The 57,671-nt window shown below is 42.3% G+C and carries 57 protein-coding genes, 2 tRNA genes and 1 pseudogene (1 of these 60 running past the window's edge); 31 read left to right on the top strand and 29 right to left on the bottom strand.

Going from position 1 to position 57,671, the window contains the following annotated elements:
* The 3 genes from NWE91_04885 to NWE91_04875 form a co-directional block, all read right to left on the bottom strand.
* On the bottom strand, window positions 1-222 hold the 5' end (the start) of the coding sequence (locus NWE91_04885; protein MCW3985726.1) for a geranylgeranylglyceryl/heptaprenylglyceryl phosphate synthase. 531 nt of this gene lie to the left of the window's left edge; 222 of the gene's 753 nt are visible here — the first part of the coding sequence; its start codon is at window positions 220-222; its stop codon lies off the left edge, out of view.
* 12 nt (window positions 223-234) lie between these two features.
* Window positions 235-552: a hypothetical protein gene (locus NWE91_04880; GenBank protein MCW3985725.1), complete on the bottom strand. Its 318-nt coding sequence runs from the start codon at window positions 550-552 to the stop codon at window positions 235-237.
* Between the two features lie 78 nt (window positions 553-630).
* A complete protein-coding gene (locus tag NWE91_04875) occupies window positions 631-1,608 on the bottom strand; it encodes a hypothetical protein (protein ID MCW3985724.1) in 978 nt (325 codons plus the stop codon).
* Between the two features lie 653 nt (window positions 1,609-2,261).
* On the opposite strand from NWE91_04875, the gene NWE91_04870 reads away from it, so the two are divergent.
* The gene (locus tag NWE91_04870; protein ID MCW3985723.1) at window positions 2,262-3,818 is read left to right on the top strand and encodes a DNA-directed DNA polymerase II small subunit; all 1,557 of its coding nucleotides are present in this window, start codon (window positions 2,262-2,264) and stop codon (window positions 3,816-3,818) included.
* Here NWE91_04870 and NWE91_04865 read toward each other — a convergent pair.
* Window positions 3,808-5,064: an orc1/cdc6 family replication initiation protein gene (locus NWE91_04865; protein ID MCW3985722.1), complete on the bottom strand. Its 1,257-nt coding sequence runs from the start codon at window positions 5,062-5,064 to the stop codon at window positions 3,808-3,810. The genes NWE91_04870 and NWE91_04865 overlap by 11 nt on opposite strands.
* Window positions 5,065-5,808: 744 nt before the next feature.
* Here NWE91_04865 and NWE91_04860 point away from each other — a divergent pair.
* The 3 genes from NWE91_04860 to NWE91_04850 all read left to right on the top strand — a co-directional run bounded on the left by NWE91_04860 (window position 5,809) and on the right by NWE91_04850 (window position 8,817).
* Window positions 5,809-6,228: a hypothetical protein gene (locus tag NWE91_04860; protein MCW3985721.1), complete on the top strand. Its 420-nt coding sequence runs from the start codon at window positions 5,809-5,811 to the stop codon at window positions 6,226-6,228.
* A gap of 71 nt (window positions 6,229-6,299) precedes the next feature.
* Window positions 6,300-7,286, top strand: coding sequence for a DNA double-strand break repair nuclease NurA (locus tag NWE91_04855; protein MCW3985720.1), 987 nt, complete (start codon window positions 6,300-6,302; stop codon window positions 7,284-7,286).
* A complete protein-coding gene (locus tag NWE91_04850; protein ID MCW3985719.1) occupies window positions 7,279-8,817 on the top strand; it encodes an ATP-binding protein in 1,539 nt (512 codons plus the stop codon). Before NWE91_04855 ends, NWE91_04850 begins: the two co-directional genes overlap by 8 nt.
* Here NWE91_04850 and NWE91_04845 read toward each other — a convergent pair.
* Complete coding sequence (locus NWE91_04845; protein MCW3985718.1) at window positions 8,814-9,515, bottom strand: MarR family transcriptional regulator; 702 nt, start codon at window positions 9,513-9,515, stop codon at window positions 8,814-8,816. The genes NWE91_04850 and NWE91_04845 overlap by 4 nt on opposite strands.
* A 289-nt stretch (window positions 9,516-9,804) precedes the next feature.
* Entirely contained in the window at window positions 9,805-10,245 is a 441-nt protein-coding gene (locus NWE91_04840; protein ID MCW3985717.1) for a hypothetical protein, read from the bottom strand.
* 204 nt (window positions 10,246-10,449) lie between these two features.
* Here NWE91_04840 and NWE91_04835 point away from each other — a divergent pair, with 204 nt between their 5' ends.
* Window positions 10,450-11,622, top strand: coding sequence for a pyridoxal phosphate-dependent aminotransferase (locus tag NWE91_04835; protein MCW3985716.1), 1,173 nt, complete (start codon window positions 10,450-10,452; stop codon window positions 11,620-11,622).
* 106 nt (window positions 11,623-11,728) lie between these two features.
* On the opposite strand, the gene NWE91_04830 is transcribed toward NWE91_04835, so the two are convergent.
* Both NWE91_04830 and NWE91_04825 read right to left on the bottom strand, forming a co-directional pair.
* Complete coding sequence (locus tag NWE91_04830) at window positions 11,729-12,562, bottom strand: carbon-nitrogen hydrolase family protein (GenBank protein MCW3985715.1); 834 nt, start codon at window positions 12,560-12,562, stop codon at window positions 11,729-11,731.
* A gap of 1 nt (window position 12,563) precedes the next feature.
* A complete protein-coding gene (locus NWE91_04825) occupies window positions 12,564-13,412 on the bottom strand; it encodes an NAD+ synthase (protein ID MCW3985714.1) in 849 nt (282 codons plus the stop codon).
* Window positions 13,413-13,605: 193 nt separating this feature from the next.
* Between NWE91_04825 and NWE91_04820 the strand changes: the two genes are divergently transcribed.
* Window positions 13,606-13,719 (top strand) — tRNA-Ser (locus NWE91_04820).
* Between the two features lie 825 nt (window positions 13,720-14,544).
* Window positions 14,545-15,642: a trypsin-like peptidase domain-containing protein gene (locus NWE91_04815; GenBank protein ID MCW3985713.1), complete on the top strand. Its 1,098-nt coding sequence runs from the start codon at window positions 14,545-14,547 to the stop codon at window positions 15,640-15,642.
* A gap of 47 nt (window positions 15,643-15,689) precedes the next feature.
* On the opposite strand, the gene NWE91_04810 is transcribed toward NWE91_04815, so the two are convergent.
* Entirely contained in the window at window positions 15,690-16,226 is a 537-nt protein-coding gene (locus NWE91_04810; protein ID MCW3985712.1) for a ribonuclease VapC, read from the bottom strand.
* On the bottom strand, window positions 16,220-17,068 hold the full coding sequence (locus NWE91_04805) for an NAD(+)/NADH kinase (protein MCW3985711.1): 849 nt from the start codon (window positions 17,066-17,068) through the stop codon (window positions 16,220-16,222). Before NWE91_04805 ends, NWE91_04810 begins: the two co-directional genes overlap by 7 nt.
* An 85-nt stretch (window positions 17,069-17,153) precedes the next feature.
* Between NWE91_04805 and NWE91_04800 the strand changes: the two genes are divergently transcribed.
* A complete protein-coding gene (locus NWE91_04800; GenBank protein MCW3985710.1) occupies window positions 17,154-17,549 on the top strand; it encodes a translation initiation factor IF-5A in 396 nt (131 codons plus the stop codon).
* Between the two features lie 49 nt (window positions 17,550-17,598).
* Window positions 17,599-18,522 carry a deoxyhypusine synthase gene (locus tag NWE91_04795; protein ID MCW3985709.1) on the top strand — a complete coding sequence of 308 codons (924 nt, stop codon included), beginning with the start codon at window positions 17,599-17,601 and terminating at the stop codon, window positions 18,520-18,522.
* A gap of 308 nt (window positions 18,523-18,830) precedes the next feature.
* Here NWE91_04795 and NWE91_04790 read toward each other — a convergent pair whose 3' ends face one another.
* Entirely contained in the window at window positions 18,831-19,034 is a 204-nt protein-coding gene (locus tag NWE91_04790) for a hypothetical protein (protein MCW3985708.1), read from the bottom strand.
* 74 nt (window positions 19,035-19,108) lie between these two features.
* On the opposite strand from NWE91_04790, the gene NWE91_04785 reads away from it, so the two are divergent.
* The 8 genes from NWE91_04785 (at window position 19,109) to NWE91_04750 (ending at window position 26,387) form a co-directional block, all read left to right on the top strand.
* Window positions 19,109-20,890: a M3 family oligoendopeptidase gene (locus NWE91_04785; GenBank protein MCW3985707.1), complete on the top strand. Its 1,782-nt coding sequence runs from the start codon at window positions 19,109-19,111 to the stop codon at window positions 20,888-20,890.
* 134 nt (window positions 20,891-21,024) lie between these two features.
* Window positions 21,025-22,359, top strand: a complete 1,335-nt coding sequence (locus tag NWE91_04780) for a signal recognition particle protein Srp54 (protein ID MCW3985706.1) — start codon at window positions 21,025-21,027, stop codon at window positions 22,357-22,359.
* Window positions 22,360-22,371: 12 nt separating this feature from the next.
* A complete protein-coding gene (locus tag NWE91_04775) occupies window positions 22,372-23,703 on the top strand; it encodes a tRNA pseudouridine(54/55) synthase Pus10 (protein MCW3985705.1) in 1,332 nt (443 codons plus the stop codon).
* Window positions 23,700-24,002, top strand: a complete 303-nt coding sequence (locus NWE91_04770) for a 50S ribosomal protein L21e (GenBank protein MCW3985704.1) — start codon at window positions 23,700-23,702, stop codon at window positions 24,000-24,002. Before NWE91_04775 ends, NWE91_04770 begins: the two co-directional genes overlap by 4 nt.
* A 4-nt stretch (window positions 24,003-24,006) precedes the next feature.
* The gene (locus NWE91_04765) at window positions 24,007-24,345 is read left to right on the top strand and encodes an RNA polymerase Rpb4 (protein MCW3985703.1); all 339 of its coding nucleotides are present in this window, start codon (window positions 24,007-24,009) and stop codon (window positions 24,343-24,345) included.
* A gap of 57 nt (window positions 24,346-24,402) precedes the next feature.
* Window positions 24,403-24,957: a DUF655 domain-containing protein gene (locus NWE91_04760; protein MCW3985702.1), complete on the top strand. Its 555-nt coding sequence runs from the start codon at window positions 24,403-24,405 to the stop codon at window positions 24,955-24,957.
* Between the two features lie 10 nt (window positions 24,958-24,967).
* Window positions 24,968-25,786, top strand: a complete 819-nt coding sequence (gene rsmA / locus NWE91_04755) for a 16S rRNA (adenine(1518)-N(6)/adenine(1519)-N(6))-dimethyltransferase RsmA (protein MCW3985701.1) — start codon at window positions 24,968-24,970, stop codon at window positions 25,784-25,786.
* Entirely contained in the window at window positions 25,770-26,387 is a 618-nt protein-coding gene (locus NWE91_04750; protein MCW3985700.1) for a class I SAM-dependent methyltransferase, read from the top strand. The genes rsmA and NWE91_04750 overlap by 17 nt, the downstream gene beginning before the upstream one ends.
* 166 nt (window positions 26,388-26,553) lie before the next feature.
* Here the strand turns inward: NWE91_04750 and nifU are convergent, their stop codons facing one another.
* The 5 genes from nifU to NWE91_04725 form a co-directional block, all read right to left on the bottom strand.
* Window positions 26,554-26,937: a Fe-S cluster assembly scaffold protein NifU gene (nifU, locus tag NWE91_04745; GenBank protein ID MCW3985699.1), complete on the bottom strand. Its 384-nt coding sequence runs from the start codon at window positions 26,935-26,937 to the stop codon at window positions 26,554-26,556.
* Window positions 26,930-28,108, bottom strand: coding sequence for a cysteine desulfurase NifS (gene nifS, locus NWE91_04740; GenBank protein ID MCW3985698.1), 1,179 nt, complete (start codon window positions 28,106-28,108; stop codon window positions 26,930-26,932). The genes nifU and nifS overlap by 8 nt, the downstream gene beginning before the upstream one ends.
* A 12-nt stretch (window positions 28,109-28,120) precedes the next feature.
* Window positions 28,121-28,375 (bottom strand): sulfurtransferase TusA family protein, encoded by a 255-nt coding sequence (locus NWE91_04735; protein MCW3985697.1) that lies wholly within the window; start codon window positions 28,373-28,375, stop codon window positions 28,121-28,123.
* Between the two features lie 96 nt (window positions 28,376-28,471).
* Window positions 28,472-29,023 (bottom strand): hypothetical protein, encoded by a 552-nt coding sequence (locus NWE91_04730; GenBank protein ID MCW3985696.1) that lies wholly within the window; start codon window positions 29,021-29,023, stop codon window positions 28,472-28,474.
* Between the two features lie 2 nt (window positions 29,024-29,025).
* On the bottom strand, window positions 29,026-30,243 hold the full coding sequence (locus NWE91_04725) for a DNA primase small subunit PriS (GenBank protein ID MCW3985695.1): 1,218 nt from the start codon (window positions 30,241-30,243) through the stop codon (window positions 29,026-29,028).
* A gap of 235 nt (window positions 30,244-30,478) precedes the next feature.
* On the opposite strand from NWE91_04725, the gene NWE91_04720 reads away from it, so the two are divergent.
* The gene (locus NWE91_04720) at window positions 30,479-32,347 is read left to right on the top strand and encodes a DUF2079 domain-containing protein (protein ID MCW3985694.1); all 1,869 of its coding nucleotides are present in this window, start codon (window positions 30,479-30,481) and stop codon (window positions 32,345-32,347) included.
* Window positions 32,348-32,430: 83 nt separating this feature from the next.
* The gene (locus NWE91_04715) at window positions 32,431-33,552 is read left to right on the top strand and encodes a glycosyltransferase (protein MCW3985693.1); all 1,122 of its coding nucleotides are present in this window, start codon (window positions 32,431-32,433) and stop codon (window positions 33,550-33,552) included.
* A 178-nt stretch (window positions 33,553-33,730) separates the two neighbouring features.
* Here NWE91_04715 and NWE91_04710 read toward each other — a convergent pair whose 3' ends face one another.
* The gene (locus tag NWE91_04710; GenBank protein ID MCW3985692.1) at window positions 33,731-34,534 is read right to left on the bottom strand and encodes a polyprenol monophosphomannose synthase; all 804 of its coding nucleotides are present in this window, start codon (window positions 34,532-34,534) and stop codon (window positions 33,731-33,733) included.
* Window positions 34,535-35,038: 504 nt separating this feature from the next.
* Between NWE91_04710 and NWE91_04705 the strand changes: the two genes are divergently transcribed.
* The 6 genes from NWE91_04705 (at window position 35,039) to NWE91_04680 (ending at window position 43,114) form a co-directional block, all read left to right on the top strand.
* Window positions 35,039-35,764 carry a glycosyltransferase family 2 protein gene (locus NWE91_04705; GenBank protein ID MCW3985691.1) on the top strand — a complete coding sequence of 242 codons (726 nt, stop codon included), beginning with the start codon at window positions 35,039-35,041 and terminating at the stop codon, window positions 35,762-35,764.
* A gap of 27 nt (window positions 35,765-35,791) precedes the next feature.
* Complete coding sequence (locus NWE91_04700; GenBank protein MCW3985690.1) at window positions 35,792-36,877, top strand: glycosyltransferase family 4 protein; 1,086 nt, start codon at window positions 35,792-35,794, stop codon at window positions 36,875-36,877.
* Between the two features lie 74 nt (window positions 36,878-36,951).
* On the top strand, window positions 36,952-37,083 hold the full coding sequence (locus NWE91_04695; GenBank protein MCW3985689.1) for a hypothetical protein: 132 nt from the start codon (window positions 36,952-36,954) through the stop codon (window positions 37,081-37,083).
* Window positions 37,084-37,893, top strand: coding sequence for a glycosyltransferase (locus tag NWE91_04690; GenBank protein ID MCW3985688.1), 810 nt, complete (start codon window positions 37,084-37,086; stop codon window positions 37,891-37,893).
* Between the two features lie 360 nt (window positions 37,894-38,253).
* Window positions 38,254-39,864: a nucleotidyltransferase family protein gene (locus tag NWE91_04685; GenBank protein MCW3985687.1), complete on the top strand. Its 1,611-nt coding sequence runs from the start codon at window positions 38,254-38,256 to the stop codon at window positions 39,862-39,864.
* A gap of 313 nt (window positions 39,865-40,177) precedes the next feature.
* Complete coding sequence (locus NWE91_04680; protein MCW3985686.1) at window positions 40,178-43,114, top strand: DUF1460 domain-containing protein; 2,937 nt, start codon at window positions 40,178-40,180, stop codon at window positions 43,112-43,114.
* Here NWE91_04680 and NWE91_04675 read toward each other — a convergent pair.
* The 4 genes from NWE91_04675 to NWE91_04660 form a co-directional block, all read right to left on the bottom strand.
* Complete coding sequence (locus tag NWE91_04675; protein MCW3985685.1) at window positions 43,086-44,132, bottom strand: DNA primase large subunit PriL; 1,047 nt, start codon at window positions 44,130-44,132, stop codon at window positions 43,086-43,088. The genes NWE91_04680 and NWE91_04675 overlap by 29 nt on opposite strands.
* Window positions 44,133-44,136: 4 nt before the next feature.
* Entirely contained in the window at window positions 44,137-44,877 is a 741-nt protein-coding gene (pcn, locus tag NWE91_04670) for a proliferating cell nuclear antigen (pcna) (GenBank protein ID MCW3985684.1), read from the bottom strand.
* Window positions 44,878-45,082: 205 nt separating this feature from the next.
* Window positions 45,083-46,384, bottom strand: a complete 1,302-nt coding sequence (locus NWE91_04665; protein ID MCW3985683.1) for a TrpB-like pyridoxal phosphate-dependent enzyme — start codon at window positions 46,382-46,384, stop codon at window positions 45,083-45,085.
* 156 nt (window positions 46,385-46,540) lie between these two features.
* Complete coding sequence (locus NWE91_04660) at window positions 46,541-47,395, bottom strand: OB-fold nucleic acid binding domain-containing protein (GenBank protein MCW3985682.1); 855 nt, start codon at window positions 47,393-47,395, stop codon at window positions 46,541-46,543.
* Window positions 47,396-47,692: 297 nt separating this feature from the next.
* Here NWE91_04660 and NWE91_04655 point away from each other — a divergent pair, with 297 nt between their 5' ends.
* Both NWE91_04655 and NWE91_04650 read left to right on the top strand, forming a co-directional pair.
* Window positions 47,693-48,001, top strand: coding sequence for a translation initiation factor (locus NWE91_04655; protein ID MCW3985681.1), 309 nt, complete (start codon window positions 47,693-47,695; stop codon window positions 47,999-48,001).
* An 18-nt stretch (window positions 48,002-48,019) separates the two neighbouring features.
* On the top strand, window positions 48,020-48,229 hold the full coding sequence (locus NWE91_04650) for a hypothetical protein (GenBank protein MCW3985680.1): 210 nt from the start codon (window positions 48,020-48,022) through the stop codon (window positions 48,227-48,229).
* A gap of 143 nt (window positions 48,230-48,372) precedes the next feature.
* Here NWE91_04650 and NWE91_04645 read toward each other — a convergent pair whose 3' ends face one another.
* The 3 genes from NWE91_04645 to NWE91_04635 form a co-directional block, all read right to left on the bottom strand.
* Entirely contained in the window at window positions 48,373-49,371 is a 999-nt protein-coding gene (locus NWE91_04645) for a pyridoxal-phosphate dependent enzyme (protein MCW3985679.1), read from the bottom strand.
* Between the two features lie 250 nt (window positions 49,372-49,621).
* On the bottom strand, window positions 49,622-50,632 hold the full coding sequence (locus NWE91_04640; GenBank protein ID MCW3985678.1) for an aminopeptidase: 1,011 nt from the start codon (window positions 50,630-50,632) through the stop codon (window positions 49,622-49,624).
* Window positions 50,633-51,135: 503 nt separating this feature from the next.
* Entirely contained in the window at window positions 51,136-51,579 is a 444-nt protein-coding gene (locus NWE91_04635) for a hypothetical protein (GenBank protein ID MCW3985677.1), read from the bottom strand.
* Window positions 51,580-51,982: 403 nt separating this feature from the next.
* Here NWE91_04635 and NWE91_04630 point away from each other — a divergent pair, with 403 nt between their 5' ends.
* A complete protein-coding gene (locus NWE91_04630) occupies window positions 51,983-52,543 on the top strand; it encodes a TATA-box-binding protein (GenBank protein ID MCW3985676.1) in 561 nt (186 codons plus the stop codon).
* Window positions 52,544-52,638: 95 nt separating this feature from the next.
* On the opposite strand, the gene NWE91_04625 is transcribed toward NWE91_04630, so the two are convergent.
* The gene (locus NWE91_04625; GenBank protein MCW3985675.1) at window positions 52,639-52,782 is read right to left on the bottom strand and encodes a hypothetical protein; all 144 of its coding nucleotides are present in this window, start codon (window positions 52,780-52,782) and stop codon (window positions 52,639-52,641) included.
* Between the two features lie 108 nt (window positions 52,783-52,890).
* Here NWE91_04625 and NWE91_04620 point away from each other — a divergent pair, with 108 nt between their 5' ends.
* Window positions 52,891-53,037 carry a hypothetical protein gene (locus tag NWE91_04620; protein MCW3985674.1) on the top strand — a complete coding sequence of 49 codons (147 nt, stop codon included), beginning with the start codon at window positions 52,891-52,893 and terminating at the stop codon, window positions 53,035-53,037.
* A 294-nt stretch (window positions 53,038-53,331) separates the two neighbouring features.
* On the opposite strand, the pseudogene albA reads toward NWE91_04620, so the two are convergent.
* Window positions 53,332-53,604, bottom strand: a pseudogene (albA, locus tag NWE91_04615) (DNA-binding protein Alba).
* Between the two features lie 442 nt (window positions 53,605-54,046).
* Here albA and NWE91_04610 point away from each other — a divergent pair.
* Window positions 54,047-55,444 carry an MBL fold metallo-hydrolase gene (locus NWE91_04610; protein ID MCW3985673.1) on the top strand — a complete coding sequence of 466 codons (1,398 nt, stop codon included), beginning with the start codon at window positions 54,047-54,049 and terminating at the stop codon, window positions 55,442-55,444.
* Between the two features lie 49 nt (window positions 55,445-55,493).
* Here the strand turns inward: NWE91_04610 and NWE91_04605 are convergent.
* The 3 genes from NWE91_04605 to alaXM all read right to left on the bottom strand — a co-directional run bounded on the left by NWE91_04605 (window position 55,494) and on the right by alaXM (window position 57,177).
* A tRNA-Ile gene (locus tag NWE91_04605) sits at window positions 55,494-55,568 on the bottom strand.
* 103 nt (window positions 55,569-55,671) lie between these two features.
* Window positions 55,672-55,929, bottom strand: a complete 258-nt coding sequence (locus NWE91_04600; protein ID MCW3985672.1) for a hypothetical protein — start codon at window positions 55,927-55,929, stop codon at window positions 55,672-55,674.
* 540 nt (window positions 55,930-56,469) lie between these two features.
* Window positions 56,470-57,177: an alanyl-tRNA editing protein AlaXM gene (gene alaXM, locus NWE91_04595; GenBank protein ID MCW3985671.1), complete on the bottom strand. Its 708-nt coding sequence runs from the start codon at window positions 57,175-57,177 to the stop codon at window positions 56,470-56,472.
* Window positions 57,178-57,309: 132 nt separating this feature from the next.
* On the opposite strand from alaXM, the gene NWE91_04590 reads away from it, so the two are divergent.
* On the top strand, window positions 57,310-57,636 hold the full coding sequence (locus tag NWE91_04590) for a methionine--tRNA ligase (protein MCW3985670.1): 327 nt from the start codon (window positions 57,310-57,312) through the stop codon (window positions 57,634-57,636).
* Window positions 57,637-57,671: the final 35 nt, after the last annotated feature.

Raw genomic sequence — 57,671 nt, 5'->3', positions numbered from 1 at the left:
TTTTACTGTACGTTTTATCGCCTTTATGATGCTGTTTAGATGAGTTGTAGAAGTGGAGGTGGAGCCGCCTACCATAATGGCTGTTGTTTTGTATACCTCTACTCTTTTAGCTAGTTGAGAAGCAGAAGAGACTGTAACTTTTTCTGGGTCAATCAAAGTAAGATGAACTGCACCTTCTTCTTGAATACGCTTAAGAAGATAATTTTCTACAGGGCCGACCATGCGAAGTCCTTCCTATGCGGTTGCTGTAGTTTTTGAAGCCTTCCTCATACTGTAGTATTTGTCGGTAAATCTGCAATAAACATCAATTTCTTTATAAGGCTGCTTAATTGATAAATCGTCTGTTAGGTCACAACCGCCACAACGCACCACGGCCTTTTTATCGTCTTTTATAAGTTGTACTCGTATAGCTTCTTTCCCACATCGAGGGCAGAGAAAAACTTGTGGCAGACGCTTCTTAGGAATGCGAACAACTTTCCTCCGCCTTCTCCCCATGTCTTCAAGCCCCTGTTCTTTAGCTTCTACGTTATCATTCCTTAAATACTTACCCAAAAGGTTCTCCACATTCTTTTAGTCTCTCAACCAATTGTTTAGCGCTAGAATAGAAAGCTCTGATACGTTGTCATACCCTTACAGCTCTTTCGGCATCACCAAATCCGCAATATCTACGCAGTGCCCAAAAATTCGATACATCGAAGACGCCACGGCTAAAATAAGAGGTACAACTTCTTCGGATTGTTTCATTGCTGCTTCTATGTCATGGAGCATGCTTTCCATCTTTGCCCTTTCATTGCGTACTTCCTCTGCCAAAACAACAGTGTGCCCGAAAAATGCTTTCAAAGCCTTCTCTTGAGCCTTAAAAACCATAGAATGAAACTTGTTCATCAATTTTGAAACCTCCTTGGAGATTTTCAAGGCTTTTAACAATAAGGCTTTACAGGCAATTTCTACAGCTCTGTCGCCTATTGTTTCAACTAAACTTGCACACATTCGACAATCAAGACAGTCAATGGAACGAATTTCCAATTTCTCGCCTAAATTTGGGTTTTGAATTATGGTTCGCAAAATTCTCACAAGAAGGAAATAAAGCCTATTCACTTCATCGTCACGAGCGATCACATTCTTGGCTAGATGTACGTCGCCTTCCAGAAAGGCACTCACAGCATCTCGGTGCATGCCAGCGGCAATGTTATACTCACGTCTCAGAATCTTCTCAGGTGGAAACGCGGCGGGTTCCAATAAGCATTGCAAAACGATGCGCGCGTAATCTTCCTCCACAATCTCCAACCCCACAAGACGCCTAGAAGCATGTTTGATTAATGCTCTTTCATGGGGTGAAATGCGGTTTTTGACCTCAACACGAATCACATCGTAACCAAGCAAATACTTGCCCACGATTTCTCTGTCCAAATAGGGTGTTGGCTTTATTGTAACGCTTAAAGGCTTGCGCTCGGCGTCATATTGTGGATCAAGGCATAAACGTCCGTCACTAGTCTCCAAAACTGCTAGAACCATTCCTTTGTCTAGCCCAACGCGTTCCGCCCAATCTTTAGGTAGAGAAACAAAAAAAGTCCCACTATTGGTACGTTGAACCTTACGAAGCTCCATGTTACTGCCTCAAACCGTCCATTAGAAGTCTAAAACAAGTGAGTGATATATAATTATAGGTGGCAAAAATGGAAGTTGGAAAGGAAGTTATAATAGGTATAGATTTGGCAGTGTTAGAAAAAACCCGACTGGGTAGCGTATTGGAAGAACGGGTGGGCTTCCACGCGTTACGTACATCAAGATAAGGAGATAATAAACTAAACAGTTAATCGCAAATCATGTATTACTGCAATAGACGCGTCTCTAACAACGCCAAAAACCGGGACAATGCGCAAAGCAAATAGAGACCTATTGAAACAGGGTTACTCCGTCTTTCCATCACTTATGTGTTCAATGAAGAGCCTTACTAAGCGTGCCACTCCTCTAACGCATAAGCTGAGAGCCAACAGATTAGACGTCGTTGAGGTTCATCCTGCATCCGCCAGTGAAGCTCTTGGCCTGCCAACTAAAGATTGGCAAAAGACATGAACTTTTCTGAAACAAATAGGTTTAAAGGGAGATCTCGAAATACGAACTGTGACACCGCATAAAATTGACGCTATAACTGCTATCCTAATAGCCTGCCTCTATTCATAAGGAAAGGCAAGAAAAATAGGTGATAAAAGGGAAGGTCATAGTGATACCGAAAAGAAACAATTGGAGACAGCTTAAAATTGAATAAGCAAAAGAAAGTTCAGCAAGCAATCTCATTTTCCCTCACAGCAGGCTATCACCTCAACAAAGAAGCTTTCAACCTTCTCACTACAATATCAAAAACAGAGGATCCAGTAAAGCTCATTGAAATGACTCTGGAAAAATTGGAAAGACTCGATGAAAGACCGCTTTTTATAAGCAAGAATCTTCTTGAAGAAACAGCAAAAGAAACCTTTCCAGATACGGAAGAAACAAAAACACTTGCTGTCTCCGCCCTGCAGGAACCTTCTATAGCAACAGGAAAATCCAAAAGACCCTTCTACCCAAACGCAAAGGATGTGGATAAAGACATAAAAGTATTAGAGGATCCAACCGACAAAATATGTTCAACTGGTTCAATTAATGAATATCTTGAATACTTTCAGGATCGGTTTAAGCGAATAAGAAAACTGCTGCGACAACGAATGGATTCTAAGAATGCTGCATCAATAAAAGAGGCGTTCCGAGCGGCATCTAATTCAAGAGTCAAGATATTTTGTATAGTTTCAGAGAAGCGTGAATCAAAATACGGAGTTTTCTTAAAAATCGAAGACCTAGAAACCAACGCTACAGTGCTCATTCCCCGAAATGCATCTAAGGAACTTTTTGAGAAGGCAAAGTCGCTACTACTTGATCAAGTTGTATGCCTAAGCTTATTGAAAAGCAGAAAGAACTTGCTAATTGTCGAAGAACTCTTTTTCCCAGATATTCCTCAAAAGAAACCGCATAAAGCTAAAGAAGCTGTCCATGTAGCCCTTATATCCGATCTTCATGTGGGAAGCAAAGAGTTCATGAGAGAGGAATTTAATCGTTTTGTGTTGTGGCTCAATGGAAAATACGGAGATAAGAACTTAAGAGAAGTCGCTAGCCGCGTCAAGTACATCATTATCGCAGGTGATATCGTGGATGGTGTAGGTGTCTATCCAAACCAAATAAAAGACCTAGCCGAACGAGATGTCTTCAAGCAATATAGACTGGCGGCAAAATTCATCGAGCAGATCCCAGACTACATAGAGCTGATAATCATTCCTGGAAACCACGACGCCGCGAGGAAGGCATTGCCACAACCGGCCATCCCTAAGAGGTATGGAGAGCCCCTTTATGAGACGCGGAATATATTATCACTAGGCAACCCAGCAACTGTAAGCATTCATGGAGTAGAATTTCTCATTTATCATGGACGAAGTCTAGACGATGTCTTGGCTACAGCGGCGGATATGGATTTTCATTCTCCGGAGAGAGCTATGCGCTTGTTATTGAAAGGTCGACATTTGGCGCCTACATACGGTCAGCGCACCTCAATCGCGCCGGAGAAGCGAGACTTTCTTGTAATAGAAAGTGTTCCAGATGTTTTCCATACAGGTCATGTACACGTTATGAAACATGAATTTTATAGAGGAACTCTTATGGTTAATTCTGGTGCTTGGCAAAAGCAAACTGGTTATCAGAGAAGTTTGGGTTTAGAACCCACACCGGGTATTATCCCTGTTGTAGATCTTCAGACCCTTGCTGTTTTACCTGTGGACTTTAATGCTTAGTTTTGCCAAATTTCAGTATCAAACACTTCGGTGTGAAATCAGTTAACTGTCCTAAGTGGGCATCGTCTATATACACTTTCTTTAAGGGGCTTCGCGGTATTGCGAGACTAATTTTTTTTGTCCGACCATAACGACCTCTACTTATGACCCTTGAATTTAGTAACCCAATTGAATCTAGCTCACTTACAAGCCCACTTACTCTTCTCTGTGTCAGTGGAGAAACTCCGATTTCCTTACACAGTTCAGTATATATTTCATATATGTCGCCAGTAATGGCGGAGTAAATGTTTGCTTTTCCGAGGAGGTATACGCTGTAGAGAACGAATTTTGAGTGCAGTGTCAAATTTGTTAATGCATCAATTACTCTATTACGCTCAATTCGCTTCTCGGCTTCTCTAACATGGTCTTCGGCTATTATCTTTGCATTCTCCCTCTCCGCTACTTCGCCTGCCACACGGAGCAAGTCGAGTGCGCGCCTTGCATCCCCATGTTCCGCAGCAGCCAAAGCGGCACAAAGGCTCACAGCACCTTCTAGTAAAACACCCTTGCAGAATGCTAACTTTGCCCTTTGCCATAAAATGTCTTGAAGTTCGGAAGCATCGTAGGGTTTAAACATTACCTCCTCTTCACTCAAGGCACTTAAAACGCGTGGCTCCAGCATTTCTTTGAAACGTAGATCGTTTGATATTCCAATGATAGAGACGGTACTATTACAAAGAGCACCGTTTACCCTCGTCAGTTGATATAAGAGAATGTTGCCTCTAGCCTTTATCAACTCATCAAGTTCGTCTAATATAACAATAAGTGAGAGATTTTGGGTTTCCAGACCTTTTTTAAAGCGATCAAAAACTTCGCCAACAGCAAGTCCAGTAAAGGGTACATGGATGTTTAAGGAACCACATAATCGTGTAAACACCCTATATTCCGTTCCTTCTAAGCGGCAATTTACATACGCTGCCCTAACTGGTGCACCAAATTCTACAGCCTTTTGCACAAGCCGGCTTAGCACATATTTCATGACAGCAGTTTTTCCAGTACCTGTTTTTCCATAAATAAATATGTTGGAACATCTTTCTGCTTTTAACAGAGGAGCAACAATCATGCCTAAGTGCCTTATCTGATCTTCACGGTGAGGTAGTTTTTTTGGGATGTAGTCATGGCGGAGTACATCTCTATCCCTAAAAAAGTGGTTAGTTTTCAGAAAACGTTCAAAGACAGAATCAAGCATATCTGCTTCTTTTTTCATAACGATAGTTTTCTCCCTTCAGCAAATGCAATTGTAAAACCTTGCTTTCAACTGGAAAAGATAAACACTCTCATACAAAAAAATGGAGGTATACTATAGAACTAAAAAGCAAAGTGTAAGATGTAGAAAGTTGTTGCGTATATAAAGTAAAAAGAAGCTTAATGGTTTAAAGGTACTTGCACACACACCCCTTTCTTTCTTATGGAAACTCTTTTGAAATAAAATATTAACATGATTTCTTATTGAAAGAAATATACTCTGATTGTTTAGTACGACCGAATATATTTAATATTGATGGTCAAATATTTTTTAGCAAATACACTCTTTCACTTAACAAATCCATATTTCTAATATGAACCAACAATATTAATTTACACACTAAGTTTTGCAATGGAAATATAGGGGTTGGTGAAAATATTAATAGTCACATTTTGTGAAGCATTAGTAAAGTTTAGCCTAATATGAGATTTTCTATAGGCTGATCTGGCATTTTTTGGTTATTTTTGTCTACTCTAGTGTGAATAAGAGACCCCTTGGTTTCCTTTGGAAATTTAAAGATGATTACAGTTTTTTTCCATTTTTTCAAACAAATAGTTTGTGAATACTGTTAACTCCAAATAATTGCAAAACCCCCTCCTTTTGTTTGTACGCCGCCGTTTTCAGCTTTTTTACTATGATGCTTTTTTCATAACAATTATATCTTGTGAAGTGTAAAGTGACTGATATTATCTTCTGGTGCGTACTATGCCTGCCAAGAAAATGCGAGTGGAAGTATATGATGAGGATGGTAACCGTTACAATATAACTTTTGAAGGTAAAGTGACTAGAGAAAAGGCTTTATGCTTACTTGATATTGTGGAGTTACTCAGCGGCATACATGACAAGCAACAATTAAAGAATAGCATAGCTAGTGCCTCCAAATTCGACAAAACCAAAACTGTTGCTGAAAAACATTTTCCTTTTGCATGGTTTTCTTCTAAGGAAATTCTCGCAGCGTACGAACAAGAATTCAATGAACCAATTTCTCTTAGTACAGTTTCTACATATTTAGCAAGAATGGTTGACCGCGGGGTCCTTGCAAGAAGAGGGTTAACCTATAACATGAAGTATCAACTGATAACAAGATTGGCGCAAAACAGCCTAAGGATTATGAAAAATAAATAAGCAAAAACGTTACAAAAAGATTTACGTTAATTGGCTACTTTATCACTCTGAAGGATTCAGGAGTCTAACGAATGGATAAAGAAGTTAAAACAGATTTTAACGAGATGAAGGAAATACTGAAAAGTTACATTGAGAAGGGGCAGTCAACAAGTTTTAGAGATATAAAAGATGAACCTTCAATAAACTTAAAACCAGCATTAGCAAATATTGCTCCACTAAAGAAAGCGAAAACTTGTGATGTACATTTCTTTGCGGTAGATTGTTCGACTAGAACCTTAAAGAGAGCAAACAATTGGGGCATATACCTCTTCCGAGTTTCATACGCTACTGTTAAAAAACGAGAAGTAGACTGGAATTTCAAAGAGAGAATCAAAACGTTGAAAGGAGATTCATATGTACGTCGCAAAATTCTACAAGAAACGAGACTTCAATTAGAGAGCGAAATGGCCTTAAGGTTACTCCATAAAGCAGATAAAAATGACTATGTTCTTCTTGATGGAGCCAGCTACTTTGGCGGTGAAAGAAAATTTAATGCCATGCTTTATGAGAAATGTGAAAGAAGAGGAATAAAACTACTAGCTATAAGTAAACAATCTCCTAAACTTCATGACGAGAAGGGGCGAGATCTTATTGCTGCGACGTACATGCTTGCCCCTCAGGGACGCTGGGTTTATTACCCTGTTAAGAAAGCTAACATTCATGAGCACCTTTACGGCGACATATCTATCATTAAGCTGTGTGAAGACAGTCCGCGAGCCTTCCGCTGTGACATAATGAGCTATTTAACCAACCACAACATACAATCACTGCTGTCACCTCTTTCTGTGATCTCCGAGGACCCTCGTTGTCTGGGCTATCCAGTGGTACTGTGGCTGGCGCACGATTTTTCGGGTGTTTCTGAGACCAAGCTACTTCAATATCACGTCCAAGTTGAAGAAGAGTTAGCCGGCGCCGGGCTTCTCGATGTACTTCGCCAAGAAGAACTTGCCTGCAATTTTGCAGACGAGCTTCATGGGGCAAAACATGCTTTCAATTGGGAGTGGATTGAGCGTGTCTAACCATTTTGGTTCCATATGCGAAGTAAAAGGTGACAAGATCTCCTTTTTCTTGAACAAGGGCACAAATCTTTGCTTTGGGCAAATAGTTCGCGTAGACTCAGGTAACAGTAGGTTTTATGCTAGAGTTGTGAATGCCCAAAGCAAGTCTACTCTTGATACTGGTGAGCAACTTCGCGAAGCAGAAGGAAAGGAAGCTTTTGGCCCTTACTCGTGTTACAAAAATATTGAGGCTATTCTTTTTCTTGAAAGAAAAGCTGGGAAGGTTCGGTCTCCGACTTTCAACCCTAACTATATGGACAAAGTCTACCCGACAACTGCAGAAGATTCAGACGTATTGAAACTTGCAGGAGAGTTGAAAATAGGGTATCTGCGTTCCGGAGAACAAACTCTCGGGATTGTAGGGATAAATGTCGATGCAATACCGCGAATGATGGGCATTTTTGGCATGACAGGCTCTGGAAAAACCAACACTGAACTAATAATAAATGCACAGTTAGTCGACCACAGTCCAAGAACTGCAGGGTTGATTTTTGACTTCGCTGGGCAATTACTGGAGGGGAAGGAGCTGAATAATAAAGGCTTATGCAATCACCCGTTCTTTCATAGTAGAGTACGATTCTATAGTACAAAAGAGGAAAAACTGCGTGTTGGTCTTCGAACACTTCGTCCTTGGAAGTTGCGTAATCTGTATCCCGATATTACCCCTCCTCAAAATCGACTTGCTGAGAAGCTATATCAGCAACTTGGAGAGGGGTGGATTGAAAAGTCAAGAGAAGAATATGAACGGAACGGGCGAACAGGTATAGCCAAAATAACAAGCGCACACAGAGAGACGATCGCTGCTTTAATGAGAAAACTCCTCTCCTTAGATTCAAGGCTTTTCCCTCCCTCTAGATACAGCTTTATTGATGATGTTATTGAAAACATAAGCCAAGGAATCACATGCCTCGTTGACATTTCAGGAATTACAATTGAGGAGCAGCATCGTGTCGTTTGTTTAACGGCGTCAGGTGTGGCAAACCATTACAAGCGCATGTGGGAAGCAAAATTCGAAGAATGGCAGAAACTGCCTACGTTATTAATAACGCTTGAGGAGGCTCATGAATTTCTAGATCCAAGCAGAGAAGGGACAATTTTCTCTGCTATCGCATTGACATATCGAAAATATCGTGTAGGATTAAACGCAGTGACGCCACGACCTTCTAGGATTAATCCCGATGTTTTTGCAGAGCTTTGGACCAAAGTTATTATGAAAACCGAGTTGAAGACTGATAGAGACTATCTTACTAGAAATACGCCGTACCTCGAGTACAGTGACACAGAAGTAAAGATGCTTGATATAGGCGAAGCATTACTAATTTCTGAGCCAAAGATTCGATTTGCAGTCCCGGTGAAGGTGACGCACTACCCAGAATACTTAGAAACTAAAGAGAAAGTTGACTACAACCTGCCTCCATCTAAACCCCTTAAAGCTATGGAGGAAAATCTGAAACGACTACGAAACGCAGCTAGGAACCTCGGCACCAGCTAGCCTTTCTGCTCAGGGCCCCTGAGAATTTTCCGCATCTCTTCTTTCAGATGGTACTTGAAAGGAATTTTGCTGGTGCTACGCTCTAAATAACCATCTTCATAAAGTTTCTTCATCAAACGCGCCGTGTGTTCTCTGCTAAGTTTTATTCGCTCCTTTATTTCCGGGGCTGTCTTTTCTCCTTCAATAGCAAGAAACTCAAGAACTGAAAGTTCAGTTGTAGTCAACGGCGCCAACGCTTTTTCTCGCTTTATTGGAATGGCTGATTCAATTTTTGTTTCCGACTCTATCTGGTGAAACCTTCGTTCCTCCATCTCATCAACTTTCTGTAGCAAGGTATCTCTCATCGACGAAACTTCAACGAACTTATCTTCCAAGGCGTCAATTCTAGTTAGCACCTTTTCCAAAGTAGGAAGGGATTTCACCTTTTTCGCAAGCGCCTGGACCTCTTTTTCCTGCTTTGCCAGTTTTTCAGTAAAAAACTCGTTATGACTAGAAAGAACATCGACCTTCCGAGCTGAAATCTCAAGCTGGTCCCCCTGTCTTTGCACCTGCCTGTTAAAACTGAAAATAACGTCGCCAATAATGCTTTTGGCTTCTACATACTTTTCATGAGCTTCACGGATGCGTTTGCTATATAGAACTGCAACTATCAAAGTGAATACTGACAAGACGCTTACAAGAATAAAGGGGTCTAACATTTTCTGACACTAACCTGTGACTTCAACGTGATTAGCTGTGACCTGTATGACATCACACCTGAAATCACAGTATTGTTGAAGGAAAACTTAAGGTTTACGGTGGGAATGACGTTGATGTGACGTCACAAATCACATCACTAAGCAGAGTTTCTTTCGTGCAAGATATGTTATTAGAAAATCAGAAAATCGTCGTTTTCGTTGGCTAATTCAAGATTGATGCTCATTTTGAGAGTGAAAATTGACTTCTCTTGAGTTTTAGTAATCTCCATAAATTGTGTGACATGTGACATCACGAACTGGGTGAAGTCCACGTTTTTGATAGTTGGTTAAGCATTGTTTCGAGTTCTTCGCGCAATATATGTATCATTTGCAGTTGTTCTTTTGCTTCTTGATGGTTACCATGGAGATCCCTGTATGCTTTTGTATATGCTTTTAATTTGTTTGCAACTTCGAGATAAGGCGTTAGGCTTGCGTCTTCGAGGATGCCAAAGTAGCCAAGAAGGAGTATCGTGTATATTGATTGTATGATGTTTTTTTTCGCTTGCTTTAGTGTTCTATTGAAGGCACCGCGGCTTATTGGTGCCTTTGTTTGCCTTAATTTGGCTTTTTCTTCGTATTTCAACGATTTGGAGGCTAAATTTTCGGCTAAAACGTCTATAAGCAGCGTTTCTAGCTGTGTTCTAGTTAAATTACTGTTTTTTGCAAGTATTTTAGCAAGCGGGTCTTCCAATGAGCGTTTCAGCCAGTTTTGAACTTTTTTTTTGAAGGACAGCATCTATACCCTAGACTTACATGTTGATTGGATACAATTTTGTATACAGGACGAATATAGTTTTTGTGGTGAAGTTAGAGTGCAAACATGCGCTTTTGAATTGACAAAGGTAAACATTTTATGCTGAGAGAATTAAAGAAAGTGAGGGGAAAACTCTTGCAAATGCGTAGAAAAAAGGCTGAGAGACTAGAGAATATTAAACCATCTGGGATTCGCCGTCTTTTTGCGCTAACTCAGAATATGCCTGACCTCATAAGCCTTGGTTTGGGAGAGCCGGACTTTACACCACCAATGCACGTCTTGGAGGCTGCTAAGCAAGCAATAATTGAAGGAAAAACGCATTACACGCCTTCAAGCGGAATTCCAGAATTGCGGGAAGCTTTGGCGAAGAAGTTCACTCGAGAATATGGGCTTTTTTATAATCCAGAAAACGAAATCTTAGTTACTGTTGGTGCAACAGAAGCAGTTTTTCTTGCCTTGTTAGCTTTCATAAATCCAGGCGATGAGGTGTTGATACCGGACCCTGGCTTTGTGTGTTATGAACCAGCAGTGTTGATTGCGGGAGGAACTCCTGTCTCAATGCCGATGCTTGAGGATGACTGTTTCAAGCCGGATATAGAGACTGTGACGTCACTTATCACGGAGAAGTCACGTGTGATTATTCTCAATTTTCCCAATAACCCTACGGGGTCTATTTTGACCTATGATGAGTTAGCTGAGTTGTCGAAGCTTGCGGTCGAAAAAGATCTAATTATTATTTCTGATGAGGTTTATGAAAAAATTATTTATGATGATGCGAAACACTATTGCTTGGCAACGTTTCCTGGTATGCGTGAGCGGACGATAGTTGTAAATTCTTTTTCTAAAACATATGCCATGACAGGTTTTCGTGTTGGATGCGCGTTAGGACACGAGGATTTAATCTCACCTATGTTGCTAACTCAGCAATTTACAGTGGCATGTGTCGATGGGCCAGCTCAATATGCTGCTACGGCGGCTTTGGAAGGCCCACAAAAGTTTGTGTCGGAAATGGTTTCTAAATTTGATAAACGACGCAGACTTGTCTATAGACGATTAGGTGAAATTGAAGGATTCAACTGTTTCCTTCCAAAAGGTGCTTTCTATGCGTTTCCGAATATTAAATCGTACAAAACAACATCTGCTGATTTTTCTGAGTTCCTATTGAAAAAGGCAAAAGTGGCTGTGACACCTGGTTCTTCGTTTGGCAAATATGGCGAAAACTATTTGCGGTTTTCATTTGCTACGGCATATGAGAAAATCAATGAGGCGCTGGATAGGATAGAGAAAGCTGTTGGGAATGCTAAAACCAGGTAATTTCGTAAGCTAGGTGTAGACAAGCAGCTTTTGACGCTTTTTGACATCATGTTCTATATGCTTATTTGTATCACGTAAACATCACATATGTGTGATTCTTGTGACATCACAGGTTTTCTGAAAGTTCCTTCAATGAAGCGTATAATTCTGGTCTTAAATCGCGAAGGGTGGGAACAAAGGCTTCTATTGGCTTTAGGTCTTCATAGTTTACGCATCCAAATGAGATGTCTTCATCATTATATTTTGATTGGGTAATTATGGTGCCACTTGGACTTATGAGACGGCTTCCTCCCCAAAATTGAAGACCATTTTCTATGCCAACGAGGTTTACGTATGCCAAGAAGCATGTGTTTTCTATTGCTCTAGCGGCTGTGAGAGTTTCGAAGAACTTTTTCCTTACAGCAGGGGAGGCCGAGATGCAGATTATGAATTTTGCTCCTTGCAGCCGCAGTGCACGTGTTACTTCTGGGAAGAATATGTCATAGCATATGATTATGCCGAGTTTTCCAATGCTTGTTTCGAAGACTGGTGTTTGATATCCTAGTCTGAAGTATCTCTTTTCTTCGAAGACACTGTGGGTTGGTAGGTGCATTTTTCTATATTTGCCGACGTAGCCTTCTGGACCTATCAGTACGGCTGTATTGTAGAGTATTGCTTTTCCTTTTTCGCTGAACTCCGGCATGCCGTAGATTGTGTAGAGACTTTCTTTTTTGGCTATTTTCTCGATTTTTTCGGTGGTAGGTCCTGGGATTTCTTCGGCGAGCTCATATGTTAGGTCTCGAGTGGTGTAGCCAGTCAGGGACATTTCAGGGAAAATAATGATAGCGGCTTTTTGCTTTCTGGCTTGTTGGGCATATTTTGCCATTTTGTTGATGTTGTGTTGTTTGTTTCCGATTTGGCATGGGAATTGTGCGAGGGCTACTTTGAATTCTTCCTTCATGTTATACTACCTCCGTTACGCGGGTGAGTCTGAAGTCGGCGTTTATAGTTCGATATTGGAGTTTTGTTGTTAGGGGCATCTGTCTTTTATGCTCTGTTTGTAGCCATCTTTTTTTAACGGTTGCGATTGTTTTGGCGGGTAGATGTAGTTGTGTTGCTATTGATTTGGTGGGCATGAAGTGTTCTAGGCCGTAGAGGATTAGGTCGAGGATTTCATATTTTAGGCCGATTTCTTCTTCTGCGGTTTGGTTTGGCCAGAGGGCTGGGGTTGATGGCTTTTTTGCTATTGCTGGTGGTATGTCTAGATGGAGGGCGAGTTGCCGGACTTGTGTTTTGTATAGATCCATGATGGGGGAGATGTCTGCGGCTGCGTCTCCCCATTTGGTGTAGTAGCCTATCATTGTTTCGCTTTTGTCGCTGCTGCCTGCAACGATGCGGTTTTGGTGGTTGGCATAGTAGTACCAGATAAGCATGCGGGTTCGAGCCTTGAGGTTACCTCGGCTAAGTTTGTCTTTTAGGTTGTAGTCTGGGATGGTTTTGTATAGAATGTTTAGAGTTTGGGTGAGATCGATGGTTTTCAGTTTGAATTTGAATTTCTCAGCGAGGAGCTTTACGTGTTTGTGGTCGGTTTTGTTGTAGGTTTCCTTTTCTGGCATGTATAAGCCCAAGACTTTGTTAGGGCCTATGGCTTTTGTGGCTAGGGCGGCTGTGGTGGCGCTGTCTATTCCTCCTGAGATGCCTAGGACTATCCCTTTTGTTTTGGTTTTATTTATGTAATCCTTGATGAAGCGTGTGATTTTCTGTTGCGTGGTTGCTGGGTTGATTTGGAGTAGTTTGTTTGTTAGTTTCATGACGCGGGTTTCCTTTCTGTCTGTTTGGTGTTGGTTGCTTTTATCTTTAAAGGATTGAGAACTGTGTATGCGCTTCTCAGATCTCTATAGATTCTGTTTGGGCCCAGGCAGGCATCCGTCAGGTTTAAAATATGAGTAGAGACATAAGGCAAAACGCTTTTAGATATGTTGCGGTCTTTCTGACCTTGTTGGTGCCGGGGTGGCAGAGCGGTAATGCGCCGGCCTCGAGATCCATAGTGTTTAGAAGTGGGCTAGTCAGCCGGTGGGTCTTTGACCCTCAGGGGTTCAAATCCTCTCCCCGGCGCCAAAATTCAAACACCAGTGCTAGTGACTGGATATCTACAACTTTCAAAAGGGCATAAGGGACAGATAGCCGCTGATACGAGCGAAATTAAGTGGTAGAGCGTGGATTCTTTCCTTCAGCACAAGGTTCCGATAAGGTTGATGACTCTTTTTACAATCGTAGGTGCATTGGGCCTATTTTTCTTGTTATATCAAAAGCGCCCATTGATATTCTATGTTGCAAATGGCCTGATAATGTCCTATTGTTGATGGGTTGGCCGTATTTACCTTTAAAGGATGAATTTGAACATGGAGTGCACTTTTTCTGGGGTCTCTATTTTCTTTTCACAATCTCTGGGTGACAGTCACAGTGTTTCTCACTTTTGTGAAATATGAGGGCGCTTCTGGCTTTCATCTTTCAGAAACCTTCTGGTACGCCCTTGTGTACGGTATACTCTTCGCCTTCTATAAGCTTGAAACCGCAAAGCCCTTGTAGTATTTCATGTTTTCTATCGCTGTTTTTTTGGAATTTTCAAACCACCATGTTAGCATTTCAAGCTGCAGGGGTGCAGTGTAACCTAACGTGGAAATGATAAGACACAGACTAGAAACAAAAACGGTAATGGCTGCAAACTCGTGTGCTCCTTCAATTCAATTGTTTCCTCCATACGTGCCATATTGGAATACGGTTGCCTATGTTATTAAAAGAGAGTTTAGAAAGCTCTTTACCTTTAAGGAACGCTTATAAGAATCAAAGGCCAGCATTTGATGATAAGATTTTGGAGTACCGCAAGACCTGTTCAACGAATATGAACCTCGCTCAAACCGCCTTTCACTTATAACAGTGGCAGTGATTGCCCTCATAGTAGTCGCCGGTATTGTTGGAAGCATCTACACATACCAACTATGCTCAGGTAGAGTTAGAGAGTTAGAAAATAAAGTTGCAACCCTTCAAACCCAAATCTCCGCCATGACAGAGGCTCTAGGAAGCTATAACCAAACCAGCGTAGGAAACATATCGCTTTCCGAGCTCTACGATGGCATCAAAGACTCTGTAGTTTTGATTCGTGGGCAAACAGCTCACGGGGAGGTGGCAGGCTCAGGGTTTGTCTATAATTATTCAAGTGATTTCTTTTCAGGTCCAATTGTGATCACGAACTACCATGTAGTTCAAGGTACAACGAGCCGTTCCGTCACTTTCACAAATGGCCATGCATATTCTGCCAGTGTTCTTGGCTCAGATGTTTATGTTGACCTTGCTGTTCTCTCCGTTGGCGGTGCTTCTCCAGAAGAATTCAAACCTCTTCCTATAGTCAGCTCCTCGCTGGTCAGAGTGGGCGATTTCGTAATAGCCATAGGTAATCCTTATGAGCTAATCGGCTCCATGACAACTGGCATCGTTAGCCAGCTTGGAAGAGCAATTCCTGAAGAGCTTGCAGGCGGGTATTCTATTGCTAATGTCATACAAATTAGTGCTCCTATCAATCCGGGTAACTCCGGCGGTCCACTGTTGAACTCTAAAGGTCAAGTGGTGGGCGTTACATTTGCCATAATCGAAAACTCGACAGGAGTAGGCTTTGCCATACCCTCTAATGCAATCCTCCGCGAGATTGCTTGGCTTGTGAATGGTACCAGTTATCCACATTCTTGGATAGGAGTGATGGGAATGGATATGACCTATGAGTTTGCTCAGGAGATGGGCACCTCAACCACTTATGGATGGTTAATACTGGATGTGATATCTCACAGTCCAGCCGCAAAATATGAGTTAAAAGCTGATGACATAATCCTCGCCATGAACGACACACAAATAATAAACGGCGACGAAATTTCCAGCTACCTTGAAGAACATACGTTGCCAGGCCAAACGACCAACATAACGGTGGAAAGAGGCGGTTCTGAAATGATTATTCTTTTGGTGCTTGGAACTCGCCCACCACCAAGCTGAAAAAAGAGATGACAATAAATCTTCTAAGTTCAACGTTTAGTGCCGCTTCATAGCGGCGTTTTTCCGACAGGTTTCCGTTTCAACTCAGTTCCGCAAATTTCGCAACGTTTATGCTGATAATCTGCTGGGTATTTGTGGTGGCATGCGGGGCAGTAAAGCGTCCAGCGGAAGCGGTAGCGTATTCCAAAGGTCAATAACGGCGTGAATTTAATGCCTACTTGGTTGGCCACGTTTTGTATGGAGTAGTCGTCTGTGACGATTTGAGGGTTGTAGCCCATGTCTTTCAGTTCTAATGCCAATGCTAAGACTTGTTGATCTGCGTCTGAGAGGAAGAGCAGGTCGCCAACGGCTTTTGATGACGCCTTAATCCTTTTAACATAGTCTGCTCGGGGTGTTTTGACTTTCAGCTTTCCGTTTTCAAGGGCAGCAATAAATCGGGTCCAGGGTAGCGAGTCAGTAATAAGTTCGTGTTCAACTTCTGGCACTGAATATTGAATGTCTTGGATGGAGAGTGGTTCGAATCCAGCTATGAAGGCCGAAGTGTCTAAGACGATTGTTTTTTGTTTGTCAATTTTTGTCAGCATCGTCCTCCCTTCGGATATAACAGCCGATTCTTTAGCCGCCGATAGAATTCCTCTTTGAAGCGAATAAACGAAGTTACATTATCCGACTTCGTAATCGTTAAATGAGGGGTTCGTTTCTCAACGAGTTTCCGATAGTGTCCATCAACCACAACTAATACTGTATGTGGCTTCTCTATTTCTATTGTAAGTGTGCTGTTTTCGGAGAAAACGATTGGCGGGAACGGTACTAATGGACATACTGGCGTAAGGACAAAGACGTTGGTCTCGGGGTCTAAAACTGGTCCCCCTGCTGCTATTGAATAGCCTGTTGAACCAGTCGGTGATGCAACCAGAATGCCATCTGCTTGACAATCCAAAATCCGGTCGCCGTCTTTCCAGAGATTTGCATACAACAACTTGACAGGTGCGTCTGCAGAAATAAAAACTTCGTTTAGCGCATCTGGCAGTACTTCACCTTCGACAGAAGCTGCCAACTTTTTGCAGCGTTCAAGTATAAACTTTTCTTCAAAGATCTTTTCCACTGCGGATACTGCATCTTCGGGGGATACTTCAGCCAGGAAGCCTCGCTCACCCATGTTGATGGCGAGGATTGGAGGTTCAGGCTTCGGGATGTGAATGCAGGTTCTTAGTATGGTTCCATCGCCGCCTATAGTGATGATGAAATCTGGTTTCCATTCTTTGAGGGGCGTAGCTATGTCCGTTTTATTGATTTGCTCAGCGATTTCAGGATCCACAACGATGTCTAGCCCTTTCTCTTCTAGATGATTCAGCAGTTTTATGACTAGGGCTAATGCTTTTTTCTTGTCGTTTCGCGCCGTCAAGCCCACACTTTTGAACGCCATTGCAATCGCATCTAAAGCCTTTGCAGTAACCTTAATCTATTTATTTTAGTTGTTAAACATTGCTGTATATTGGTTGCTGATATAGATGAGCAAACCTGTTGATGTTGGGACTCTTCGCGTCGGTAGATATGTGATTGTTGATAACGAGCCGTGCCGTGTTGTAAGCCTTACAAAGTCCAAACCTGGCAAGCACGGCGCTGCTAAGGCGAGAGTTGTTGCTATAGGAGTTTTCGACGGCACCAAAAGAACTTTCGTTAAGCCCATAAGCGCGCAAATGGAGATGCCCTTGATTGAGAAGAGGAGTGGCCAAATTCTCGCTCTGTTGCCAGCTGCCATTCAGATAATGGACCTGGAAAACTACGAAGTTTTTGAGGCAGCGTACCCTGGCGAGGAAGAACTAAAACAGAAGTTAGTGTCTGGCATCGATGTCGAGTACTGGCGCATCTTAGGAAGAACCAAAATAATGCGAACTAAGGGATAACTGCATCTATTACTTTCTTCAATAGCTTTTTCTAAAGAAGTTGAAACCGTTGAAAAACGTAACTCAGATACGACTTAAGCGTGGAATAACCGTCGCCCAATTGATTAGAGCCATGGATAACTGTGGAGTTTTAGGTGCTGGAAAACTAGGGAAGGCAGCGAGGCTTGTCACAGGAATGTTCAAGAACCCAGACTACACCGTCTTTTTAACCTTAGCCGGGGCACTTGTTCCCGGCGGCTTGAGAAACATAATTGCTCAACTCATCGAGAGCGGCCATGTAAACGTGATTGTGACCACTGGTGCTAACATGGTTCATGACATGGTTGAAGCTTTAGGCTACAGGCACAAGGTAGGCACGTTCAGAGCTGAAGATGAACAACTAAAGAGAGAAGATATTGGTAGAATAGGCGACATTTACGTAGAACACAGAGCCTTTAAAGACTTGGAGAAATGGCTTTATCAGCTTCTTGAAGAAATACCAGAGCAGAGACGTCTACGGATTTCTCCTTCCGATCTGCTTTTCGAAATTGGGAAACGGGTAGCCGACCAAAACTCTATTTTAGCGACGGCTGCAAGAAAAAACGTGCCAGTAATTTGCCCAGGCCTACCAGATTCGATAGTAGGATTCCAGCTTTGGATCTATGGGCAGGACAAGAAACTAGTTCTCGATCCTCTTGGCGACGTGTCTAAGCTTGTGGATGAGGTTTATGAGGCTAAAAAATCAGGCATCATAATTCTAGGCGGTGGATTGCCAAAGCATTTTGCTTTATTTGCCAATACTTTCCGTGAGGGAGTAGATGCGGCAGTTCAGATTACTATGGATAGGCCTGAGCCAGGCGGCTTAAGCGGTGCATCTTTGGAGGAGGCCATTAGCTGGAGCAAGGTCAAATCTGAAGAGAATACCGTTACAGTTATCTGTGATGCCACAATCGCTTTTCCGCTTATTGTTGCGGCTGCTTTGGAAGAGTTATAGCTTTCCCACCAATCCCAACCTGCTTTTTCAAGGGCGACGTACAATATGGCGAGTGTTATACCCCACAGAAACGCTGTCACGGCTAAAACTTAGCGGGGCATTGACTTGGCTAAGAGTAGCCCATGCAGTAATTCCGAAGACTCCTACGTGTATGAAGACAAAAACGAAAAAGTAGATAACGGTTTTTATTGTCAACCTGAACAAGTCTCCTAACCATCGTATCTAAAACGTATCGATTGTTGAAGTTTTCCGTAGGCTGCATCGAAAGAATCGGAGATGCTTGACCTAAATATACTCTTCAACTGTTCTTATTCAATTTTTATTTCGTAACCTTTCTTTCTAGGCAATCGAACCTCTAGTATTCCCTTCTTGAATTTTGCCTCTTGCTTCTCCATGTCCACAGGCACCGGGATGTGCGTTTGACAATTGAAAGTGGAGAATTCGCCTTTCTGATGCGCGCGCGCGCATATGCCTAAGTATTCTATGTGCCTGAACTTGAATTTTTGACTCAAAGCTAAACGTGGGCTAATCCCAGAGACTTTAAAAGCTTACTAGAGATACTGGGAGTAAACGAAGTGACTTGGAAATGGCTGAAGTTGAGATGATCTGGGATCTCTCACAACTTGTTAAGAACATTGACACAGCTTCAATTCGAGAAGAACTTGAGTCCATGGTTGCTGAAGCTGAAGAAATGAGAAAGGAATATCGTAGTAGAATCGAGAATCTTGATGCACAGGGGCTCCTGAAATTTTTGGAAATGAAGGACGCATACACCCTGAAATTCGAAGGAGTGACACGGTATTGTCGTCTAATGTATTCCGCTGACACCACTGACAGCGTGGCCAAACGGCTCAACGATGCGGTGCTCAAAGCATCCACGAAAGTTGGTCAGGCATTGGCGTTCATAGAGATTGAGTTGGGCAAGCTCCTTGCCAAGAAGACATCATTAGTGGAGAGCCCAGTACTGGCAGAGTACAAACATTATCTTGAAAGAATCCTGAGAATGGTGCCTCATTTGCTCTCAGAGACTGAGGAGCGTTTGATAATTGTCAAAGACAGGAACGGGATTAATTCTTGGGAGAAACTTCAAATTGATTGGCTTTCTACTAGAACCTTCGACATAGAAATCGAAGGGAAGAAGAAGACACTTCCATATGGCGAAATTATAGGCTTGTACGAGAGTCCGAATCGTGACCTTCGAAAGAGAGCAAACCAGATAGTTTACGAAAATCTTTGGAAGGATGATATTATTTGGGCTAGCGCTATCCGCGCGGTATGTGAAGATCACATGCAAATGTGTAAACTGAGGAAATATCCTACTCCAATAACTCGAAGCTTGATTGACAACGATGTTGACCAACAAACTATTGATAGCCTAATGAGAACCATTGAAAAGAACGTAGAATTATACAGAGAATATCTTCGGCTAAAGGCTAGGCTCATGGGTCTGGAAAAAATAGCTAACTACGATCTAGTTGCTCCTCTACCTAAAGCCTTAGAAACGGACTACAGCTGGAAGGAATCCCGACAGGAAATAGTAGACGCCTATATGGGGTTTGATGAGGAGATTGGGGTTTGGGTTGATGAGATGTTCCAGAAAAGGCACATTGACGGAAAAATACGGAAAGGTAAAGAATCGGGAGCCTTCTGTGCTTCTTGGCTCGCTGGAAAGAGTGCCTACATTCTCCAAAGTTTCAACGGAAAGATGGGCGACGTCTACACGTCGGCACACGAACTTGGTCATGCTATCCACGCATATCTCGGTTCAAGAGCCCAGAAGCCAAGTAACTACGAGATAGGTAGTTGCATTGCGGAAACTGGAAGCACATTCGGTGAACTGCTCTTAACTGAAAGGTTACTCTCTAAAGCAAAGTCAAAAGAGGAGAAACAGGTGATTCTCGCCCACATACTCGACGAGTTTGGCATGGCAGCTTTCCAAGTTTCGGGACGACTATTCTTTGAGCAAAGCATGTATGACGCCATAGAACGAGGTGAGTTCCTAGATGGAGAAACCATAGCCAAGTTATGGGTGGCGGCACGAGACAAAATCTACGGGGACTCAGTTGATTGGCTAAAAGTGATGAAATGGGAGTGGACGATGAAACCCCACTATTACATGGCGAACTATCGTTTCTACAACTATCCATACGTCTATGCTCAGCTATTCGTATTTGCCCTCTACAGAATCTACAAAGAAGAAGGAAAATTTTTTGTCCCCAAATTAAAGAGGATCTTGGCTGCAGGCTCCAGCAAGTCTCCTCGTGAACTTGCTGCTGAATTAGACTTTGACATTACCAAAGAGACATTTTGGGAGAAAGGAATGCAGCAAGCTAAAGAATTCATTAGTATGCTAGAAGAAACACTCTAGGAACATCAAATGGACACAATCATTCAACTGTTCTCGCGTACGTGGAGAGGGCCTAATTAGACGTGTATAAGGCCTTCTGGAAAGCTCCAAATCCTATTTAAGCATGCACCAGTTTTAAGGATAAAGTGAGAAGTATGGCGTTAGAACATCTTGGCTCATCTATTCATGGTGCTTTAAGAAAGGTTTTTAGAGCCGCTGTCGTGGACGAAGCAACAGTGAAGGAACTTGTCCGCGACATTCAAAGAGCGCTTTTACAGGCTGATGTAAACGTACAGTTAGTTCTCAGCATATCAAAACGAATTGAAGATAGAGCTTTGAAAGAAGAGCTTCCCCCAGGTATCTCCCGAAAAGAACACGTAGTGAAAGTTGTTTATGAAGAAATAACCCGTTTTCTCGGAGAGAAGCCTGTCCCATTAAAGATTGAGCCGGGCAAACGCCGTATTATTATGCTTGTCGGTATTCAGGGCTCAGGAAAGACTACCGCCTCTGCTAAGCTCGCTCGATATATGCAAAAAAGAGGTTTGAAACCCGCCTTAGTATGTGTGGACACGTTCAGACCTGGTGCCTTCGACCAATTAAAGCAACTAGCCAGCCGAATAAACATTCCCGTGTACGGCGACCCAAAATCAAAAAACACAATCAACATTGCTCGGAAAGGATTGAAAGAATTTCAAAACCGGGACTTTGTTATTATTGACACGTCAGGACGCCACAAAGAAGAGAAAAGCCTTATCAAAGAGATGAAACAGCTAGAGAAAGCCATTAAACCAGACGAGGTAATGCTTGTTATAGATGGCACTATGGGGCAGCAAGCTGCGATTCAAGCCAAGGCGTTCCACGAAGCCACTCCAATAGGCTCAATTTTGATATCTAAATTGGACGGCTCTGCTCGTGGAGGCGGCGCACTGTCGGCAGTTGCGACCATAGGTTCTCCAATCAAATTCATCAGCACCGGTGAGAAAATCGGAGATATCGAAGCCTTTGTGCCCTCCCGCTTCGTTGGGCGTCTCTTGGGGATGGGAGACCTAGAAAGTCTCATAGAAAAAGTCCGAGAAGCTGAAATCAAAATTCCAGAGAAAAAAGCTAAACAGATACTCAGCGGCAAATTCTCCCTCACCGATATGTACCAGCAATTCGAAGCCATGAAAGGAATGGGCACCTTTAAACGTCTCTTAAAAATGTTACCTGGCATGTCCTATAACATTCCAGACGACATGATTGACATGGCTCAAGATCGACTGGAAAGATGGCGTGTCATCATTCAGTCAATGACTCCGAAAGAGCGGGGAACCCCGAAAATCTTGTCTTCTTCTCGTATACGTCGGGTCGCGAGAGGATCGGGGACTTCGGAGAAAGAGGTTAAGGAGCTTTTGCAGCAGTACAATATGATGCGGCGAATGATGAAGCAACTGCGACGTAAAAAGCTTCCTTTCTTGACTGGAAAGAAACTTCCAAAGGGCTTCAGGTAGGCAGCAACACCAATGGGGATCCTGGAAAAAGCCATGCAAATGCTAACAGAGCATCCTCTTTGTAACCATTGCTTAGGCCGACAATTTGCCCTCCTTGGATACGGCGCAGAGAATATGAGCCGCGGCAAAGCAATTAAGCTGCTACTTACTATGAGGGGGCATCAGCTTACACTTTCTGAAGGCAAAACTGGTATTGCTCTGTTGAAGACAGTTGCCTCTAATGGTTCTTTTGAAATGGCTCGTGACATTTTAAAACGCTTCAACAAACGCGCACCAGCAAAGAGGGCATGTTGCCTCTGTGATGGCAGGTTCGAATGCATCAATGCCTTAGTGAAAAAAGCTGTGAATGAATTAGAGAATTATGAGTTTGCCACTTTTTTGGTTGGTGTAGAATTATCGCTTGAAGTGGCGGAGCGAGAAGACGAGTTTAAAGCCAACTTCAATGTGACTCATGGCGAAAGCATGAAAAGCCAATTCAGCCGCGATATCGGAAAAGAAATCTGTGAAATAACCCACAGAGACGTTGACTATGGAAAACCTGACATAGTTGTGCTTGTGAATCCCTTTACAAACTGTATTAGGCTGCAGATAAATTCTCTTTTTATTGCTGGTAGATACAAAAAACTTGTCCGTGGCATTCCCCAATCGCGGTGGTTGTGCGGAAAATGTAATGGAAGAGGCTGCGAGAGTTGCAACTGGACCGGCAAAAAATATCAAGAATCCGTTGAAGAGTTAATCGGCATTCCAATGTTAGAACTGGCAGAGGGCCAAGAAATTGCTTTTCACGGTGCTGGCAGAGAAGATATCGATGCTCGTATGCTTGGTTCTGGGCGCCCTTTCGTCCTAGAGGTTAAGGAACCCAAGAAACGTTTTATAGACTTACAGAGACTTGGGCATGCAATAAACGAGCGCGCAAGAGGAAAAGTTGAGGTGCACAACCTTCGTTTTGCTGATAAAGATGTGGTAAGGCGGGTTAAGAAGGCAGAAGCAGCCGAGAAAGTTTATTGTGTGATAATGGAGTTTAGCCGTAATGTTTCTGGCGAGGAGTTGGAAGATGTGGAGAGAATGCTTTCTAATGTTACTGTTCGCCAGCAGACGCCTCAACGCGTTTTACACCGTCGTGCCGATTTGATACGGGAAAAGTACATATATAAGGCAAAGGTAAAAAGGTTGGCACATAACCGCGCGGAAATGCAAATCCGTTGTCAAGGAGGCCTCTATATAAAGGAATTAGTTACTGGGGATGAGGGTCGTACAAAGCCCAGCGTTGCAAGCATCTTAGACATCAAAGCTACACCTCTTCAATTAGACGTATTAAGCGTGGTTGCAGGAGAAGAAAAATGAAGTCAAAAGGCTACCGTCGCAGAACCCGTTCGTTGCTGAGAAAAAAAGCAAGAGAAAAAGGAAAGGTAGGTCTAAGCAAGATACTTAGGGAATACAAGCCTGGTGACCGGGTGGTTGTGAAGCTAAACCCAAGCGTTCACAAAGGTATGCCTCACCGCCGTTTTCATGGGAAAATCGGGATCATCGAGGATAAGAGCGGGCAAGCCTACGTGGTGAATGTTACCCAAGGCAAAGCAGTCAAAGAAATAATAGTTAGACCGGAACATCTTGAACCCTTCGGAGTAACTAAGGGAGAATAGAAGAATGCCTAGAAAAGCGTTGAAAGAAAAGATGTTAACTGTGCCAGAAGTTAAGCAACTATTGGAATCCATCGGCGAAGAGAATCTGGACCAGTTTCAACGCCGAGCCCTGGACTACACAGCTAAGTTTAGCAAAATAGACGCAAAATTCGCTAAAAGGCTTGTGAAAGGCTTGGTGGAAAAGTTTGAGCTTGACGAAGAGGAAGCAGTGCAGATGGTTAATTGCATGCCAGAAAGTATCGAGGAGATTCGTGTTTTTTTGGCGGGTGGCCGAAAAATTGTGGAAACTCAAAAATTGGAAAACATTTTAACATTCCTGAATCAGTATAGAAAAAAGGAATAATAGCTTTCACAATATAATAGCATATTATCTCGGTTTGAAGGGGCGAGAGAAGAGAGTATGGAGAAGAGATACGAAGAACACGCCTACGTACTGGATTTTCTACCCCACGGTCGCGCTGGCATGAGACCTGGATACCGAGCAGGGGCAGTTATCCAAGTGATAGGCGAAGATTTCTTCACCCTCTTAGAAGCTATAGTGAAAGAAGGTCTAGCTCTCAAGCCTCAGGACCGAGTTTATGTTGGAAAAGACAAAAGAAAGGAAATCACATACATAATTGGCCGCGTCAGCTTCGACGATTTAACCGCAAACGCCAGGATGGAACTGCCAAACGTAATTGAAAAAATCGTTTCAACGCGGGAGAGTTGGGTCGTCAACTTTTTCAATACTACTCAGGCCTTAACTCCGCGAATGCACTCAATGGAACTCGTTCCCGGCATTGGCAAGAAGTACATGTGGCAAATTATTAACGAGCGTGAGCGAAAGCCCTTTGAAAGTTTCGAAGACCTGCAAAAGCGTACTAACATACCTGATCCAGCCAAACTGGTTACTAAACGTATCGTTGAAGAATTAGCTGGAGGAAGCAAATACCGGCTGTTTACTCGGGCACCCTAGTGGAACATTCATGGACCTCTACCAAAAAGCAAAGTATCTTATGCGTACTTACAAAATTTTTCCAAAGAAGCGCTTAGGTCAAAATTTCATGGTTGACAGTCATGTTTTGCAACTTATGAGTTCGTATGCGGCTGTGGGACAGGCAGATGTAGTTCTGGAGGTTGGCGCGGGGTTTGGCTTTCTTACATGTTTTCTCTCTCAGAAGGCAAGGAAGGTTATAGCTGTTGAAGCCGATGCCTGTTTGATAGCGGTTTTGCAGAATGAGCTTAGTGAGTTCAAAAATGTAGAGGTAGTAAAAGGCGACATTCTTAAGGTCACCTTACCCTCTTTCGATAAGATAGTTTCCAATCCGCCCTTCTCGATCTCCTCACCACTGCTTTTCTGGCTTCTTAACAAAACTTTTGACTGTGCCGTTTTGACCTTCCAAAAAGAATTTGCAAATCGTCTCAAGGCACCAATAGCCAGCAAGGACTACAGTCGCCTGACAGTCTACATGTCTTACCACGCTGAAGTAGAACTGTTGGACCTTATACCCAAAACAGCGTTTTATCCTCCACCCGACGTAGACGCTGTCATAGTGCGGTTGAAACCCAAGAGATGCCCCCCCTTCAAAGTAGAAGACGAGAAAGTCTTCGATGAAGTCGTACGAACTCTATTTACGCAACGCAATAGAAAAGTCCGAAAGGCCGTTCTGCCGCTTCTTCATAAGTATGGATTGAAGAGCCCAGCGGCTGTAAGGAAAGCTGACATTTTGCCTTTTCGTGACAAACGTGTTCGAGAGTTGGCGCCTGAAGATTTTGGAGCGTTAGCGAATGAACTTTCGGTCTAGAAAGGTCTTTTTTGAGGAATACATTTTTGTCGTTCCTGACGATGTATACCTGCCTTCAGAAGACACTTTTCTTCTAGCTCGGAATCTGTCGGTGGTCGAAGATGGGCGTGTCTTAGACATGGGTACCGGCTGTGGCATTCTAGCTGTGTTAGTTGCTGAGAAGGCGAGCAAGGTGATTGCAGTGGACGTCAACCCTCACGCTGTGGCCTGTGCACGAAAAAACGTTGAGCTGAACGAGGTTGTGGCGAAAATTGAAATACGTCAGGGAGACCTTTTCGACGCGATTGAAGGTGACGAAAGATTCGACTTAATTCTCTTCAACGCGCCATATCTACCAGTTGAGCCAGATGAAGGAAAAAGTTGGATTGAAAAGGCTTGGGCAGGCGGAAAGACAGGACGAACGGTTATTGACCGATTTATCCGAAAATCTTCGAGACACCTAATGGAAAATGGTCGTATTCTGTTGGTCCAGTCAAGTCTTTCAAACATGGAAGAGACGTTAAAAAGGTTCTTGCAACACAAACTACGATCAAAAATAGTTGATGAGGAAAAATTGGCTTTTGAGAAAATTGTATTAATCGAAGCTAAACGGGGACTCTAAAAATCTAAGAAGCAGAGTCCATTATGTTCTTTTCTTTTTTTGGTACTTTTCTGCACATTTTTCGCAGCAGAACACGCATTCTTTACCGTCGCTGACATGTGTGTAAATTGCAAACTCGCATTTATCTCCCGTTATCTTCATGTTGCACTCCGCACATTGTACGAATTTAGTCACTTTTCGTTTGCCTCCTGCTTTTTTGATAGTCTTTTATGGCTTCATGCAGTGCATCTGCTGCAAGGTTTGAGCAGTGCATCTTTATTGGTGGAAGACCCCCTAGGCTGTCTGCCACGTGGCTTCGGGTGATTTTCATCGCTTCTTCCAACGTCTTGCCCTTGGCTAGCTCGGTTATCATGCTGCTTGTAGCGACTGCTGCGCCGCAACCGAAGGTTTTGAATTTGATGTCCGCGATGCGGTTGTCCTTGACTTTGATGTATATAGTCATCATGTCGCCGCACACCGGGTTCCCAACCGTGCCTACCCCGTCAGCGTCTAGGATTTCTCCTACGTTTCGAGGGTTTCTGAAATGTTCCATTACTTGTTCGCTATACACTTTTTCTCAACTCTTTCGGCGTTAATGGTGACATAGCACGCAGCTTTTTAACTATATCGGGTAGCAACTCCACCACGTAATCTACGTCTTCTTCAGTGTTTTGCTTGCCCAACGAAAACAGCAATGAGCCATGAGCTTCCTCATGTTTTAGCCCGATAGCTCGCAGCACGTGAGACGGCTCCAGTGTCTTAGCGGTACACGCTGACCCAGAAGATGCTGCCACACCAGCCATGTCCAAGTTGAGGAGCATCGATTCGCCTTCAATGAAGCTGAATCTCACGGCTATGTTGTTGGGCAACCGTTTCGACGGATGGCCATTTAGAAAAGAGTACGGAATGTTTTCTAAGAGTCCTTTGATAAACTTGTCTCGTAGCTTAATCAGCCTTTGGCTTTCTACTTCCATTTCCCTCTTCGCTAGCTCCGCGGCTTTTCCCATACCCACAATGCTTGGAGAGTTTTCTGTGCCAGATCTTAATCCGCGTTCTTGCCCTCCTCCATAGATAAATGGCTCCAACCGTGTGCCTTTCTTTATGTAAAGTGCGCCAATTCCTTTCGGTCCATACATGTCGTTTGAAGACAAAGTCAACAAGTCAACGTCATCTTTTTGCACGTCTATTGCAACCTGTCCTATCGCAGCGGTAGCATCCACGTGTAAATAGGCATTTTTGTTGTGCACGATTTTGCTTACCTCCTCAATGGGTTCGATTGTTCCAATTTCTCCGTTCGCATACATGACCGAAACAAGAATTGTTTCATCAGTCAGTTCCTTCTTTAAGGCTTCGAGGTCAACTATACCATATTTATCAACTGGCAGAAAGGACACTTTGAACCCTTGTTTCATCAGATGTTTGCAGACGTTTATCACTGACATGTGTTCTATGCTGGTAGTTATAATGTGCTTTCCACGCTCTTTGTTTCTCGCCGCTACTCCCATGATTGCCAAATTGTTGCTCTCAGTGGCGCATGATGTAAACACAATTCCACTTTTTTCTGCGCCAATCAGATTGGCAACTTTTTCCCGAGCGCTCTCAAGCCCTTTCCTCGTTTCTTGGGCAAAGGAGTGCAGTGAAGATGGGTTTGCGTATAACCTTTCAAAGTATGGGTTCATGGCATCAATGACACGAGGGTCAACAGGCATGCCTGCAGTGTTGTCCATGTAAACTTTTCTCATCATAAAACCCTCTTATCTCCCCTTTTTAATCAAGAAGTAAAGCTTGTTTCCTTCTTTCCTTCTTTCCAAGATTTCATGGCCTAGGCGTCTGGTTAAGCTTTCTATGTCTCCCTCTGCTGCCGGGTCGTCTGCCCAAATTCCTAAAGTTTCGCCCACTTCCATCTTATCTAATTCTATTCGCGTTCTATAAACTGGCTCTGGACAGAAGAGTCCTAGACAATCTAATGCTCTGTCAACTTTCATATCCTTCGTCAAGGCTTTTCCCAAGTTCTCTCTGCTGAGGGTTAAGAAAAGGTTTGCTATAATTAGGTATAAAGCAACCGCGGAGGAATTTTAAGCAGCTTTGCATCTAGCAGCAGCCTTTTACCTAGTTTCTATTTCCATGGCGACGCCATGCTTCACTAAAACTTTAGCGTTTTCAATAGGCAACGTCGCTACATCTTCCACTGAGAAGGGACCATAAATTTTCAAATCTGCACCCACAACGGCTGGGACTTCTTTTAAAAATCGTAGAAGCATCCTTTTTGGCAACTCACCTTTTTCTTCGACCTTCGAAATCTTTCCCCGCAAAGAGTCTTTCAAAAAAGATTGAAAATTCTCTAGCGAAGGTTTCATCCCAAGAAATATTCTTTCTTCCTCAAATGTTAGTTCTTCTTTCTTCACGGTCTTTGCAGACGTTGCGTGATCAACTATTTTCTTGAAACGAAGTCTGACAAGTTCTTTCATCAACCGTTTAACGTTTGACAGCTCTTGTGAAATCAACTTTGCTTTGGCAGATTTTTGATCCAGCATTCGTCCCTCTCGTCGAATTCGGCCCACATACTCTGCTGTTCTGGAGTAGAAATCTTTAGGAAGCCTCTGCAACTCTGCACTTTGCTTCTCTTTCAACCAAGCATCATAAAGCATATCATACATGACTATTTCACCACTTTTGCTACACCTTTGCAGAGTAGAAACAAGGCTGCTGCGGTGGGCAACTCCACACGCGAATCGTTCTTGAACGGTCCATGAAGTGTATCTCCTATCCGAAACCTGGGTGCTTCAACAACATCAACAACCACCTGTCCTTCTTTAAAGGCTACTGCCTCTTTCAAGGGATCAAACTTGTCAAAGCTACCGAGAGGTGCTTCAACTTTCATAAACCCTGTCTTCCCATGTAGACTTCCAGTCAGCCGAATCAACCGATGAATATCAGTTGTGACCACCGTGTCAATTCTGGCTGATTGCTGGATCACAATCCATTGGATAATTTTTTTCCAGTTTTGGGGCCCTACACCTTTTACAGTGATCCATCCTCTACGCTTCAAGCTTTCTCGAAGTTTTTCCTTATTTTTGATTAAGAAGTCAATGCGCCGTTTGCTTAAGCTTATAGTCTCTATTTTACTGCGCGATTGTTCTGCTAGAAACACGTCGATTCCCTTGGCGATGCGACCTCTCCAACCTTTCAAGTTAGGTCCAACAACAATTCTATTTTTATACTTATCTATCAACCTGTGCAATTCTACTTTGAAGCCTAACCCGATAACATAATCCACTATTTCTTTGCGCGCCATAGAATCAAGCAAACGAATATTTTCGTTTTCTACATGCACGTGATAGCCGCGATTTCCGCTAAAATAAACCTTTATTTCGTCCTCTGCAAAGCCCAAGTCTTTCATCAACATTTCCAAGAGCTTGATTGTCTCTCTTTTGGCGGATTCTAAACACTCGTCGCACATCCAAGTGTTGGTGTTAAATTTTGCTTCGTCGCAAGCGGGACATTTTTCAGGAGAAGGCCCCTTACCAGCAAAACCACAATGGCTACAGACCCATGTGTCGTGAACTTTGCCGCATGGCGTAGGAATGTGGTCCGCGTCGATGTCAAACACTAAATCTGCCCCCAGCCAGCCTTTTTCGTCCATCTCAGCCTCAGGTCGTTCATAATAAGCGCTAGAGTAGTAAGCATTTGAAGGAACGATTGTACTCAAGGAATGTTTGAGGTTGTCTATGCTTCTAAAGCTCTTGTGCCTAAGCATAGTTTTTCCCTCGAACAAAAGGAAGCCGAACTCACGTTTTTCCAAAGATGTGGGGGGTTGAATGTTTGAAAAGTGCTTTTGGTAATATTCAAAGAATTTGTTTCGAGCGAAATGTTGCAAGACACGCTTCTCCTTGAACTACTTTAATGAATTAGATAAGAGTTCGATAATAAGGATATTGAGGCTTCCCGTTGGCGCACCAAAAAATGGTAACCATAGTTTTTAAATCCTGAAAACACCTAAACCTACAATATATGCACAAGTATGTCTCGTTTTATTAAGGAGGGTGTCTAGGGTCCAGGTAATAAAGACGTTATTCGCGAAGGGGCAGGTCCTTAGAAATCGTCTAGCCTTGATGATCTTCTTTTATACTGTTGCGATAAGTGTTGTAACCATTTTGAGGCACAATTCTTTATTCTCACACGCTTGGGATCTTGGTATATTCAATCAAGTATTCTGGTCTACAGTTCATGGGCGCTTTTTTTACTATACTGTGGAGCCTTGGTTTGGTCAATGTTTTTTTGCAGTCCACTTCTCACCGATCCTCATTTTTATTGTACCTATTTATGCAATTTGGCCTCATCCTGAAACACTTCTGGTGCTGCAGAGTTTCATAATAGCCCTAGGCGTCGTACCTCTATACCTTTTGGCGAAAGTCAAACTCGGTGAGCGATTAGCATTCATACTTTCGTTGTCTTATTTGACAAATCCCTTGATCTTGGGGGCTAACCTATTTGATTTCCACTTTGAGGCTTTCATGCCTATCACTCTTCTAGCGACTGTGTACTTTTTAAGAAAGAGAAACCTGAAATTCTATAGTCTTTCGATGCTTCTTTCACTTATGGTGCATGAGTATATGGCCTTCTTAATGGTTCTAATAATATTGTTTGAAACAATTATGGAAATTAAAGCGAAAGAAAAGTTGAGAAAGATCGCTCCGTATGTGATTCTCACAGTTGTTTCATCTATTTTGTGGTTATTCTTGGCCTCTACTGTGCATTCTTATCTTAGGCAACCGGAGACTCAATCGATGACTGTCTTGGCGCCGTTGTTAGAGGATGTCAGTCGCCCACTTCAGTTGTTCAACTACTTGGGGTACAATACACTCATAAAGCTCTTATATTTGACGCTGTTGCTGGCACCCTTATTATTCACTCCTCTTTTTTCTCCGTACATCTCGTTGAGTGTGCCTTGGCTTCTTTTTATATTCATGTTGAATTATAGTCCGTACTATGAGATTGGTTATCAATACTCATTGGTCATAGTCCCTTTTGTATATCTTTCCTCAATAGAAGGCATAAAGAGACTATTACGCTTGAAGCCCTCCAGGATCCATGTCTTTTCCAGACTGCTGCTTTTTCTTGCCTTGGCTTCGCTTGTGATTGGTGTAGCGCGGATCCAGCCTATAGTGCTCAATACGGAGAAAACCAATGCTGCTCATGAAATTATGCTATTGATACCGGAAAACGCGTCAGTTTTAGCTACAAATAACCTTTTCCCTTTTATATCAAACAGATTTGATGCTTGGGTTCTACCATTCAGTTATGACGAACCCTATCCCATGCATTATACTGGTATTTCCGACGTGTGGAAAGAGTATGCACTTATCATTTTGAGCGAAAATGATCCAGATTTTGTGCTTCTGGATTTAAGAACTGAAGGTGCCCAGAACATGAAGTTAATAGCCTCTGAGTTGCTAGCGAGAAGCAGTTATGGAACCTATGCGTATGCTGAAGATATCTTGTTGCTTAGAAGAGACTATAGGAATGAACCATTAATCTTCGTTCCATTGAAATCTAGTTTTAATTATGAGACATTGGCTCTTTATGATGGTTCAATAATTGCGGAAACAGCGTCGAAGTATGGCAAAGTCTTGGTTCACACTACTGAAGATCTTAGCAACGTTACTTTTTGGGGTGGACCAGATTACGCAGTTCCTCCTGGGCGATATGAAGTGATTTTTAGATTAAGGTTGACTGGGGCTTCTCAAGATGTTAGCGTGGTGACTCTTGCCGTAACTGCGGATGGAGGGGCAACTCTCCTTAACTCAACAGTTTTAGATGTCGGCGACTTTGAAGGCTCAGGGACTTGGGAAGAGTTTACTCTAAGCTTTCAAACGGAATTGCCCTTAAGTGTTGAGTTCAAAGGGGCGCAAGTTAATAATGCTGCTAATCTGTATTTAGATTACATAAGGGTTGTTCAATTGGGCCCCAAGATTAGTTAAGTAGAAATTCGAAACGTGACCAATGCTGCAATTTAATTACTCAAGTTAGTCAGTAATAAAAGTGCGTATAATAAAGCGTTGATATGGCGATTAAATGGAACAGCAAGTGTGAAAAATTGAATTTGTGTATAATCTGTGATCCCATGTTGGACGTATATGGTCCTATAGCTCCTGCGCTTCTTGTAGCAAAAGTCATGGTTGAAAAGAAACATGATGTTTCCATAATTTCCACAAAAATTTCTGACGGTGTTCAGAATTTCCTCAAGACACAATCTTTAAGGTATATAGACCTTAATGCTCACACGATTAGTAGAGGTGGACCTCCTTTTTTATGGCTTGAAACTTGGGCTCGCGAAGCTTTTTTTGATCTCAATTCCAGAAGTTTCCCTCCTCAAGATGGCATAGTGATCAATTTTTCTCATACGATAGCAGTACCTTCCACAATATGGTATGCCCAAGGTCCTACTACAGATGCACTCAAAGATATGCAGTACGAATTTCCACTACGTTACAGATTTCCGTATGAAATCTTGAAATCTATACTTACTTTCGCTGACAACAGATTGACAAGGCTCATAGCTTCGAAATCAAAATTCATAATCGCCAACTCGAAGTTTTGTGCATCAATGTATGAAGAGAGAAATATTGAAGTTCATAAAGTTATATACCCCCCTCTTGATTGCAACGCATTCAAGCCTACATCAACGCACTCTGGTGATTATGTCTTAACTTACTTTGGTAAAGAGACTGATTTTTGCGTTTTAAAGGAGATTGGAGATGCAGGTGTGAGGATTAAGGCTTTCGGATCGAAAATTCTTTTTAAGCCAAAGAAGGTTTTTGGGCATGGGAACATCGAGTTTCTTGGCGAAGTATCTGATAAGGAGCTTGTAAATCTATACTCAAATGCCCTCTTTACATTGTTTACTTTCAACCATGAACCCTTCGGATACATACCAGTGGAGAGCATGGCGTGCGGTACTCCAGTATTATCTTTCAACCGCCAAGGACCATCTGAAACAGTCGTTAATAGTGTAACTGGCTGGCTTGTCAATACTCATGAAGAAATTATACGTTTGGCTGTAAAGTTATGGAGGAGTGGCTACTCATCAACTATGAGAATGAACGCTAGAAGAAGAGCTTTAATTTTTGACATAAAAGACATAGCGGATGAATGGAGTCAAATGGTAGAAGCCGGTAGGTGTTAAGTGAAACTCGCAAAGGAAGCTTTGATGGAGAAAGATGTGTGAGACAGAAGGGGCCCGGTGTGCAATTACTCTTCGGGCTGTTGAGGGAGAAGTCGAACAAAATTGGTGGATGAACGAAGATAGTCATTACGCGAGTCTCTAGATTTATATTTGCTTTTCAAAAGATTCTCTTCGGGTTTCAAGTTTGAGTTTTTGACGCCCTGTTTAGAATGGCAAGTTTAGCTTTGATGATATAGGAAAGAAATCCTTGGAATTCTGTTCTGGTAAGCTTCGACTTGCCTCTTTTTCTATTCTCAAACACTATAGGCATTTCTGTTAGAGCAAATCCTCTAATCCACGCCTGTTTCACCGTTTCTATCTGTATTTCATACGTCTGGCTGTGGAGACAACCGATTACACTCTTTACATATTCTTTTGAATAACATCTGAAGCCGCTTGTGCAATCATGTATCCTCAAACCTACCATTGTGGACGCCACAAGATTAGCAACACGGCTAATTATCCGCCGTAGGATGTGCCACCCAACAATTTTGCCACCTTTTGAATACCGGCTTCCAATAACTAAATCGTAGCCTTTTTCTGCTACCGCAAGTAGTTGCGGTATGGCTTGTGGGTTGTGAGAGTAGTCCGCATCCATTGTAATAATGTGTTCTGGAGGGTTCTCCAAAGACAAAACTGCTTTAAACCCATCTGTGATGGCTGTTCCAAGCCCCAGTTTTTCAGGTCTTTCCAAGAGCAAAATGTTGCTATATTCTTTCTGCAGCTTCTTGACTCTGCCAGCTGTCCCATCTGGACTCGAGTCATCTATTACGAGGATTAATACATCTTGGTTTGTGTCCTTGATTTCCCTGATTAGACTTTCTATGTTCTCAACTTCACAGAAAGTTGGAAGTATGATGCTGAGAGATTGCTTATTTGCTAGGCTTTCATGTCTTGCGCTGGGAGGAAGCAAATTCCTTTCCTCTTGTGTTGCAGAGAGCATACATTTCTCCACTTTTCAACCCAGCTGTCATAGACGATGTTTCTATTGAAAAGACAATCTCAGTATTTACCCTTTATAAATTTATTTGACGGCCAACAATTTTTTACTCCATCTCTTGGAGATTTTCAAGCTTCAACTTCTTGTTCGGCTTTTACCACAGAGTTTGGATTCCTTGACATATGTTCGTGTTAATTCTGAGCTGAGTTCCGAGTTGTTAGTCTTAATGTGCCCGTGCCTACAATCAATGTGAGAGAATGAAAGCTACTTTAAAAGAAATTGTGAATACATTAGATTATTCGAAAAGTCTTTTATATTAATTGCAGCGTAGAGAGTTTCAATATGTCAAGTCTAAAGATGACAGAGGAGAGGGGCAATGCTATCTAAATCGTTGGTGAAGGGACCTATGAAGCTGCGCGCGCACGCATTACTTTATATTAAACATCGCTCTTGTTCTACAAATCACTTACTTCATCCAGCATAGAAAAGCTGAAGATCGTGGGAAAGATGATTAGAAAGCCTGAGCTCACGGTAGTTATGCCCGCTTACAACGAGGGGCAACAAATAGAGGATAGTCTAGAAAAGGTTGATTGTGTTCTTCAAAAAACTGGCTCTAAATATGAAGTTATTGTAGTGGACGATGGGAGTATAGATGGCACATCAAAAAAGGCTATAAATTACGCCAATAGAAACGGCCACGTCAAAATAGTCAGTTATGAGAGGAACTCTGGAAAGGGGCACGCAGTCAAAACAGGCTTTGCAAATGCCCGAAGCGACATCGTTGTTTTTATAGATGGCGATCTGGATGTTGAACCGGAACAGATTACCCCTTTTGTAAAGGCTGTAGAGCATGCAGACATAGTCATAAGCTCGAAATGGCACCCTGGATCTAGGGTAGAAATGTCTGCGATGCGGAGGTTTCTTAGCCATGGGTTCAATCTGCTTGTTCGAATACTTACAGGGGTGAAATTTAAAGATACACAGACAGGATTAAAAGTAGTTAAGAGAAAGCAATTGGAGAAAATCTTTCCTAGACTTATTGTAAAGCGGTTTGCCTTCGACGTTGAACTATTGGTTTTAGCAAACATTCACGGGTTAAAGATTTTGGAGTTGCCAGTTAAAGCACGTGTTAAGAAAATGGTTAACTTTTGGGAAGTGTGGCGGATGCTGATTGATCTACTTGGAATAGCGTATAGGCTAAGAGTTGTCAGATGGTATCAACGTGCCATGTAGACTTTTGATTGTCTGTGATAGGATATAATGTTGAAGATTCTAATTTTTAATTGGCGTTGCTGGCTCAATCCAAGCATGGGTGGGGCTGAAGTTTTCACTTATGAGAATGCGAAGAGATGGGTTAATGCTGGGCATGAAGTTACATTGTTTACATCTCAGTTTGAGGGTTGCAGAAAGGAAGAAATTTCCGATGGAATTAAGATTATTAGGGCAGGTGGGAAGTACTCAGTTTATTGGTGGGCTAAAAAATTTTATAAAAGGCGTTTCGCTAAAGAAAACTACGATATTATAATTGACGAAATCAACACGAAGCCCTTTTTAACACCAAAATTCGTGGGTAGTGAAGAGAAAATTGTGGCTTTGATTCATCAGTTAGCAAGAGAGTACTGGCTCTACGAGACACCATTTCCAATAAGCTACATTGGCTATCATTATCTGGAAGAAAAGTGGTTAAAAAACTATGTGGAAACTCCCACGGTCACCGTTTCCAAGAGTTCGAAACTCGATCTGGAGAAGTTGGGATTTAAGCAGGTTTTTATTGTTTCTGAGGGATTGAATGTTGAGCCTTTAAAGGAAATTTGCAAGAAAGAAAGACATCCAGTGGTTGCCTATGTGGGCAGGTTGAAGAGGGCGAAGAGGCCTGATCACGCCATTAAGGCCTTTAGGCTTGTGAAAGAACGATTTCCGAGCGCTGAGCTTTGGATTATCGGGGACGGCTATTTTAGGAAAGTGTTAAAGAGGATGAGTTTCGATGGTGTTCGATTTTTTCCCAAAGTTGGGAATGTAGAGCGGCGGCGGCTTTTAAAGAAGACTTGGGTTCTGGTTAATCCTAGTGTTCGTGAGGGCTTTGGACTGAATGTTGTAGAGGCGAATGCGTTCGGTGTTCCTTGTGTGGCATATGATGTGAATGGTTTGAGAGATTCGGTCAAGGATGGTGAAACTGGGTTGTTGGTCGAAAGTGGCAGTGTTAAGAGTTTGGCTGATGGGTTAATCAATGTTTTGGAAGATGAGAATTTAAGGTTAAGGCTAAGTAGGAATGCTTTGGAATATGCTAGAGGATTTAGCTGGGACAAAAGCACAGAAGAGTTCTTGAATATCTTGAGGAGAATTTAGAAGGGCAATAGCTTTTAATAGAATTTAAGAGATCACGTTCATTTTCTTGATTTGGAAGTTGCGGGGATTATAGTTTGCTTTACACATCGCAGGAGAAAGAGTTGCTTGTGGATGCTGCGAGGATTATGGGAGTTGATTTGTCTGTAGAAAAGGCAAAAAGGTTTAGGATACATGAACATAGAAGTATTATGCAAGAAGGCAATTAAATGAAATCCCTAGTTTCTGTGGTAATTCCGGCATATAATTCTGAAGCCACTATCAAAGCCTGTTTGAAATCGATTAAGGAGCAAACTTATTCAAACATTGAAATCATAGTCGTGGACAAATATTCTACAGATATGACAAGAAAGATCGCGGAAATGTATGGGGCTAAAGTTTATACTATGGGACCAGAAAGAGCGGCTCAAGTGAATTTGGGAATGAGAAAGGCTAAGGGCAGGTATTTTTATCGAGTCGACTCGGACTTTTTTGTTGAGCCAGAGGTTGTGGAGGAAGCTGTGAAAAGATGTGAAGATGGCTATGATGCGGTGTGTGTCCATAACGCCTCTGATCCTACAATTAGTTTCTGGTCGAAAGTTAGAAATTTGGAGAGGGAATGCTATGTGGGTGATGAGTTAATTGTTGCTGCAAGATTTTTCAGACGCGAGGTATTTGAGAGTTTAAACGGTTTCGATGAGACTTTGATTGGAGGCGAAGATTATGATTTTCACAATAGAATTCTAGAGAAGGGATATAAAGTAGGTCGGGTAAGGTCAAAGGAAGTTCATCTTGGAGAGCCGTCTTCTCTTCTAGACATAATAAAGAAACACTATTATTATGGTAAAACGATAGGGCGATTCACCACGAAAAACCCCAAAAAGGGATGGAAGCAAATACAACCTGTAAGAGTGGCATATTTTAGAAACTGGGAAAAATTTGTCCAACAACCAACTCTCACAATGGGTTTTTTATTATATCAAGTGACTAGATACTGTTCTGCGGCGCTTGGTTATCTGGTTTCAGAGGTGAGCAAATAAACGACATCTTCAGAGATACTGTGGGTGACTTGTTGATTTCTATGCACACTACTTTCATTTGGTTTACTGGAGGGTGAGAGAATCTACGGCCCAAAAATACGGACCTTGCTACTAATGCTTGTAACCAAAACTAAAAGGTTTTTCAATGAGAATCTAGGAGCGCCTTTTATTCTGGGCTTTCAAGCGCTTCTGCTAGTCTGCGCTGGGTTATTAGCTTTTGATAATCTCACAAACTGTGTTTTTCTTGCCAATGAAATTGCAGTAGTAGCATATTTTATGCTTGTAATAGGTGTTATCTTGCAGCTTTTTAGCTTCTTAAGATTCTATCATTCGCGTGAAGATAAAAAGGATAGATAAGGTATGATCGTGGCATTTATAGGTAACGATGGAAGCGGGAAGACCACGCTAGCAAAACGTTTCAAAGAATTCCTGGAAAAAAAGGGATTAACCGTGGTGTACCAAAAAGAATTTGAATATTTGTTTCTGAAATACTTGTCAAAAATCTCCAAGGCGCAAAGATTAAGGAAAGTGATGCGAGAAAACTATGAACGAAAGAGAGTTCCAGTCTACTTAAAGCTCTGGACTATTCTTGTGTGGTTTGATTCTTTAATACGCCTCTTCCACATAAAGATTCTCAAAAGAACCGAAATTAACTTGATGGACAGATTCGTGTATGATTTTTTAATGAGTTGGGAATATCTAGGTTGCAGCAATGAAGTTATTAGGCTTATGTATCTATGCTTTCCAAAACCTGACATTGTGATTCTTACCGACGTTTCCCCCGAAATCGCATACAATAGAAAGAAGGCAACCCACAATTACTCGTTGCGCTTTTACAAAGTTCAAAGGGAACGCTACTTGCAACTGGCTAAGATGCTTAACATAAGAATTGTTAACACTCGGAGAGAAATTGAAAAGTGTCTCGAGGAAATCTTCCTAGAGTTCAGGAGGAAGATCGTTAGTTCACTGTCGGAAGAAGACAGAATCATTCTGTTACTCTCCTATCCAGACCTTGACTACCAGGGTAGCCAGAAACTCGTGGGCAAGATAGCTTGGAAAAAGCTGCGGTGGGATTATATAATCGATATGGTAACAAGGAACAATGTAGAAATGATCTTTTTAGAAAATTTGCTTGACAGTTATTCTGAAGAATTGCCTGAGAATATTAGAAATAGGCTTATCAGTATATTGAGAATATGCAAAATTCGGAAAGAAAAAATGCTTAACGTTTTGCAGAAAATATCCGAGAAATTCAGTGAAGAAGAAATCGAATTTGTTGTCTTTAAGACCTTCCAACCTTACACCAGCGTTCCAAGCGACATTGATATCTTGGTGAGAAGAAAAGATTTCGAGAGATGTGCAGTCTTACTGAGGAGTTTTTGCGATGAGAGGCGAACCCATATTTTCCATAAGGCCGTGACTTTTGTTATTAACGGTGTGGATGTTGATTTGCATTATGAAATTTCGTGGTCGGGTGTGAAGCTCTTCAACGAAGACGAGATATGGAAAAGCTTACGTACAGTAGCCATAAAAAACACACCAATTCAAGTGCCTTCCTGCAAATACGATATGCTAATAGTTTCTTCACACTCAATTTTTCAGCATCATTATACGACATTAGGGGACTTCCTCTCGATCTCTTTATCACTAAGGGAGCTGAGCTCTCATGAAATAGCAGAAATGTTGAAAGAGAACTATCTGTCGGTCTTAATAGTTTATTGTTCTTTGAAGGCATCCATCATATACAACAGTAAATTTTTGAGTTCTTCGGGTCAACTTAGATTGAATCCAGAAGGCCTTGCAAAAATCGTTTTTTTCCACCCACACAAGCTTATTCCGAAGAAAAACGCTTTTCAACTCATAGACTGCTTACTGGGAGTATATCGAAAAATAAAGTTCAAAGCAACCCATGAGTTGCCATATAATGTAAATTGGTTGCGAAGCCATGTCGTTTCAGAAAACGTTAAGTAGCTTCTTTAATACAAAAAGAGACATCCTAGTTGCCTTTCTGCTAATTTCGTGTGTTTTGTTTGTCCTCACCAAGGATCTTCTTTTCTTTCCGGGTCTAATTATTCATGGAGATTTTATATCCACTTTAACCACTCGCAAGTTCATAGACATTTACTTCCCAACTTGGACAGAATATGGCATATTTGATCTGAACGGCTTCATGCGGCAAGCTTATCTGCTGATTTTTTATATGCCTTTTTTTGCCTTAAATCTTCCAGCGGATACCTACTTCAAATTTATGATAATAAGCACCCTTGCTTTAGCTGGTTTCTCTATGTATATTTTTGCGCGAGAAATTTTAGGTAACTATGTAGAAAAAGAAGGACTATTTATTTGCAGTTTTGCATCTGCGATCTTGTATGCGTTCAATCCATGGGTGATGAATAGAATTTCTCATCGATTTTTACTCACTAGCTACAGCCTTGTTCCGTTGATAGTTATGTTTTTCATAAAAATGCTCAGACACAGAAGAGTAGATCTGAAATATGGTTTTCTTGCCGCAATCACATTTACATTATGTTCGACAGCAATCCATTCGATCGTCTTCATATCTCTCTTGCTATCCTTGCTATATTTATACAGATTGTTGTTTCCGCCTAGCGTGCAGAAAAATCAGAGAAAGACGATCACGTTGAATTTCGCATTGTTCCTAATTTTATATGTTTCCTTTAACTCTTATTGGATATTACCTTTAGTGTCTTATTCAATCTCAAGCTTGCCACAACCTACGTACGTTTTTACAGTTGAAAATTTACGAATGCTTAGTAGAAGAAGCAGTTTTCTAAACGCGCTTAGACTTATAAGCTATTGGAACCCAAAGGTTGATTACTCTTTTGCCAATTCGTCTTTGGATTCTCTTTGGAAAACGACGAGTTTCTTGATACCGATTATCTGTTTCTCCTCACTGCTGTTACATAAAAAGGAAAGAAAAGTGGTATACATGGCTTTAGTTGTCGTTGCAGTGATTTTTCTTCAAAGTGGAACAAACAATCCAATTCCTTTTGTTTATGAAGAATTCTGTTTCAGTATTCCTTTTGTCAATAAATTTTCGTGGCTGTTAAGGGACCCAGACAAATGGGGATTTCTTCTGAATTTCATATACGCAATAATGATGGGGTTAGCTTCGGCGGGTTTGATGAATAAATTACCGCATCTACTACGTACAACTAATCAGAAGAACCTCAAGTTTCAAGAGAAGCGTATGCGTACGATGAATGTGCTATTTGGGACTTTACTCGTCTTTCTTCTTTTCATCTATGTAGCTCCCACCGCACATAATTATTTTGGCGGGCCCCTTAAACCGGTAGTTGTTCCAAACGAATTTTATTCAACAAATGAATGGCTTGAAGATGACCCCTTTGACATTAAAGTTCTATGGTTGCCTAAACTTACTGGACAAGGAACTACATGGGCGCCTGATAGCCTTATTGGCCCGTTCGATGCGTATTCAAGTGCAAAACCAGTAGCAGGGATTTCTCAATTGCAATCAAGATATCTCTATGAATATGCACTTCATATCCTATTGAGCAATAGAACAGAAGTTTTTGGGAAATATCTCACTTTTGTGAATGTGCGATATATAATCTTTCACGACTCTATGGGGAACGGAGACTTGGCAGGAGCGTTAAATTCTCAAAAGGACGTTCAAATTATTAAGCAGGATGGAATTATCTACATCTTTGAGAATAGAAATGAATCGCCTCACATCTACATTCCTGGCTCAAGTTACTTGGTGACTGGCAGCGGATTTGAAATCTTAAATTCACTATCCTTTATTGAATCCTTTAACCCAACAATTTCGTGCATATCGTTTTTGGATCAAAGGACAATAGATGGGGACAACCCAAATCTTTCTGATAATGTGATATTGACACCTAAAGCCAATGATTTCTCACTCTTAAGCAGAAAAAAGGTTGTAATCGCTCCATATGAGGCGACTTTCCATTCCAACCCCTCAACACTATGGTCTAAAACAGCAATCCATAGATCTAGCGTGGAATGGTGCTCATATCTGAAGGAGATTGAAATAGAAAATTGGCAATTCGATTATGGAAAAGGTCTAGTCTTCACATGGGCAACGCCAACCATGAAAGAAAATCTAACGCTCAACGACAATGATCTGCACGAAATCTCCAAATCCGTCGCCCTAGAAATGTCGCTCAAAGTGGCAGAAACGGACAACTACGTGTTTCTAATTCGCTATTTCCCAAACCAAAAAGGGGGAGAAATAGGAATCCAACTTGATGATATGCAATATACTATGCCGACAAAACACCAACTGAACACATTCTCATGGAAAGAAATCGACACAGTACGTCTAGAACAGGGACAACACAAGATAATATTAACAAACATCAAAGGATTCAACGCAGTCAACCTTTTCGCATTAATCCCGAAGCAAGAATATCAAAAAACCCAAGACCAATTAGAAAAAAACCTCCAAAACAAAAGAACAATCTACATATTTGAAGCAGAAAAGGATCTCTATTACAAGAACGCTACAAAATCAAGCAGATATGGTGGGGCGGCAAGTAACGGACAAATACTAATCTTAAACCAGAGCTCAACAGTCTGGCAAAACATTACCATACTAAAACCAAGCCAATACAGAATAGCAACAAGATCAAAAGGTCAAATCCAAATAGCAATAGACAACCAAACGTACACAATTAACTCAACTAGACTCAACTGGAACTATGTTGACCCAATATACTTAGACAAAGGCAAGCATAAAATACAAATTACAACTCCAACGAATGCTGAACTCGACGTGATATATCTATTCTCCACACAAAATTCCAACGAAACCCTACAAGATATATTTGCAGCAGAGCAAAAACCCGCTGAAATAATAAACCAGACAAAAATAAATCCAACAAAATACATTGTAAACGTCAACGCTACATGCTCTTTCACACTTGCCTTTGCCGAAACTTATGATCCTTTGTGGGTTGCTTATGTCAATGGTGAAAAAGTTTCAAGCACCACTTTATACGGCGTAATAAACGGTTTCTGGATTAATCGTACAGGTCAGTTGAGTGTCACTATTGAGTATGAACCTCAGAGATGGTTTTATTATGGGGCAACTATTTCTGCGGGGGCTTTTCTCGCATGCATTGCATATTCTGTTTGGCCCTGGGTAAGGAAGAGGTGGAAGATAGTTGAGTTTATCAAAAAAAGAGTTAAGCTTCTTTTTCCCTTCCTTGCTTGAGTTGTTTTATCCTTAGTTTTCTAAGGTAATGTGCTAGGGGATGTCTTATCCTTTTGCAGTTTTCGTCTGGACTGATGCAAACGCCATGGGTTTTGAGCGTGGAGCATCTTGGGGGTTTGTATTTTGTTCTTGATCCTCTCTGGCCTGCAATGTGTTCCACTTGGTATCTTGTGAGGCGTTCGTTGAAGTCGGAGAGTGTTCGGAAGAGGTCGAGGACATTTTCGGTGGTCATGCCTATGTTTACTAGGAATGTGGTTAGGGTGAAGCGGCCGATGTGGGAGAGGTGATGACCGCTGGATATGGAGTTGTAGAGCGCTTTTATACATGGAGGGAAGGCTTCGACGTCTACTGTTTTTGGGTATTCTTCTAGTTTGATTGCCCCTTTGCGGGCCATAAAGGTATTTTTGAGTTTTTCTGCTATTGCTCTAATTTCTGGGGGCAGTGAACTAACTTTTGTGTCAAGTTTCGCCTCTACATGTCGTCGTATTTCTTCTTGGAGGAGGCGGCAGACTTCGCGTGTGGTGAGGTGGACTTTGCCTTTGCTGAGTTGTCTGTTTATGAGTTTCCATTCTGATTGTTGGAGAGTTGTGGTGTTTTGTAGGTAGTTTGTGAAGTGGAGTGTGAAAGGGTATGTTCCAGCGTTGGTTTGGGAGATGTTCCAGTTGAAGAATTTTGCGATTTCTAGGGTTTTCTTTTGTTGTTTTTCTTCCTTTAGGTGTTCGTAGGTTTTTTTTGCTTCGTAGAGGGCGTATCTTTTTTTGAGGTATTTGTCTTTGATGGCAGTGACGATCATGATTGCTACGGGAAATGAGGGGATTTCTATGTTGGGGTTTTTTGGGTGGTATGCTGTTTGGGGGAAGGTTTGGAAGGATTGGGTTATGCGTTTTTCAGCGTGTTTGAGGATTTCTTGCATGGGGGTTTCTGCTAGTTCTTGTATGGTTAAATCTAGTTGTTTGATGTAGTTTGCGGCTTGGGGGAGAAAGGGGTATTTAGCTAGGTCGTATGTTGTGAAGGGCATGCGGCTATTCTACTTCTATGCGTGGGGCTAGGTAGAAGGTGAGTTTTCCCTCTTGTGGTTGTTGGAAGTCGATGCGTATAGGCATGTCGTTTGCGAATTGGAGGGTTGCGATTTCACTGGTGGCTGAGGCTGCTTTGATGATTTCGGCGAGGTAGCTGAGGCTGAAGGTGGCTTTGGCTGGTTCTTGGGTTTGGAGGTCTAGGAGTGCGTCGCTTCCTTTCTTGAGTTCTATAGTGGCGCCCATGAGGTCTCCCGTGGCTTGGAGGGTTAATTTTTCAGTGTCGGCTTCAATGCGTACATGGTCACTTACTAGTTGAGCGTCTTCGATGGCTTGGCGTAGTCCATCTGTGGTTATTTTGGCTTCGACTTTGAAGGTTATTTTTGGGGTTGGAACTTCTTCTTCTTGAGGTTCTAATGTGGGCATGTTGAAGGTGCGCGTGTATCTGCCTGTAATTGCGATTTGGAGACGAGCGGTTTCAGGGTTTAGGGATAGTTCTACGGTCTCGTCTTTGCCTGTTCTTCGGAGTAGCTTGAGTAGCTCGGTTATGTTTATGCACATTTTTTGGGGTTGGTCGCATTCGTATTCGTCGAAGATGGTTTTGGGCCATTGGAAGTCTATCATGGCAACGCGGCTGGGGTCCATAGCGCGGAGTTGGATGTCTTCGGGGTTTAGGTTGAAAGTGGCCTCGTCTACGAGGATAGCTATGGCTTGGAACATGTCTCGTAGGAGCTTTGCATTGGTCATTTTAACCTTAAACAATGCTGATTAGTCTCCTTTCTAGTGGTTAGGTATGTGTAAGTCAGCCAAATAAAAGCATACCGCTCAAGAGATTCTTTCGTTTTGATGTGCTAAAACAATCATATACGACAGTCATCAGCACTTTGTTTGAGGCTCTATTAGAGCATATTGCATAGGATCTAGTCTAGGCGAACCAACAATGCCAGCCTACTCAGCTAATATTAAGCTTGTCCCTATACGCTTCTATATCCAAAAAACCATGTCCACTAATATTCATGCAAATAATTTTTTCTTCACCTGCTTTTTCCGCCTTCAAAGCCTCATCTATGCTAGCTCTTACTGCATACGCCGATTCTGGTGCAATCAACCATCCCTCACTCTGTAAAAATATCCTCGCCGCTTCAAAAGTCACTCTCTCATCCGTTGGATATGCCACCGCCTTCACCATGTTACGGTTTCGCAACGCGCTCACTAACGGTGCAGCAGCATGATACCGTAGCCCATCCGCTCTAATCGGCACCATCTCAGTACGGTGACCTAATGTAAACATTTTTAACAATGGAGTATGCTCAGCAACATCCCCAAAATCATACCTATACTCTCCCTTCACAAGATTAGGAGCAGCGTTAGACTGCGCTGCCAAAAACTCGCACTCACGCTTACCATGCAAAACTTCACCTGCAAAAGGCAATGCAATCCCTCCGAAATTCGAACCTCCACCCAGACAACCCACAATTAAATCGGGTTCATCATCCACTAGTTTGAACTGCTCAATGGTCTCCAAGCCAATTACTGACTGATGGATGAGGACATGATTCAACACTGAACCTAAACAATAAACTGAACCTTCACGCGAACTGGCACATTCTAGCCCTTCAGAAACTGCAATTCCTAACGAACCCGGATGATTCGAATCCTTAGCCAACAACTCTCTGCCTATTTTCGTCTCTTTACTAGGCGAAGCATGAACTGTCGCGCCAAAAAGTTTCATGAACGTCCTACGATCAGTCTTCCAATTATAAACCGCTCTGACCCAAAAAACCACGCAATCTAACCCCATTAACCTTGCTGCGTAGGACAATGCGCTACCCCACTGCCCCGCGCCAGTTTCTGTCACCAACGCTGTCTTGCCTTCCTTCGCGGCAAAATAGGCTTGAGCTAGGGCAGTATTCACCTTATGAGACCCAGTTGGTGACAAGTCTTCACGCTTGTAATACAACCTTACCTTTTTCAGTCCAAGTTGCCTTTCAAGTCTTCTTGCTCTATTCAAAGGTCTAGGTCTGCCAGCTTGAATGTAGAGCTCCCTAATTTCCTCAGGGATGGGAATCCAACGGTCAGTAGAAGCCTCTTGTCCTAAACATTCATGAACCATCGTCCTCCCTAAAAATTCCATCCGAGAAGGCCCACTTTCAGGTTCTTTAGGAGGAGGCAAAGGCTCCGGCAGATCGGGCGCAATATTATACCATTTTTTAGGTAATTCGTCGACGGGAAGAGAAATCTGATTTGTTTCCATATTCACTCACCAATTCAAGAGAGAGGTATATTGTGCGTAGCTTCTTGAAATAAATGTTTCCACAATTACTGCTCAACTTCTAGTAGTGATTTCTAAGTGTAGGGTTTCTAGCTGCAGTTCCTTCAATAAAAGCTGTCCTTACCTTCCCTTCAAATATTAAATGCGGAAGTTTTCTGGGCTATCTAGAATTTCTACATTAGCAAAATCATCTACATGCAACTCTAGCAGTCCATCTCGACGGTTCTTTCTCACTTTCACATTCATCAGCAAAACAGCCATTCCCTCCTTCGCGTCAACCACATTTTCAACCTTCTCATTCCAAAACACAACAGGAATCTGCCCAGTTTTATCCTTTAGCACCATTCGCATTACTCGACCTTGTGTTTCATCTTGCCGCTGAAATGTGGACGCTGAATATACACTTTGAATCACTCCTTCTACGTTGACCTTTCTGCGCACTTCAGTTATATTAGCAATCTTTTCGACGAAATCATTGATAGAGGGGAAGTCGCTTGCCTCTACGTCAGAAGGAGCAACTTGGATGCCGCCTCGCTGTCCGACATGTAATTCCATCTCGCCACGTCTAGACCGCCGAACATATCCATGCGAGACTTTGACTATCTGTCTAAGTTTAATTTTCCTAGTGAATTCTGCTTTTTCATTCCATAAAACAACCTCAATAGAACCTGTCTTGTCTGCAATTAGAAGCCGTGCTACCTGACCGTCTCCGTTTGGTCGAGGAAATACATGTAGCGTGCTAACAAGCAGTACACGACCAGAAACAGTTACATCAGTTAGGCCAGAAACAAGCTGGCGAATGTAAATTCTTGGAAGGGGCTTCTTAAATTCAATTTTCACTCCACACTCTGTGGCCACCAGCCGCGCAGAGGCTTCATCTGTCAGGAATCCTCCACTAGCATCCTTCTTCTTCTCTATAGCCATCACTACTTCTTCACGAGTCAAACCATGCTGATGCGAAAGGATGCGCTGTATTATTTCTTCGACAACCATTCTATTTTCACAACGATGCCTAACACACATGGATAATTTGCCATAAGCTTATTTAAGTTCACATATTTTTCCTTCCTGCTTTAGAATCCCAAAGCAACTGTTCAGGTCAAAATTCTTGCCTTACGCACGAATGCCGCTATTCTTTATGCACTTGCTCAATTCGCCTGCACGCGTGCATCCAGACAAACGAATTAATAACCTACACAGTTAAACGCGCTAAACTCCATACTGTCCAAGTTCATATTTTAGCATTGAAAATCTTAAATATCGCCAACATTCTTTAGCTAGTTGAGCAACATGGCAGAAATTTGTCCAACATGCGGACTCCCAAAAGACATATGTGTGTGCGGAGAAATCAGCAAGGAACAACAACGCATAAAAATACGCCGAGAAAGCCGCAAATGGGGAAAACCGGCAACAATAATCGAGGGCATTGATGATAAAACCCAAGACCTTGGACAACTAGCGAAGAAGCTTAAGAACTTCTGTGCATGCGGCGGAACCGCCAAAAACAACCAAATAATTCTTCAAGGAGACCACCGAGACAGAGTCAAAACATTTCTCATGCGGCTAGGTTTTCCGGAACAAAACATAGAACTTCAATGAAGCCAAGGCGAACAAAACTTGAGTAAGCTACGAACTTTGCGTGAAATGCTTAGCAGTCTGAAACGTAGAAATCCAACCAGAAAACACTGTCCGAAATGCGGCAACCCATACATACATCTGTCAAGTAAATTCGATCTTTGGCTTCTGCCGGAGCAATATGTATGCGAGAAATGTGGCTACAAAGGTTCATTAACGCTGGAAATGGAAGAAGAAAAACAGAGTAAATAACCAACTCGCGATATTCTCTGCAAAACAGAGTAAAGAACTAAAAAATTAACATAGAGAGACATAAACCCCACTAAAGCGTGGAAATTTCCTCCGCAGTCTACCTTGTTCTAGATGAGCTGTAACAAGAGATGCAAATCGTCAATTCAATTCTCAGGTCGCATGTTTTTGCGCGTACGATTGTTCGTTTCTGAAGCTACTAGGTCACGGAAGAGCTTTTCTTCGATGTTTCCTCCACTTATCACAGCAACGACCGTTTTTGCCGTGAACACGCGTTTATTTTCTATTATTGGAGCAATAGCAGCGGCTCCCGCACCTTCTGAAACCTGTTTTTCCTTAGCCCAAAGCAAACAGATTGCTCTTTTTATTGTTTCCTCTTTACACAACAAGAGCTCGTCAACATAGTTTCTGACAATCTCGAACGTGAGAGATCCCTTTTCGATACCCCCAAACAAGCCATCTGCGATAGATTCCTTCATTTCTACATCAACAATTTTGCCGGCTTTCAATGATTCATACATGGCTGGCGAAGCCTCTGATTGCACTCCCAAAATTTTCACGGCCGGTTTAACGGTTTTTATGACGAGGCTTATTCCTGAAATTAAACCTCCACCTCCAACAGGCACTATTATAGTATCGACATCTGGTAAATCTTCAAGAATTTCTAGTCCAATTGTTCCCTGCCCTGCGATAACAAATCGGTCGTTGTAGGGAGAGATATAGATTAACCCGTCTTTCCTTGCTAGCTCTATCGCTTTCTGTTCTGCTTCGTCGTAAATTTCTCCGTATAGAATTGGTTCTACATTATGTTTCCTGATTTTACCGATTTTCGCCTTAGACGTATTCTCTGGAACTATTATTTTGACGGGAATGTTTAACCTTTCTGCGGCGATGGCAACTGCTAGGGCGTGGTTTCCTGTAGAGGCGGTGACAACTCCTTGTTTCATTTTTTCGATATTCAGATGCAGCATCTTGTTAAGAGCGCCTCTTATCTTGAAAGAGTTAGTTATTTGCAGATTTTCAAGTTTCAGGTACACCTGCCCCTCACAAAAATCGCTTAAAGATTGAGAACGCACTAGAGGTGTTCTCTTGACTAGATTTCTTATTGTTTCTCTTGCATCTTTTACATCTCTGAGATTTATCACGCTGTAACCGAAACTAAAGTGGAGCCTTCCATAGAAAACTGTTTCGAGTACGTCTCTGTCTCTAACTAGAAAAGTATTTGGAAATCATGAGTAGGCCCGTTCATGAGTTAATTTGTAACGGGTGCGTGGGATTTGACCTCTTGCCAGTGGTGCATACGATGTACGTCGCAAACATGAAGTGAATGTGGATGAAATGAGGTTGATAGGTTGGGAGATTAAAGTTCAATGATGCCTACGCGTATGTATGTGTTCATTTCCACCGAATTTTAAACTCTCCATCTTTCAGAACTTCTATTATCTCTCCGTTTCTCTTGGTTACTTTTACCGTTGGCTCAGAGACCAGTAAATCCATGTGGTTGCTGGACGGATTCTTTCCGCCAGGCATGTCAGTGTTGTGTCCAAAGGCAATATGGATTGTCCCGAGAATTTTCTCTGCTTCCAGAAATTCCTCAACGAACCTCGCCTTGGGATTTATTCCGAAAGCAAACTCACCTACAACTTTTGCCCATGCATCCGTCTCCATGGTATTGTTAACTTGCTGCAACGTCTCCTTGTCTTGTGAACTAGTATCCTTCGCTATGCCTTTTTTCACTATAAACTCAACAGGGCTTTTCAAGGGTCCAACTCCGCCGATAGCCATGTCACATACAAGTGTGCCTTCCAGCGAGTTTTCAACAGGTGCTACTATGACCTCTCCCGTAGGCAGGTTCATCCATTTCATCTTCTTCCAATCAATGGCGGTGTCGGTGAAGAATGGTCTTCCCTCGGTGCTAAATGTGAGCTCGGTGCCTGAAGGAGATGTTACTTCAACCTTAGTTGTTTGATCTAATTTTAACATTAGCCTTTGCGCAAAATCCTGCATCTTTTCATGTTCTTCCACAGTCAACGCTAAGGCCCCTTCACTAAGCATATCTAAGGTTACTCCTGGGCAGTGTCCCAGACGAGACCTTTTGTCCCTGGTCTCTAAATGAATAAGCTTGATTCTGAACGGCGTCTCTTCTCTAATCCCTCGTAGCAGGTTAATGTATATGTCAGGCTTTGCACTTAGAACTTCGAGAAGATGTTTGGGGACCTCTTTTCTGAACCCTTTTGTTGTTTCTAGAGTAACAAGTCTTCCCCAAAGTCCTAAAGCTAACGCCCCTCGAGAGAAAGCCTCTCCAACTTCTGCTTTATCATCATCACAAACTATGACGGCTCTTTCCCCGACAACAGCTTCAAAGACACACTCAAGAGCATTCTTAGCAGCTTTCCAAGTGCGCATAAATGTCATCTCACAAAAGCCGACGTGAACAATTCAGATAAGCTTTGCGTATGCGCGTAAAACTAGTTACGAGAACTCAGAGTCTGTTGTGGCGTGGTGCCACTTATGATGAAGAACAAGTGTGGCTTTGGTCAGAACTGGACGAGTTTTGCGCATTGAAGGCCTCTAACTGAGTCGTAGACGTCTTTTGCTGAATAGCTAAAAGGGCTTAGTAAGTTTGAGGCTGCTATATACAAAAGCGAAAGATATTTTTTAACGTCAGAGTAAATGTTTTCTTCAATTAGTTCTTCTGCTCTAACTCTTCGTTCATAATGTTTGTTGTCTGCACTGGTGAAAAGGAATCTAACGTTCTTTCCAGCGGGTACTTTAACTCCCTCTTTTAGAAGTTGTTCAGCGGCGATGACTTGGCTGACTTTTTGTTTGTAGCTGTCTAAAGGCTTGGAGAGTCGCTTAGTGATAATTAAGTCCCAAATTGGAATTTCTCCTTCGATAAGCCTTTTTCTCTATTTTCTAACTATATTCAAGGCGTCGGGTATTTTCGTATAGAATTCCTTAACGTTGTTTGCTGTGGCTAAGGTTTTGATCATTTCCATTTGGGCATCATACACAAATTTAGGCGTGTCCCTTCTTCGTGCTTCTATTCCTCTAACTTTGATTTTGCCGTCTTCTTTGACGCCATAGTCACGGTTCAACACCGCAACGTTGGGATGAATTCTAGAGGGAAGGAACACTATCCACTTATATCGACCTTCAAAGTTCAAAGACACCCCAATTTTTCCACTTATCTCTTTGCATAAGTCGATGTAGTTCTGAGGTGATGCGTCTTCCTTCTTAATCCATAACGAATCTACGATGCCATGGATTATTTTAAATCCGTTTTTCTCAGCGATGTGAGCCGCTTTTAGAAAGGCGCGCGCGCGCGTCGCATTCCTTAACAGCACCCTCATTACCAACTGCGTGAGGATATTCTCTTAAGTTCGGTTTCCACAACCTGTCTCAACTCTGCAACTTGGGGCTCTAGCTCTTCAAGCTCGACATCATTCAAAATGCCTTTCACGGCCTCCGCCACTTACACTGTTACAGCCATCGCGCGTAACTTCAGTTTCGTAGGCACAGCAGGGTTATCAATGATTGCGTTCAACTCTGTCAGGTGCTTCTTCAACGAGTTGAAGACAGCTTCTCGCTCCTAGGGTACGATGATTTGCAACGGTTTAAACCTCATCGTCACTTTCTTCAAGATCTAAATGCGCGCGCAAAAAAACAAAAAAAGTTGTGCAGAGAAATATCCACCTCTTGAATCTAAGGCTTTATAATAGGTGTTTAAACACTTCACTATACGAGCGGTGTTTAATGCCAAAGACTAAAGCCCAAATAAAAATTGAAAACGTTGTTGCTTCTGCCACTTTAAACCAGAAGATTGACTTAAACGCTGTTGTGAAAGGTTATCCAGGGGTTGAATATCGCCCAGAACGGTTTCCGGGACTTGTGTTTAGGCTTAAGAGACCGAAGACGGCTACGTTGATTTTTAGCACTGGAAAAATGGTTTGCACAGGAGCAAAATCGGAGAAGGAATCCCGGAGAGCTGTTATGACAGTTGTTAAAGAACTGAAAAAGGGCGGAATAATCATCATCGGCAAGCCGGACTTGAAGGTTGTGAACATCGTTGCTTCTGCAAGGTTAGGTGGAAAGATAGATTTGGAGAAGGCAGTTTTCACGCTTGGAAAAGCGATGTATGAGCCAGAGCAGTTTCCAGGCTTGATCTACAGGATGGGCGAACCTAAAGTGGTCATACTGATATTCGCAAGCGGGAACCTTGTTTGCACTGGAGGCAAAAGAGAACAGGACGTCCATGACGCCGTGCACAAGCTTCATAGGATACTCGAAGAACAGCAACTGATATTTTACGAATAATCTGCCCGCCAGATATGCAAAAGATTATGGGCGCGCAGAATAATCAAGAATATCCCCATCAGCGTGAAGGGTTTAAGGAATCCATTGTGTGACCATCACTCTTTTCTTTTTTGAACCTTGTTTACCCACCTGGTCTCCTTTTCATATGCTTGACGAAGACTTTCAGAACTATATATGGGTGGTTCTCTCTGTCTTTCTAACATCCTTCTCTTTACACGTGAAAGCTTCTTTTTCCCCATACCCAAATCACCAATAAGCTTCGAATTATCTACTGTGTTCACTAAACTTAAATAGTCTAAGGTAGAAATCGAACCTCCCTTCACCACGTGATAATAGGAGGGTGATTCTTGACAGAGGAAATCAAAGTTACTACCCTGAAGAATTGGGGTCGACCAAGGAAAACAAAGACGCTACCTGCTTTTCTCCTGCCAAAAGAAGAAAGAGAAAAACTACTTCATTACAAGAAGCATGTTAGGGGGCGCCCAAAGGGATAATTCATAAAGCAGTTTGACAGTTTTTATTTGGGAGTTTATGAGGAAACAAAAATCTTTTAGCAGATCAGAATGCAAAGGGTGTGTGTTTAAAGGTGGCAGATACTGTTGGAACCAATGCCCCTATAACATATGGCGAAGAGAATAATGTGGGTCATGGAAAAGTGTATGCGCACGCATTGGCATTGCAGTTGTGCGCGGATTCATTTTTTATTATTCCAAGAACACCGCGTGCGCAGAAACCGTCACCTCTACAAAAATAGAGTGGATAGGCGGATCTGTTTTCTCCAATGGTTCTCATTTTTTAATGATAATTTCCATTGTTGAGACGTTTCTCGGGTTGCCGCCTTCTCTGGGTGTGATCTGCTCTGTACCTATGGAGATAGCGTGGACTGTGGCGTCTTTGAAGAATCGGTTGCGGAGGATTTCGGTAACATCAACAGCTGTGCTTATGGCGCGACCTCGCGCTTTCAGGACGACTTCATCCGTGTCACTCATATTGAAAGCTGTGATGACTGCCATGACATAATTCATTGGAGGTTTGTTTCCAATGTAGACTGTGTTTTGGTCTTTGCGATCTTTGCGAGGTGTTTTGCGGCTTTCAACTTCTTTTTCCTTTGTCGCCTCTTCGCTTTCCACTTTTTCAGCAGATGCCTCGATTTCGGTTTGTTCTTTATCTGACATGTATTTACACCAGTTGTTGTTAGGCTTGTTCATTAGAAGCATAGGTCTTAAATGTTATGGTATAAGGATGCGGCATGAACAGGCACGCGTATGAGCATGACAAAATCAATAAAGAAAGAATGTGCGCGCAAAACTTAGACTGCCACTACCACAACACACATACCTTGACTCATCCTTTTTTGATAGGATGAAGCGGATGAATGGTAAAAGGTGAAATCCTGTCAAATTGAAACGCGCGCACCATTTTTTAGGTTGATTGTTTCTGAATTAAGGTTTTAAGTTTAGAACTGCTAAACGATTAGAACAATCGTTTGAAATGTGTAGTTGAGTGAGTATTGATGGTGGTCTGTTTGGAATGGTGAGTTTGACGTTTTACGGCGGAGTGGATGAGATCGGTGGAAACAAGGTCTTGTTAGAAGATGGCGGTGTCAGGGTTTTCTTGGATTTCGGTCAATCTTTCACATTGGGCTGTGATTTTTTTTCGGGTTGGCTGTCTCCACGAGCCATCAACGGGTTAGGGGATTATTTTGAGCTTGGTTTACTGCCGAAGTTGAAAGGTTTGTATGCGAAGGAGCAACTGCAGTTCACGGATGTTCCTTATGTGAAGCCAAGGTTTGACGCTGTGTTTTTGTCCCACGCCCACTTCGATCACGTAAAACATATCGAGTTTTTAGACCCGGAAATACCTGTGTATCTTGGTGAGGGCACCAAACTGTTTTTGGAGGCGATGGAGAAGACCAGCAGTTTCTGCAGTTACGGACAGCGTTGGTATGAGACGTTTCGGACTGGAGACAAAATTAAGGTCGGTGACATATTAGTGGAGCCTGTTCATGTTGATCATTCAATCCCTGCTGCGTATGGCTTTTTGGTTCACACGTCTGAAGGCACAGTCGTATACACCGGAGATCTTAGGGCTCACGGCCCTAGGAAGGATATGACTGAAGAGTTCGCAGACAAAGCGCGTGAATCTGAACCAGTGGCCATGATATGCGAAGGCACTAAAATGGTCGAGAAGCAAAAACGAAAAAACTATTCTGAGCTGCAGGTTGAGAAGTTAAGCAGTAACGTTGTTTCTTCCACAAATAAGATTGTGTTTGTTACTCGTTACAGTAGGGATATGGACCGGTTCAGAAGTTTCTACAACGTGGCTAAGAGCAACGATAGAAAGATTGTTATTTCTCTAAAAACCGCTCATTTGCTAAGCAGACTTGTAGAAGATAGACGCCTTGATCTTCCTGACCCGTTTAAGGACAAAAATATTCTGGTTTACTACAAACGGAAAAAATCCGGAGGATTCGAGGAAAAGGACTATTATGTTTGGGAGCGAGATTTCACGGAGAAAATGACGACCTATGAGTTTGTGCACAAAAATCAGAGCAAGCTAGTCATGGATTTGGATTTTTATCAGTTTGCAGAACTAATTGACATTAAGCCGAAACCAGGCAGCCATTTTATCCACAGCATGAGTGAACCTTACAGTGAAGAAGACATTGAAGATCAGGTAATGCATAACTGGCTCAACCATTTTAAAATGCAGTTTCATCAACTGCATGCTTCCGGCCACCTAAACAGAGATCAATTAACGGGTCTAATCAACTACATTAAGCCGAAGAAAATTTTTCCGATACACACGGAAAACCAGCAATTGTTCAAGAAGATAAGCAGTAACGTTCAGACGATTAGATACGGAAAAGAATACAGTTTGGAGACTCTTCAAAAAACGTAAGTAACCACTAAAAGAAAATCTGAAACAGTGGTCCAAGAAAATTCTGAAGTGGGCCGGGAGAGATTTGAACTCTCGACCTTTCGGTTATCAGCCGAACGCTCCAGCCATGCTGAGCTACCGGCCCGCGGTTCACCGTCGCAAAATTAGAATAAACCACTGTTAATTATAAGCATTTTCAGAAATAAGCGCTTAGTTTTGCGAGGTAAACGCTTAGTTTTCCTATAATATCACTTCCGCTTGCGGTAGATGTGAACGCCTTGTAGACTATCGAAATACTCGAAGCCTGCCTGAGCAAGCTTTTGAGCCTCTTCAACCTTCTGAGCCGTTGCAGTATGGTATTCATCTGATTTGAAGACTACCAACTGAGTGTAGAGCAGTGTTGTGTTGATGTTTTTGTGGTCAAGTAGCCTCATTACGTGTAGTGTGTCCTTTGTCTTGGCGTATTCCATCGTTGCTTTCCAGTGGCGGAAGGTGTGAAAATGTATTTGTAGCAGGCGAGGGTTTTGCTGTTTAAGATGCTTCTAAAAACTCTGGCTTTAATCTTTCCAGTTAGGACTCTCAGAGAGAAATGGTAAGGTTATGATGTACGTCGCCATAACAAAACTTCAGCGGAAGGTTTTGCTACCGACCGACCCCCCCCTCCCCTCCCCCCCCCTCTAAGTTTTCGTCTTTGGCGTTAGAGTTTTGAAGCTTGGCTTTGGAGCAAGAATTGGGCTCAAGGCTTTTGAGTGTATATAGCTCGGCGTCACTTGTTTAGCGCGTGCAACGATTGTTCTAAATGGATAATAAACATAATGTACGTCGCAAAAACAGACTTCCCCCTCTAGAAAAGAGCCCATTGGCAAGATACAAATGCACGACGCAAACGTGAAACCCTCATCAGAACCTTGAAGAACAGAAAAAAGTTTCAGTTGTGTGTGGGGTTGGGGGGTTTGCGGATGATTTCTCCATTTGTAGCTGGTTCAAAGATGTTAGGGTAGTTATAGAAGTCTTATCCAAAGGATGTACGTCGCAATCGCTTGCTTCTATACAAGTGCGAAATAGACTCTTCTATTATTCTTCCCTTTGTTCTTAGTCTTAAGTAGTTTTATATGTCCTATCTCTTTCAAGTTTCTAACGTGGGTTCCTCCATCAGCTTGTTTATCCAAACCGACTATCTCGACAATGCGGAGTTTAGGAACATTTGGAGGGAGAGCTTTTGCCATTTTCACGATGCCTGGAATCTTCATAGCTTCATCTTTTGGTATTTCATACGATTTTACTGGGATATCTTTCCCAAGAAGTTCATTAGCCTTCCCGATATACTCTGCAAGTATCTCGCGATCATATTTTTCAAGGCTAAAATCAAAACGGATCTTATCTTCCTCAAGCTGATTTCCAGTGATAAGCGCCCCTGTACCAATGCATAGAAGAGAAGCAAATACATGAGCTGCAGTATGTGCTCGCATAAGCTTATACCGCCTATCCCAATTCAAAAGGCAATGAATATTATCCCCAAATTCCAAACCAATACGATCAACCTCATGAGAAATCTCCCCAGAGAACTTGCCAACATAAACAACATCGTAAACCTCATCACCTTTCATGATCTTCCCAGTATCCCACGGTTGTCCTCCACCTTTAGGATAGAAAATAGTTTGATCTAAGACTATATATTTACCATCTTTCACTGAAACAACAGTAGCATCACACTCACGGAGGTAACTATCCTCCAAATATAGGGCCTCAGCCATAGAAATAATCCCCTTGACAATGAGGTGCGCGCGCATATAAGTAATATTTTCATACTTCGACTTGCCTGCACACGCGAAATACATAAGTTCGTCAGTTACCAACTATGAAATTCTAAAGATGGATGGACTTAAATGGAAGTATCCTTTGTAGAATTTCAGAAGCTTGATATGCGAGTCGGCAAAGTTTTGGAAGCCAACCAAATCCCAGGTTCGAGAAATCTTATAAGAATGATTGTGGATTTCGGAAACGAAAAAAAGCAAGCAGTTGCCGGTCTTCTACAATGGCACAAACCTGAAGAATTAGTGAGCAAAAAGTATGCCTTCATCTTAAATCTTCAGCGAAGAAAGTTCATGGGCATAGAATCCCAATGTATGATTTTAGCCGCTGAAAATGACAAAGGAAACGTTGTATGTCTCCAGCCTGAAAAGGATATCGAGCAAGGAAGCAAAATAAGCTAATACACGTACATAGATAGGCAAATTGGTGATTGATG

Source organism: Candidatus Bathyarchaeota archaeon, from assembly GCA_026014805.1.
Classification (GTDB): Archaea; Thermoproteota; Bathyarchaeia; order Bathyarchaeales; family SOJC01; genus JAGLZW01.
This window is presented reverse-complemented; position numbering and strand designations above follow the sequence as displayed.

Bases quoted from the DNA above. Each gene is read 5' to 3' on its own strand.
- NWE91_04875 (MCW3985724.1), bottom strand. From the start codon at position 1,608: ATGGAGCTTCGTAAGGTTCAACGTACCAATAGTGGGACTTTTTTTGTT.
- NWE91_04865 (MCW3985722.1), bottom strand. From the start codon at position 5,064: ATGAAAAAAGAAGCAGATATGCTTGATTCTGTCTTTGAACGTTTTCTG.
- NWE91_04860 (MCW3985721.1), top strand. From the start codon at position 5,809: ATGCCTGCCAAGAAAATGCGAGTGGAAGTATATGATGAGGATGGTAAC.
- NWE91_04855 (MCW3985720.1), top strand. From the start codon at position 6,300: ATGGATAAAGAAGTTAAAACAGATTTTAACGAGATGAAGGAAATACTG.
- NWE91_04845 (MCW3985718.1), bottom strand. From the start codon at position 9,515: ATGTTAGACCCCTTTATTCTTGTAAGCGTCTTGTCAGTATTCACTTTG.
- NWE91_04835 (MCW3985716.1), top strand. From the start codon at position 10,450: ATGCGTAGAAAAAAGGCTGAGAGACTAGAGAATATTAAACCATCTGGG.
- NWE91_04830 (MCW3985715.1), bottom strand. From the start codon at position 12,562: ATGAAGGAAGAATTCAAAGTAGCCCTCGCACAATTCCCATGCCAAATC.
- NWE91_04825 (MCW3985714.1), bottom strand. From the start codon at position 13,412: ATGAAACTAACAAACAAACTACTCCAAATCAACCCAGCAACCACGCAA.
- NWE91_04810 (MCW3985712.1), bottom strand. From the start codon at position 16,226: ATGCTGACAAAAATTGACAAACAAAAAACAATCGTCTTAGACACTTCG.
- NWE91_04805 (MCW3985711.1), bottom strand. From the start codon at position 17,068: ATGGCGTTCAAAAGTGTGGGCTTGACGGCGCGAAACGACAAGAAAAAA.
- NWE91_04800 (MCW3985710.1), top strand. From the start codon at position 17,154: ATGAGCAAACCTGTTGATGTTGGGACTCTTCGCGTCGGTAGATATGTG.
- NWE91_04785 (MCW3985707.1), top strand. From the start codon at position 19,109: ATGGCTGAAGTTGAGATGATCTGGGATCTCTCACAACTTGTTAAGAAC.
- NWE91_04780 (MCW3985706.1), top strand. From the start codon at position 21,025: ATGGCGTTAGAACATCTTGGCTCATCTATTCATGGTGCTTTAAGAAAG.
- NWE91_04775 (MCW3985705.1), top strand. From the start codon at position 22,372: ATGGGGATCCTGGAAAAAGCCATGCAAATGCTAACAGAGCATCCTCTT.
- NWE91_04770 (MCW3985704.1), top strand. From the start codon at position 23,700: ATGAAGTCAAAAGGCTACCGTCGCAGAACCCGTTCGTTGCTGAGAAAA.
- NWE91_04765 (MCW3985703.1), top strand. From the start codon at position 24,007: ATGCCTAGAAAAGCGTTGAAAGAAAAGATGTTAACTGTGCCAGAAGTT.
- NWE91_04760 (MCW3985702.1), top strand. From the start codon at position 24,403: ATGGAGAAGAGATACGAAGAACACGCCTACGTACTGGATTTTCTACCC.
- rsmA (MCW3985701.1), top strand. From the start codon at position 24,968: ATGGACCTCTACCAAAAAGCAAAGTATCTTATGCGTACTTACAAAATT.
- NWE91_04750 (MCW3985700.1), top strand. From the start codon at position 25,770: ATGAACTTTCGGTCTAGAAAGGTCTTTTTTGAGGAATACATTTTTGTC.
- nifS (MCW3985698.1), bottom strand. From the start codon at position 28,108: ATGAGAAAAGTTTACATGGACAACACTGCAGGCATGCCTGTTGACCCT.
- NWE91_04730 (MCW3985696.1), bottom strand. From the start codon at position 29,023: ATGTATGATATGCTTTATGATGCTTGGTTGAAAGAGAAGCAAAGTGCA.
- NWE91_04720 (MCW3985694.1), top strand. From the start codon at position 30,479: ATGATCTTCTTTTATACTGTTGCGATAAGTGTTGTAACCATTTTGAGG.
- NWE91_04715 (MCW3985693.1), top strand. From the start codon at position 32,431: ATGGCGATTAAATGGAACAGCAAGTGTGAAAAATTGAATTTGTGTATA.
- NWE91_04710 (MCW3985692.1), bottom strand. From the start codon at position 34,534: ATGCTCTCTGCAACACAAGAGGAAAGGAATTTGCTTCCTCCCAGCGCA.
- NWE91_04705 (MCW3985691.1), top strand. From the start codon at position 35,039: ATGATTAGAAAGCCTGAGCTCACGGTAGTTATGCCCGCTTACAACGAG.
- NWE91_04700 (MCW3985690.1), top strand. From the start codon at position 35,792: ATGTTGAAGATTCTAATTTTTAATTGGCGTTGCTGGCTCAATCCAAGC.
- NWE91_04690 (MCW3985688.1), top strand. From the start codon at position 37,084: ATGAAATCCCTAGTTTCTGTGGTAATTCCGGCATATAATTCTGAAGCC.
- NWE91_04685 (MCW3985687.1), top strand. From the start codon at position 38,254: ATGATCGTGGCATTTATAGGTAACGATGGAAGCGGGAAGACCACGCTA.
- NWE91_04680 (MCW3985686.1), top strand. From the start codon at position 40,178: ATGTATATTTTTGCGCGAGAAATTTTAGGTAACTATGTAGAAAAAGAA.
- NWE91_04675 (MCW3985685.1), bottom strand. From the start codon at position 44,132: ATGCCCTTCACAACATACGACCTAGCTAAATACCCCTTTCTCCCCCAA.
- pcn (MCW3985684.1), bottom strand. From the start codon at position 44,877: ATGACCAATGCAAAGCTCCTACGAGACATGTTCCAAGCCATAGCTATC.
- NWE91_04665 (MCW3985683.1), bottom strand. From the start codon at position 46,384: ATGGAAACAAATCAGATTTCTCTTCCCGTCGACGAATTACCTAAAAAA.
- NWE91_04660 (MCW3985682.1), bottom strand. From the start codon at position 47,395: ATGGTTGTCGAAGAAATAATACAGCGCATCCTTTCGCATCAGCATGGT.
- NWE91_04655 (MCW3985681.1), top strand. From the start codon at position 47,693: ATGGCAGAAATTTGTCCAACATGCGGACTCCCAAAAGACATATGTGTG.
- NWE91_04640 (MCW3985678.1), bottom strand. From the start codon at position 50,632: ATGCGCACTTGGAAAGCTGCTAAGAATGCTCTTGAGTGTGTCTTTGAA.
- NWE91_04635 (MCW3985677.1), bottom strand. From the start codon at position 51,579: ATGAGGGTGCTGTTAAGGAATGCGACGCGCGCGCGCGCCTTTCTAAAA.
- NWE91_04630 (MCW3985676.1), top strand. From the start codon at position 51,983: ATGCCAAAGACTAAAGCCCAAATAAAAATTGAAAACGTTGTTGCTTCT.
- NWE91_04625 (MCW3985675.1), bottom strand. From the start codon at position 52,782: ATGGGGAAAAAGAAGCTTTCACGTGTAAAGAGAAGGATGTTAGAAAGA.
- alaXM (MCW3985671.1), bottom strand. From the start codon at position 57,177: ATGGCTGAGGCCCTATATTTGGAGGATAGTTACCTCCGTGAGTGTGAT.
- NWE91_04590 (MCW3985670.1), top strand. From the start codon at position 57,310: ATGGAAGTATCCTTTGTAGAATTTCAGAAGCTTGATATGCGAGTCGGC.